Here is a 55,252-nt window from a genome sequence, read left to right as displayed (position 1 = left end):
CACCACGACCGTGGCGATGGACTTCGGCCGTGTCTCCCTGGACGAGGATCTGATCCTCTATCTGTTCGGGACGCCCGGGCAGTACCGGTTCTGGTTCATGTGGGACGACATCGTTCGCGGCGCCATCGGCGCGATCGTGCTGGCGGACACCCGGCGCCTCGCGGACTGCTTCGCCGCCGTCGACTACTTCGAACAGCGCCAACTACCGTTCGTCGTCGGAGTGAACTGCTTCGACGGCATCCTGCGGCATTCCATCGAGGATGTCCGGGAGGCCCTGCAGATCAGCCAGGCCGTGCCGATCATCACCTGCGACGCCCGAAACCGCGACTCGACCAAGAGCGCGCTGATCGCCGTCGTGGAGCACACGATGTCGCGCGCGGCGGCTCGTACCTGAAAAGAGCCGCCCAACCGGCTTCCGGTGCAGACGAAGGCGGGGGGGGCTCCGAGTCCGGAGCCCCCCCCGCCTTCGTCTGCGCCGGGGTCGACCGGGGGGCCGGCGGCCGGCCTGCTCGGCCGCCGGCCCCCGGGGGTCACCCGGCGGAAATGCTCTGGAGGTCGACCATCTGCGTCTCGGGGCTGACGTTGAGCCCGTTCTGGTCGACGATGCGCAGGTTGAAGCCGTTGTTGCCTTCCTGCGTCCACCGCCCGCCCGCCAGCGGAACAGTCGCCACGTTCCGGGGAATCCCCTTCGCTGGGTCACCGGCGAAGGAGATGTCGCCGACGATCGTGCGCGCCTCCACCTTCGAGATCGCCTCGCGTACCGCCTGCCGGTCGTCGATGGAGTCGACGCTCATGAGGGCCTGCTCAACGATCTCGAACAACGCGTGGGTGAAGCCGAGAGGCTGGGACCAGACCCGCCCCTCCTCCAGGCGGTACTCGTTGACGAGCTCCTCCGCCGATCGGTTCGTGAGTGAGCTGCGGAACTGCGACTTCGGCGACCACCCCACCTCGGTCGTGAAGCCGTTCGCGGCCAGCCCGAGATCGCCGACGTCCGTCGGAAAGGTGAGCGCCTTGGAAAGGGTCACCACATGCGGGCGGTAGTTCTCCTCGTTCAGCAGCTTCCAGAAGGCCGAGAAGTCGGCGATATTGGGCGTCCCGGCAACTATCGAGATCCTGCGGTCGACGACGTTGCGCATCAGATCGTTGAACGCGCCGCTGCCCACCGCGTAGCGGAACGGCGCCCCCCCACCGAGGACGTCGAACCCGTCCTCCGCGAGCTTGGGCAGCCCGTAGGACGTGTTCGCGAAGGCGTCGCCCTCCTGGTCGTCGGGAAGCAGCAGGGCGACCGTGCGCGGGACGTCGAGCGCCCGCCACATCGACCGGTACGCCGACCGGATGTCGCTCATACCCCAGTAGAGGTGGTGCGTCCAGGTGAAGGACTTCTCCGGGTTGCCGCCGCGGCCGTAGAACCAGGCTTCCCAGGGGACGGAGGTCGAAATGCAGGGAACGCCCTGCGCCTCGCAGATGTCGGAGACCGGGTTCACGTTGTCCGCGGTGCCGCTGACCAGGACGATGTCGACCTTGTCGGCGAAGATCAGGTCGGTGGCGGCGGCGGCGGCCCGGTTGCGGTCGGACTGCCCGTCCCGCACGAAGATCTCGACCGGGAGAGTGTTCACCCCGACCCGCATGCCGTCGGCGAACAGGCCCTTCATGGTTCCGACGACGAAGTTGTCCACATAGGCGAAGTTCCGCAGCGCGCCCGTGCGGGGGCTGACCAGGCCGATTCGCACCTTGCGGGCGCCACCCCCGCCGGAACCGCCGCCGCAGGCCGCCAGCAGGCCGGCCGCGGGTGCGGCGACCGCCGCCATCCCCGCCGCCTTGAGCAGGCCGCGACGGTCGACCAACCGCCAGCCCTCGGGGCGCGTCTCCACCCGTGGTGCCGCCGGATCGACGGGCGCCGCGCCCTGGTCCGGCCCGACCGGACCAGGGCGGCTGGCCCCCCCGTGGCTGGCGACCTCCTGGGCGGTGCGCCGCTGCCTGATACCCAAAACACGGTCAGACCGGAACATGAGACACGATCCTGCCCCATGGCCGAAAAATGCTATTCACCGGGTCCGCTCCCGGTACCCGGGCCGCGAACATCAGATTGATCTGCGGCCCTTTATGTCTGGCTTCTCGCGGTAAGTCCTCACGCAGCGCAGCGAGTTCGATCCGGCACGCTGATGACGATCGTCCGCACCACTCGCCCGGGCTGCCCGCCACATTCCCGCAAAGCGCACACTTCACGATCCGGACCAGGCTGGCGACGCCCGGGCCTATCCGGCGACTAGTTCACGTAGCAGGCGCGAGCCGGCAGGTTCTGNGCGGCGTGAAGGTTGAGCGTTCCCTCCGGGCTGGTGCCCGTTCCACGAACGACGCTGTCCGCCGCCACACCCTCGAGTGGACCACTCGTGAACTGGACGCGGGCGATCGTGGTGCCAGGAACATCACCCTCTGACGGCGATATGGTGTACGCCCCCTGGGTGTCGTTCCATCGATATGTCAACCCCGCCGGGTCGACAATCAGAACATCAGGAAGCAGGTCACCGACGGTTCCGTTGTCCTGGTACAGCCGACACCGCCAGGTTCCGTTGATCAGGGCCTTGCCTTCGAGGGCCTCCTGGGTGACCGGGACCACCGAGGCCTGGCTGGTCGGGGTCGCGACCGAGCCACCTTGCGGCGCCTCTCCCTCATCTCCGCCGACCAGCATCGTGTACAGGCCCACGACCAGCAGGGAAACCACCAGCGCAATACCCAGCGGTCCTATCCAGCCGTGTTTGAGCCAGGAGAACGAGTCCGGCGGCGGGCTCTGGTCCTCCAGCTCCTCCTCGAGGGCCTCGGGCTCCACCAGCACGCCGACCGCCCGGGTACCCCGGCGCTCCGCCTGGCTGCCACGACCCGACCCACCGCCAGCTCGCCCGGCTCCATCGCGGCCAGCACCGTCGCGGCCAGCACCATCGCGGCCAGCACCATCCCGGCCGGCGCTGCCGCGGGCGGCACTCGTCCGGCTGGCACCATTCCGGCCGCTCAGGCCAGGACCGCTGCCGTTTCGGCTGTCGGGACCGACGGCACGTGGGCTGACAGCCGAACCCGGTTCCTCGGTGTCCCCGCCCGTCCGGCCGGCCCGGCCCGCACCGCGCGCGGCGGAGCGCCTCGCCTGCGGCCGCGGGTCCTCGGCTGCGGGCATGCCTGCCGCGGCTCTGTTCGCCCGGGTCCCGCGGAGGCGCCCGGTCGAGGCGGCCTCGTCCCGATCCTCATCGGGCCGCCGGGTACTCCCGCCGCGCCGTGGCGACGGCCCGGAGACGGCCTGCAGGCTGTCGGTGTCGGTCACCGGGTTCGGGGTGCGTCGGCGGTCGGCGGGCACTCCACGCGCACCTGTCCGGCGAACCGAACGGGACGGCTGCCAGCCGGAGTCGTCGCCGCGGTCGGTGGCGGCGTCCCCGCGGCCCCGACGGGTCACCAACGAGGTCATCTCGACCGCGCTCTCGGGGCGCCGCTCCCGCCCCGGCCGCTGGGCCGGATTCACAGCCGCGCGTGGGCCGGTGCCCTTGCCGACGCCGCCACCCGCGCCCGGATCGGACGGCGACAGGCCCGGACCCGGACCCGCCGGGGGCTCCCCGGCGCCGGCGGAGCGACCCGCGGGCAGAGCCGGAACACCCGCCGTCCCACCGAAGGAGGGCCGTGCCGTGGTGATGGTGTCCTCGATCGCCGGACGTGCCTGCTGGGCACGCCATGGCCCGGAGGGCCCGTTGTGATGGACCTGGCCGGGGTGCCCGGGAGCCGCGGGTGGCCCCGGTGCCGGCAGCGGTCCGGACAGCGGATCGTTTCCCGGCAGCCCGGGTTCACCGCGGCGGCGATCCACCGGGAATGCCTGGGAATCGTGCGGGGCCCGCCACCCGGAGGCCTGCGGTCCGGAGCTCGGTCCGGAGGCCTGCGGTCCGGAGCCCGGCGGTACCGAAGGCCAGGGGCCGGAGGGCGAGCCTGGCGCGGGGAGAGCGTTGCGGGCCTCGACCGTGCCCGGCCTTCCCGTCACCCGGGGGTCGGCCGGGAGGACGGCGCCGTGTCCTGAGGTGGCTCCGCTCGGCCCGCCGAGGCGATAGCCGGCATCCGTGCCGAGCGCGCCGTACGGGTCGGGGCTCGCCGGCAGGCTGTGCCCTGTCTGCGGACCCTCGGCCCGCCCCTGGTGGCCGTCGCGCGGTGGTCGCGCCTGGTTACCGGTCGGCGGGCCGGTACGCGGCGGCAGCGAGGCCCCCATCTGCTGCCCGCTGCCGGTGGAATGCCCGTTCCAGGGATCGACGGACCTTGCTCCCGTGTTTCCCGCCTGGTCCGGGCGGACCGGGCTGCCGTCGAGGGCAGGCCGGGGGAAGCCACCCGTCTGGTCCGGGCGAGGCAGGCCGCCGGTCTGGTAGGGGCGCGGGAAACCGCCCGTCTGGTCCGGGCGCAGGGGCACCCCTCGCCGGGGGCTGTCCGGAGGCTGCGACGGTGCTCCGGGGCCCGCGGGATACGCCGACGGAAGCAGGAAACTGCCGGTGGCCGGGTTGACGCCCCCATGCGGGTTCCCGGAGCCGTGTGGGCTTCCTGGACCGGCTGGGTTACCTGGACCAGCCGGGTTACCTGGGCCAGCGGGGATGCCGCTTCCCGGCAGGTTGAAGGTCTCCGGTGGATTTCCGGCAGCCGGCTGACCGGTGAGGCCTCCGGGCGGGAGCGCGCGGTCACCNGTCGTACGCCAGGCCGATGGCGCCGCGCCGTGGTCCGGGCCGCCGATGCGCACCGATCCGGTGTCCAGCCCAATCGGACGATCACCCGGAACCGGCCTTTGCTCGGTCGGGTAGCGCGGTGGCGGAGTCGGGTCCACCGGCAGCCGCTGCGGACCGGGAATGCCCCGGGCGGTGCCCACGTCAACCCCCGGGCCGCCGACGAACGGGGCCGGGCCGCCCCAGGTGGAGCTCACGTCGAAGGGATCCGCGCCCTGCGCCGCGTGGCCTCCGACCACGACGTCGCCGCCTGCCGGCGGGCCAGCGCTGATCACCGGGCCGTCGACGACCAGGCCACCCGCCGGGCCGCCGAGCGGGCCGCCCGGCGGCGCGCCGGCCGGACCACCCACCGGCGGGCCTCCGCCGGTCACGTCCAGGTCGAAGGCCGGTCGCGGCGTCACGTCCCAGCCGACGTCGACTGTCGAGGCCTGCCGGTAGGAGGTCGTCTCCTCCGGCTCCCCGACCCGTTCGACGGCGAAGAAATCGTCGTCACGACGACCGCCGGATGGCCGGTCCGTGCTGTGTGCTGTCACGGATCAATCACCCGCCTGCCGCCACGATGGTTGGGCCCGCGTGGTCCGGCGCCAAGCGCGCGTTCCGCCGTCGCCGCCTCATCGACTTCGCTCATCGACCGCCCTCGTCGGTGAGGCCATGACTGCGACCGCGGATGTGGCCACGACCGTTCTCGCGGCCCAACGCTGAACCGCCGAGCCGGCCGACAAAGCATGAACCAGCCGTAAACGGGATCATCACACTGTACACGGACACTCTCACCGGAGATTACGGCAGGCCGTGTAGATCTCGCGCACGATGCGCTGGGAGTCCTCGGACTTGACGTCCCGGTTGAAGGCCAGGTACTGCTCCTGGGTGTACTGATCCTCGAGTTTCTNCAGGGTGCAGGTGCAGTAGCGCTCGTTGCCGTCGCTCACACCGAGACACGCGTCGATGTAGTTCTGACGGACGGTGGTGTCGTATCGACCTTCCGCGACCGCGGAGTCCGCGGCCGTGGTCGTTCCGTCGTCACCACCCAGGACGAGGAAGCCAGCCACCCCGAGCGCGACCACGAGAACGATCGCGGTCGCGACGGCGATCGCCGTCGGCCGGCGCAGCACCGCGATGATCCTGGCCGGCAGACCACCGGTGCCGGCCCTGGCAGTCGGCCCGCTCGCACGGCCACCCCCACCGGGATAGCCGCCGTCGAAGGTGTCAACGCCCGTCCCCAGGCCGGCAGGCTGGGCCGACCCCGCCACCGGGCTCGGGTCGAGCACCCCCGCCGGACGTGGCCTGCGTGCCCGGGGCGGCGGCCCGTCGGGGTCACGGTCCCGGTCCCGGTCCCGATCACGGTCGAACAGCCCGGGTTCGGCGGGATCCAGTGCGGCCGGGGTATCAGGTCCGGGATCCACCCCGCGCCCGGCGGCCCGCGCGCGGCCGGTGTCGGGGCGACGACCCGCGGCACCGCGATCAGCCCTGGTCCCGCGGGTGGGTTTCCCCACAGCCCCGTACCGGCCGTCGGATTCGGAACCCCGGTCGTCGTCCTCCATGCCACCGGCCGCACTCGGAACCACGACCGGCCCGGTTACCGAAGGCAGCCACCCGTGTGCGGTACGCCTGGGAATTCCCGCAGTCCTCTCGGCGGGGTCCGGAGGGCCGTCCGATGATGCCCAGCCAGGGTCGGTCACACCGCCATGGCCCGGGCCGGGCACCGCGATGGGATCGGTGTTCTCCGCGGCGCCCCCGACGGGATCCGCGCCCACCCGCCCGATGCGGAGCAGGTCGGTGCCGGCGGTGTCGACTCGGACCCGGCCGGCACTCGGCGCGCCCAGTGGACCGGCGACGCCCGCGGGGTTGTGCGGACTCGCGGGGTTGTGCGGACTCGCCGGGTCGCGAGTGTTCGCCACCTCGGGATGCGCGACGGCGGGGGCGACCGCGGCGGTGGCAGCGCCTGGAGCGGCGGTCTGCGCGCCGCCGCGCCGGGTGTCGGTGGCGGCCGGGTACGGGCCGGTCTGGTAGCCCGAGAAGGTCGAGGCGGCGCGGGTCGGACCGGTGTATGCCTCACCCGTGAAGATCGGGCCGGTCGGCACCGAGCCGCGGGCGGTGACCCCGAACGGATCCGACGGGCCCGACGGGCCGGCCTCGGAGGGCGTCCAGGCACCGAGGGACTCACGGGCGGCCGGCCCACCGGGAGCCGCGGCCGCGGCTCCCGCGGAACTACTCCCGGCCGGACCGCTCCCGGCCGCCCCCCGTTCCGAGGCGACCCACCCTGAGGGGACGTCCGCATACCCGGACGCGGCGGGAGCGCCCGGGTTCGAGGAAGCGCCCGCGGGCACGTCTGACCGAGGCGCGGCATTCACGAGCCGCCAGGTCTGGGCAGGTTCGTCCCAGACATAGGCGCCGTCGTCGCTTACCCAGCGGCCGTTCTCGTCGAGGCGCATCAGTCATCCTTCGGTCCGGAGACGGACGGCTCCCAGGGTGCCACGACGGACCAGCGCGGAGGGCGCCCGGGTCCGCCACTGGATAGCCGGGCGCCGCCGGCCGGCCGGACACGCCCCGCTCAGCCCCCCGCGGCGATCATGATCTCCGCCTTCTGGAACTCCTTCAACGTCGCGTAGCCCGTTGTGGCCATCGCCGCACGCAGTGCCCCCGCGATGTTCGCCACACCGTCCTCGCCGCCGCCTTCGCCACCGGTGAGGATCTCCGCCACGGACCGCGAGGCCGGTGCCGGCGACCAGCGCCCGCGCGGCAGGTCGGAATGCAGGATCTCCATCGACCAGGACGACCCCCGACCGGGAGAGTCGACCGCCTGCGCGAGCAGCGAATCCACCATCACGGCGTCGGCTCCGCAGGCCACGGCCTTCGCCACGTCCCCGCCGGTGCGCAGGTCGCCGTGCGCGATCACGTGGACGTAGCGGCCGCCGGATTCGTCGAGGTAACGCATCCGCGCGCCGGCCGCGTCCGCGATCGCCGTCGCGAGCGGGACACCAATTCCGAGGGTCGAGGCGGTGTCGTCTCCCAGGCCGCCACCGACGCCGACGATCACCCCGGCGGCACCCGTCCGCATCAGATGCAGCGCCGTGGAGAAGGACGCGCATCCTCCGACCAGCACCGGGATGTCGAGCTGTCCTATGAACTGCTTCAGATTGAGCGGTTCCGTGCGCCGGGACAGGTGCTCCGCCGACACCGCCGTGCCATGGACGACCAGCAGGTCGACCCCGGCCGCCACGACGTACGGACACAGCGAGCGGAGTTTCTGCGGCCGCAGCGCGGCGGCGGTGACGACGCCCGCCTCCCGCAGCTGGAGCAGGCGGGCGCCGATGAGCTCGGGCTGCACCGGGGCCGCGTAGAGCTCACGCAGGCGCCTGGTCGCCGCCTCCGCCCCGGCCTCCGCGCCGAGTTCCGCCACCTGGGCGATCAGCGGCTCCGGGTCCTCATGGCGGGTCCACAGGCCCTCCAGGTGCAGCACCCCGAGCCCGCCGAGACGTCCCATGGCGATCGCGGACGCCGGCGAGGTGACCGCGTCGGCCGCGGCCGCGACGATCGGGAGGTCGAAGCGGTAGGCATCGATCTCCCAACCGAGCGACACGTCGGCTGGGTCGCGGGTGCGCCGCGACGGAACGATGCCCACGGCGTCCAGCCCATAGGCGACCCGCGCGTTCTTCCCGATACCGATCTCGACGTCAGCCACCGTGTACGGCCTCCTGGTCAACCCGCGAAGTTCTGTCGACCATCCCTACCAGACCGCTGCCAGGCCCGGACGAGCACGGAAGCGAGCCGCGGCGCGGGACGCCCGCGGCTCAGCGGGTGTAGTTCGGTGCCTCGACGGTCATCTGCACGTCATGCGCGTGGCTTTCGGTGAGTCCGGCAGACGTGATCCGCACGAGCTGGCTGTTCTCCTGGAGATCGCGAACCGTCGCCGACCCGGTGTAGCCCATGGCCGCGCGCAGCCCACCGATGAGCTGATGTGCCATGCCCGCGAGCGAGCCCCGGTAGGGGACCTGCCCTTCCACTCCTTCGGGAACGAGCTTGTCGTCGGAGAGGACGTCGTCCTGGAAGTAGCGGTCCTTGGAGTAGGAGCGGTTGCCGCCCCGGCTGCGCATCGCGCCGAGGGAACCCATCCCGCGATAGGACTTGTACTGCTTGCCGTTGATGAAGATGAGCTCGCCGGGACTCTCGTCGACGCCGGCGAGCAGGCTGCCGAGCATGACCGTGTCAGCCCCGACCGCGATCGCCTTGGCGATGTCGCCGGAGTACTGCAGGCCCCCGTCCCCGATCACCGGAACGCCGGCCGCCCGCGCGGCGCGTGCCGCCTCGTAGATCGCCGTGACCTGCGGAACACCAACGCCGGACACGATCCTGGTGGTGCAGATGGAGCCCGGCCCCACCCCGACCTTGACGGCATCGGCACCGGCGGCGACCAGGGCGGCCGCACCGGCGGCGGTCGCCACGTTGCCGCCGATGACATCCAGCGGCCGGCCGTCGACGCCCGCCGGCATCTCCGCCTTGATCCGGGCGATCATGTCGGGCACCGCCCGGTGATGGCCGTGCGCCGTGTCGACGACGAGGAAGTCCACACCCGCGGCGACGAGAACCTGGGCACGTTTGAACGCGTCCTCGCCGACACCGACGGCGGCACCGACCGTGAGGCGCCCGTCCGCGTCCTTGGTGGCGTGCGGGTACTGCTCACGCTTGGTGAAGTCCTTCACCGTGATCAGCCCGCGAAGCCGGCCCGCACCGTCAACGATCGGCAGCTTCTCGATCTTGTTGTGCCGCAGCAGACCCAGTGCCTCGTCCGCGGAGACGCCGACCGGCGCGGTGACGAGCGGCATCGGGGTCATCACGTCCCGGACGCGGCGCTCGTGGTCCCGCTCGAAACGGATGTCACGGTTTGTGACGATTCCCAGCAGCAGGCCGTCNGGCTGGGTCACCGGCACGCCCGAGATGCGGTAACGCGCCATCAGCACGTTCGCTTCCTCGATCGTGGCCTCCGGCCCGCAGGTGATCGGAGCCGTGATCATGCCCGACTCCGACCGCTTCACCATGTCGACCTGCTGTGCCTGGTCGTCGACCGAGAGGTTGCGGTGCAGCACCCCGACGCCGCCCTGGCGGGCCATGGCGATCGCCATCCGCGCCTCGGTCACCGTGTCCATCGCGGACGACACCAGCGGGATGGACAGGGAGATATGGCGGGACAGCCGGGTGGTCGTGTCCACGGACGCCGGAACGACGTCGGACTCCGCCGGCAGGAGCAGCACGTCGTCGAACGTCAGGCCGAGCATCGCGAGCTTCGGCGGGAGGGCCGTCCCCTCGGCGCCGGGTGAACCGGCGGTACCGGTGGCGAAGCGGGCAGCGGCCGCACCGGATGCGGCTTCGAGGTCGGGTTCTCCGGCCGCGCGCGTGATCGAGGTTGTCGGAGTGGCGGCGGAACCGTCCATGGCACCTTCCCGTTCGCGTCGGCCCGGCACCGGCGGTGGCTTCCCCGCGGCGCGTGGGGATCCCGCGCCCGGCTGCCAGGCGAGCCGACCCACTTCGGGCAGACATCTCAGGGGGCAGACGTATCGAGCATGCTGCGCTGTGCGCGGCCCGCCGGTCGGGCAACGGTGATGGGTCCATCGTAGAGGCCCGACAACAACGCCGACCGGCTCCGCGTGACCGAGAGCACCACGCAGGCCACAGGCCGGCGAAGGCGCCCCGGGGGGCGGCCGGCCCGCGCGGCCCACCTTCCGTGGACGCCCCGTAGAAGTCCGCATGCAACAACATCGGAACAACGCGCCAGTACCACAAGGGGTCCGGCCGCGTATCAGAATTGACGCGAGANGGAGCCCGACAACAGGCGGGCCGAGCACGGACCATGGAAGGCGACCCGCCGGGGACACATCAGGCACGCTGCGGCACTACCACGGGGAGCCGACCAGGATCGGACAGATTGGGGCATCTTGGACGAATGCCCCGCACGTCAGTGCCGGACTCGGTATCGGGACCACTAAGCTGGGGCTACAAGCGTAGCGTGTTCCTCGTGAGCAACGAGCCCCTCGACCCCTTCGCGGGCGACCCCGAGGACCCGGCGGCCGAGCTCGCGCAGCTCGACTCCGCCGAGGACCTGGACCTGCTTGAACCGCTGTCCCTCCGCGAGCGCGAAGAGATCATCGCCGAGCTGGGCGACCTCGACGTCTTCCGGACGCTGCTCGAACCGCGTGGCTACCGGGGACTTGTCGTCGACTGCGAGGGGTGCGCCGAGCCGCACTACTTCGACTGGGATCTGCTTGCCGGGAATCTGCGACACCTGCTTGACGAGGGTCGCACCCGGGTGCACGAACCCGCCTACGCACCGGATCCCGCCTGCTACGTGAGCTGGGACTACGCTCGCGGCTTCGCGGACGGCGCGTACGAGGCCTCAGCGGCCTCGGAGGCCGACACCAGGTGACCGGCGCGACCACCAGCCGACGCTGAAACCGGCGGCCCCTCCCGGGCCGCCCCGCCTATTTCACCCCGCCCGCCCGCCGGGCGAGGAACGAGCGTGCGCGCCCCGCGAGGAACCAGCGTGCGCGCCGCCGCTCAGCCTGCGCACCGCCACTCAGTCTGCGCACCGTCTACGCGGTCCGCGTGCCGTCGTCCCGCAGGTCCGCGTGCCGTCGTCGGCCCGTCAGAAGGCGCGGGACGCTCCCCCGGGTCGGGCGCTGCCCGGCGTGACCTCCGCCGGCGAGACCCCGATGTCCCGCGTACCCCGGAAATTCCGTTGCCGGCTCGTGTTACCGCACGGGTGGCGGGTAGGCCGAACCTACCGGCGGAACGCCGAGAGCCCATGTCAACGATGCTCGGGCGCCTGCCGGTGCCGGCGGTCGGACGTCCATGGATCACCCTGGTCGCGCCGTCCCGTACGCCAGCCCGAGCACGCGGGCCCGGGGCGTGGTTCGTCAACGGTGGAGGACATCCCCGCGCTCCTGCCCGCTCGCCACGTCGCCGGACAGAGCGGGCCCGCGCGGGGAGACGGCGCCGGTCGACCGGGTGAAATTCCAAGATCTCCAGTCGATGGCGGGCGGCTACGGTGACCGGGTAGTCGCGGCGCCAGCCGCTCAGGTCGAAAGGGGGGTCAGGCCTATGACCGACGTCCGACGACTTCCAGGCCCCGGCGCGGAGAAGTGGGAGTGGCAGCTCCACGGCGCCTGCCGAGGCGAGAGCACCGAGCTCTTCTTCCACCCGGAGGGGGAACGCGGCCCGGCCCGGGCCGCCAGGGAAGCCGCGGCGAAGGCGATCTGCGCGCGTTGTCCGGTGATCCGGGCCTGCGGGGAACACGCCCTGGCCGCACGGGAACCATACGGCGTCTGGGGTGGTATGAGCGAGTCCGAACGGGAGGCTGTGCTGACGGGACGCACCCGTCGGGGAGCGGCACGGCACGCTCCCGCACGGCCCGGTCTCGCTCCGGCCTGCTGACAGCCGCGCGGACGACCGGGTGACCAGATCCCCGGGTCTGTTCCCTACCTGGGGACNGGCCCGGGGATTTCGCGTTGGTGGGGCAGCACCGCCCGTCGCGGGGCGTACCCACACGCGCCTGAAACGCCAGCGGAATCGCCCGACAGCCGCGTTTCCACCGCCCTGACAGCGGCTGACAGCGGCTGCCGGCTCCCCGCCCGCCGGCGCACCGGCGCCGGGACCGGTGGCTGACTGATGCGCCCGTACAGGGAGATGTCCACCCATCCCCGGCGACCACCCGCGACGGGTGACCGCCTCATGATCCAGAGTCAGGTGCCCGGCCCGGCTGGCGCCCGACGTCCACGCGGTGGCCGCGCAGTGGGCCCGGGCGGCGGAGACAGGACGAGGCCCGGTCGGTACGGATACCGACCGGGCCTCGTCTGCGTCACCACTGCCGCCCCGAGGGGCGCTACCTCGGCCGCGAGGGCAGCGAGTCGCCCCCGCGCCTGCCGTACCGGATCAGAAGCCCGGGCCGTGCGAGTGCGAGTGGCCGTGCCCACCGTGGGAGTGGGAGTGACCACCGGCCTCCTCCGCCTCCGCCGGCTTCTCCGCCACCAGGCTCTCGGTGGTGATGAGCAGCGCGGCGATGGACGCGGCGTTGGCCACCGCGGAGCGGGTGACCTTGACCGGGTCGACGACGCCGGCGGCGATCAGGTCGCCGTACTCACCCGTCGCCGCGTTGAAACCCTCGCCCGACTTGCTTTCACGGACCTTGGAGACGATCACAGCGCCCTCAAGACCGGCGTTGCGGGCGATCCAGGTCAGCGGAGCGTCGAGCGCCTGGCGCACGATCCGCACGCCGGAGCGCTCGTCGCCGGTGAGGCCGAGGCCGTCCTCGAGGACGGACGCCGCGTGGACGAGCGCGGTGCCGCCACCCGCCACGATGCCTTCCTCGACAGCGGCCCGGGTCGCCGAGACGGCGTCCTCCAGGCGGTGCTTCTTCTCCTTGAGCTCGACCTCGGTCGCGGCGCCGACGCGGATGACCGCGACACCGCCGGCGAGCTTGGCCAGGCGCTCCTGGAGCTTCTCGCGGTCCCAGTCGGAGTCCGAGAGCTCGATCTCCTGCTTGATCTGCCGCACCCGCTCGCTGGTCGCGTCAGCGTCGCCGGCACCGTCGACGATCGTCGTGGTGTCCTTGTCCACGACGATCCGACGGGCCCGGCCCAGCTCGGCGAGCGTGATCGAGTCGAGCTTGAGGCCCACCTCGGCGGCGACGACCTGGCCACCGGTGAGAACCGCGAGGTCCTGCAGCATCGCCTTGCGACGGTCCCCGAAGCCGGGGGCCTTCACCGCGACCACCTGGAAGGTCTTGCGCACCGCGTTGACGACGAGGGTCGACAGCGCCTCGCCCTCGACGTCCTCGGCGATGATCAGCAGCGGCTTGCGCTCCTGCACGACCTGCTCGAGGATCGGCAGGATCTCGTTGAGGGCGCTGATCTTCCCGGGGTGCAGCAGCACGTAGGCGTCCTCAAGGACCGCCTCCATGCTCTCCTGGTCAGTCACGAAGTAGGGCGAGATGTAGCCCTTGTCGAACTGCATGCCCTCGGTGAGCTCGAGGTCCAGACCCATGGTCTGGCTCTCCTCGATGGTGATCACACCATCCTTGCCGATCTTGTCCATCGCCTCGGCGATGAGCTCGCCGACCTGCGCGTCCTGCGCGGAGATGGCCGCGACCTGGGCGATCGTCTCCTTGGAGCCGATCTCGATCGCCGCTTTCAGCAGCTCGGCCGAGACGGCCTCCACGGCCGCCTCGATGCCGACCTTGAGCGACAGCGGGGAGGCACCCGCCGTCACCTGCTTGAGGCCCTGGCGCACCATCTCCTGGGCCAGCACCGTCGCCGTGGTGGTGCCGTCACCGGCGACGTCGTTGGTCTTGGTGGCGACCTCCTTGGCGAGCTGCGCCCCCAGGTTCTGGTAGGGGTCGTCCAGCTCGACCTCACGCGCGATCGTCACACCGTCGTTGGTGATCGTCGGCGCGCCGTACGACTTGCTGATGACGACGTTGCGGCCGCGCGGGCCGATCGTCACCTTGACCGCGTCCGCGAGGGCGTTCACGCCGCGCTCAAGCGAGCGGCGCGCGTCCTCGTTGAACGTCAGAATCTTGGGCATACCTGCGTGTCCCTCCGACACGGCTGCCTGGCCGAAACAAGGAGGGCGCGCCCCACCGTGGCCCCGGTGGACACCGGGGACCACCGGTGGGACACGCCCCGCCCGCTACTGCCGGCGACCAGCCTACTTCTCGATGATCGCCAGAACGTCGCGGGCGGAGAGGACCAGGTACTCCTCACCGGAGTACTTGACCTCGGTGCCGCCGTACTTGCTGTNGAGCACAACGTCCCCGACCTTGACGTCGAGCGGGACGCGCTTGCCGTCCTCGAACCGACCGGGGCCGACAGCGAGGACGGTGCCCTCCTGGGGCTTCTCCTTGGCCGTGTCCGGAATCACGATGCCGGACGCGGTGGTGGTCTCGGCGTCCGAGGGCTGGACGACGATCCGGTCCTCGAGCGGCTTGATTGCAACCTTGGTGGCGGTGGTCGTCACGATCGACCTCCCCCTTCCTTCGCTGGATGAGAGAGCGACCCTGGCGGCCTGCCGTCGCGGGTGAACAGGCGCCTGTCGCTGGCACTCGCGGGTGCCGAGTGCCAACCTAGCACCCGCACCCCTGACGTCAACCAAGAAGGTCGGATCTGTCAAGACGGACTTCGAGCCCGACCGAACTCCCAGGCCCTCGCCAGGCCCGTGACAAGCCCGTCAGGGGGGTCCGGGAGCGGCGGACCGGCCGCCTCGGCACCCGCGGCTCCCCCGGCACCGACGTGCAGCAGGATCACCACCAGATCCGCGGCGGCCCCTCGACCCAGATAGATCTCGGCCTCCCGCCCACGGGTCGCCTCGTGGGCCCAGCGTTCCAGGTCGCCGACCCGGCCGGGCGCCGCCCTCGCCTCCCACATCCAGGTCGTCGCGCGCATGCCGAACTCCCCGTCAGCGACGCCCGGTGGCGCGCCGCGAGACGTCGGCCGGCCCGGAAGCGTCGCCGCCCCCCCGACCACCGGCCGCCGCCGCACCGCCGACAGACCCATCGCCGACAGACTCATCGCCGGCGCACGCCCCGGCACCGCCCTCCGCGGCGACCCCGCAGGCACCGGCCGCCGCCGCCACGACGTTCAGCGTCTCCTCCGCGGCGACGCAGGCAGCCGCGCCCCGCGTCGGGTCCATCGCGACCAGATGCTCGGAGACACGGTGCGCCATGGCGGCGAACGCCTCCCGCTCCGCGGGTGACAGCGGAGCCAGAACATGGTCGTCGACGGTGCGAAGCGCGTCCCGCGCCCGCTGGTGCGCCCGGATCCCCAACTCCGTGGGGACGATCATTCTGGCCCGCCGGTCGGTCGGGGCCGGGCGCCGCCTGACCAGCCCGGCCCGCTCCATCTCGTCGACCAGCCGCACCATCACGGTTCGGTCGATGCCGAACCGGCGGGCCACCTCGATCTGGTTGTGGGCCACGCCTTCGACCGCCGCGCCGAGCACGTAGAAGCCCTTCAGGCCACCGGGGAACCCGCCGACCGCGGCAAGCGAGGCAGCCAGGTAGCCGTGGTGGATCTGACCGACGATCCACGTCAGGTCGTGGCACAGGTCCTCCGGCAGGCCCACGGCCCCTCCGGGGGTGGCCACACAGGCGGAGCCATCCGCGCCCGGCCGCGCCGGAGCCTGCTCCGCGGGCCGCCGCCCGGTGGCCGNGGGAGGCGTCGCGGAGGCATCGCTCAACGGCCGCTCCACGCTCACACAGTACCCCGGTCCCTCCGCTATCCGATCATCACGAACTAGTCTNCCCAGGAGATAGGTGTTGACACAGATTATTTTTTCAAGAGACCATCTGCAGGAGCGCTTAACCCGAGGCGGTTCGATCGCCGTCGTGCCTCAGCCGGCTGTCTCCGGCCGCCGGCACGCAGCAGCCGACGGCCTGCCGCCACCACCGCCACGCTCTGGTCATCCGCCACGCTCTGGTCATCAAGGAGAACTCCATGTCCAACCTGCTCCACGTCGACTCCAGCTTCGCGCCCGAGGGATCGGTCTCCCGGAGCATCGCCGCGAGCTATGTCGAGACCTGGCGCGAGCACAACCNGCAGGGCACGGTCACGCACCGCGACCTGGCCGCCAGCCCGCCGCCGCACCTGAACTGGACGCTGGTTTCCAGCGGCTACGTCCCGCCCGAGCAGCTCACCCCCGAGCAGGCCGAGGCCGTGCGGATCCGGGAGGAGTACCTCGCAGAGGTCGAGAAGGCGGACGAGTACGTGATCTCCGTCCCGATGTACAACTTCGCGTACCCGTCAACGATCAAGGCGTGGCTGGACCAGATCATCGTGATGGGACGCACCGCGAGCGGCTCGGCCGGCGACGGCGTCCTGGCCGGCAAGAAGGTCACCGTGGTGACGGCCCAGGGCGGCTCCTACGCGCCGGGCACCCCCAAGGAGGGCTGGGACCACCAGGTTCCCTACCTGCGCCATGCCTTCGAGGCGCTGGGGGCCGACAACATCGAGTTCATCACCGTCGTGATGACCCTGTCGACGGTGAACCCGGCGCTCGCCGAGTTCACCGATCTCTTCCAGGCATCCCGGGACTCCGCCGAGAGGGCTGCCCGGGACCGTGCCGCCAGCAGCTGATCCCCGGGCGGCTGATGCCGTCCACAGCTGATGCCGTCGGGAGCCCGGGCCGTCGGGAGCCCGGGCCGTCGGGAGCCGGCGCGGCGGCGAGTCCGCGGCCCGCCGGCTCCCAGAGCTCAGAGTGCCAGCGCGGAGGTCGCCGGCAGGTCGAGCGGGGACGGCTCGACGCCGGCCTCCACCCGCAGCGAGCCGAGGGCGGCCACCATCGCCCCGTTGTCGGTACACAGACCGGGCCGCGGCACCCGCAGCGTGATACCGGCCGCCTCGCAGCGCTGCGCGGCGAGCGCCCGCAGCCGGCTGTTCGCGGCGACCCCGCCGCCGATCACCAGCGTGTCGACCCCCCGGGACCGGCAGGCCGCGACCGCCTTCGCGGTCAGGACGTCCGCGACCGCCTCCTGGAAGGAAGCCGCCACGTCCGCCACCGGCACCGGCTCCCCCGCCCGCCGCCGGGCCTCGACCCAGCGGGCGACGGCGGTCTTGAGACCGGAGAAGGAGAAGTCGAACGTTCCGTCACCGGCCTTGGCCCGGGGGAACGCGATGTCCGCGCGACCTTCGCGGGCCGCCGCGTCGATCGGCGGCCCGCCGGGGAAAGGCATGCCGAGCAGGCGCGCCACCTTGTCGTAGGCCTCACCCGCGGCGTCGTCCACGGTGGCGCCCAACGGCACCACCGGTTCCGTCGCCAGGTCGGGAACCAGCAGCAGGGAGCTGTGCCCCCCGGAGACCAGCAGCGCCACCGAAGGGCGTGGCAGCGGCCCGTGCTCCAGAGTGTCGACCGCGACGTGCGCGGCCAGATGATGCACTCCATGCAGCGGGACGCCGAGCGCCAGCGCGTAGGCCTTCGCCGCCGCCACCCCCACTAGCAGCGCGCCGGCCAGTCCCGGGCCCGCCGTCACCGCGACCGCGTCGACATCGCGGTGCCGCAGGCCCGCGCGGTCCAGCGCACGCTCGATGGTCGGGACCATCGCCTCCAGATGCGCGCGAGCCGCGATCTCGGGCACGACTCCGCCGTAGCGGGCGTGCTCGTCGACCGAGGAGGCGAGGGCGTCGGCGATCAGCGTCCCGCCACGCACGAGCCCCACTCCGGTCTCGTCGCACGATGTCTCGATCCCGAGCACCAGCGGACGATCCGCGCCGGTCATGCCCTGTCTCCCACTACCGCGGCACCTTCCGCCACGCCCATACCCGCAACACCCACAGTCACAGTCACCACAGAGTCAAGTCACCGCAGTCAGAGTCATCACCGCCGTACCCGGGCCGCTCCGGGCGCCGGCCGTCACGAGGCCGCCCGCGCGTCCCGGTCGATCGCCGCCGCGGTCTGGTCCAGCAGGGCCCCGTACCCGACGGTGTCGATCGGCCGGGCCCGCATCACGTAGGCGTCGCCACCCGACGGCTGGTAGTAGCCGCGGCGGACACCGAGATCCACGAAACCCAGCCTGGCGTAGAGCGCCCGCGCCGGATGGTTGTCCGTCCGCACCTCCAGCCCGCAGCTGCGCGCGCCGCGGCGGCGGGCCTCCCGGAGCTGGGCGAGCATCAGTCGGGTTCCGACGTGTCGCCCGCGCATCTCCGGCACGACCCCGATGGTCTGGATATACGACTCGTCGCCCTGCAACGCCAGCCCGGAGTAGCCGACGATCGAGCCGGCGGACATCGCGACGAGGTAGTTGCGGCTCTCGCCCTGGGCGAGTTCGGACCAGAAAAGCTCGGCCGACCACGGATCGAGATCGAAGACCCGCCGCTCCAGCGATGCGATCCCGGCCAGGTGCCACCAGCGCATGGGGAGCAGCTCGACCTGCTCGGCAGGTCGGTTGCCGGACGGATGGCTGACGGCGGCCATCGTCAACCCGCCGCCGTGACGGTCTTGGGGGGACGCGGCTCGGCCGCGTCGGGACGCCTCAGGTAGAGCGGTGTGAGGGTGCCCGGGGGGACACCGCGCAGGATGTCGTCGGCGACCAGGCGGACGAGCACCGCCGGTGACGGTGAACCCGGCTCGACGTTCCCGCCCACGGAGCCCACGGCGCCGGCGGCGCCGGCCAGGCCGGGCGAGGGCGCGAACAGTTCGGGCGCGAACGCCGCGGGGTACAGTGCGACACCGGGCCCGGTGACCCGCGTCGCGCCGGACGCGCGCAGCTCCGCCGCCACGCCGGCCGGAGCTCCGACCCCTGGCGCTCCCAGCCGGGCCCCGTCCTGGTAGCGCGCCCAGAACACCTCGGAGCGGCGGGCGTCCGTCACGACTCCGACCGGACCGCTGGTGGCGGCACCGATCCCGTCCAGCGAACAGACCCCGTGCACCGGGATGCCGAGCGCCGCGGCGAACGCGGCGGCGCTCACCAGGCCCACTCGAAGACTGGTGAACGGCCCCGGGCCGGTGCCGACGACGACGGCGGCCACCTCCGGGGACCGGACGCGAGCCGCGGCGAGGACCTCACTGATCATGGGTGCCAGCAGCTCGCCGTGCCGGCGGGCGTCCCAGGCCGAGCGTTCCGCGAGGACGTGCCCGGCTGGCGCTACGCCGGCCGCGGGAACCGGCGCGGTGGGCGACACGCCGAGCTCGACCAGCGCGACCGAGCAGGCCGCCGTCGAGGTGTCGAGCGCCAGGACAAGCACCGGTCCAGCCTACGGATTCGCCAGCCGGCCCCGGCGCCCGGCACGCCCGGCACGCCCGCAGCACCGACCTTCTGTGTACGAACGTTCTGCCCCGCGGGCAGCCGCCCCGGTGCCACCGGGGCCGCTCCGCCAGTCAGCCGAACACCCGGGAGGCGGCCGACCGGGACAATTTCTCGCCACCCGGCGCCCGGCCATCGGAATCTCCGCGGAAAAATCGGTCGAACGCAATACCGGATATGCCCTCCAGGAATATCCGGTTGGAATTCAGAACAGCCACTCGACGGACGGGCGGAGTTCCGGGCCGGTTGTGAACCGGATGCAACAGAAGGCGGGGCCCGGGACATCCCCGCGCACCGGCGGGCCAGCCGGAGATTTCACAACGGGAGAACGACGGCCGCCTGGGTCGGCGGGAGCGGACAGCCCACCGGGAGATGGGCGACGCCCGCGCCCGCGTCGCCGGCGCCGGCCACTTCCATGGCCGTGCCGGCCGCGCCGGCGGGTCTCAGTGGCTGCGCCGGGCCGGCCCTCCGGCGGGGCGGTGCCGGATCCTCGGGTCGGAGCTCATCGCCGGCAGGCCGCCTCGGCCATGGATCGCGGCGCTGGCGGCGTGGATCGCGGCGCTGGCCGCACCCGTGCTGCGCGGCTGCCGGCCCACCCGGGGGGCCGGCGGCAGGGTTCCGGGAGCCGGAACGGCCCCGGGGGCGGGGCGGATGCCGGCGGCCGCGGGCCCTGCCGGCCCGGTCGGCCCGGTCGAGAACGGGCTCGCTGCCTGGGTGAACGCCGAACCGGCCACCGGGGGGAACGCCGCACGCAGCGGGGTCCAGCCGGTGAAGCCGAGCATCCGCAGCGCCGACGCGGTGAGCTTCTGCGCGACCTGCTCCACCGACCAGCCGAGAGTGTCGAGCAGGTCGACGATCACCCGCTCGTCGAAGACCGACGCCCAGAGGAGCACCGCGTACTCGGGCTCCTGCGGCGGTAGGACACCACTCTCCACCAGACCGAGCACGACCGGCGCGAGCACCTCGTGCAGCCGCGCGACCAGGTCGTCCTGGGCCTTCAGCCGGGCGAGGTAGCCCTGCGCGGACCGCACGTGCACCGCCGCCCGGCCCCAGCGGGCCACCGAACGGACCCACACGTCACAGACGACCTCGAAGTTGGCGAGGTTGTCGTCGCCGGCGGCCAGCGCCCGGATGTCGGTGACCAGGACGTCGATGAGCTGGAGGTAGTAGACGTCGAGGGCGTCGTGCACATCGACGAAGTGCCGGTAGGCGGTCGCCGTCGAGACCCCCGCCTCGGCGGCCAGATCCACGAGGCTGAACCGCCGCCCGTTGCGGGCGAGGAGCCGCCCCACCGCATCGAGGAGATCGCGCCGACTGGCGAGGAAATCACTACGGGTCCGGCGGGACCGGGTCGAGCGCTCGGCCGGAGCCTCCACAAGGTCGACAGCGGTGCTGCTGTGCACGCGCTCCCCTCTCCCGGCCCCAACAGGCCATCACCGATTCTTGTCGCGGTCGCATGACGCGGGTGGGCCGCCGCGTGCATGAACTTCGCGCCTACGCCGCCAATATAGCGGAACAACTCATCAACTACGGAACGTTGACTATTTGTCCTCAAGGGCCGCTTGTCGCGACACACCCCCCCGCCACACGGTATGGGCGGGACCCGGGACCAGGCATTAACAGGGGGACATCTGACCTTAACATGATCTAGGATGCCGGCCGCGTGTGCGCCGGTTCACCTTCAGCGACGCTCCTCATTCCGGCCCGCACCCCCGATTAACGGCGGGCCGACCGGGAAATGTTTTCGGAATCACTTTCCCGGTTACCCGAACATGCCCACCCGAAAAGGTGCTAGGCCCAGCCCGGGCCAGCCGGGCGCCGGCGCGCCGCCCCGGTCGGATCCCCGCCGGGGCGGGGGCTCTGGCGCTGGATGGTCCCGACTGCCGGCCGTTCGCGGGGCGGCTCTCCGTCCGCGAGGGCTCTCAGGCCGCCGTGGCATGGGACGTCTCGCGCGGGGGCGGAGGCCCGCCAGGCGTCACCTCCGGCCAACCACCGCCCAACGCCGCCCAACGCCGCTGCGCTCGGAGGCGGCAGAGCGGATGCCGGGGAGGCCACAACACCAACAGGTAGCCCGGTTTCCCCGGAGCCGGGGGGCGGGCCCGCGCCCGGTCACAGCGAGTTCGCCCGCGACCCGACCCGGCCAACCCTGCCGGGTGTCCCGGGCACCACGCCGGGGTGGGAACAACGTGCGGGCGCGGCCGCCACCGGTCAGCGCGGCACCAGACCGGCGACGGCCAGGCGGTCGAGCCAGTCGCCGCCGACCGGCCAGAGTCGAACCCTGCGCACCTCTCCGCCCTCCTCGCCTTCCGGGCGGCTTATCTCCACCCGCAGGTGAGCGGCCGCCAGCTGCTCCACCAGACCTGACCCCCACTCCACGGCGCACACCGACTGCGCCATGTCAGCGTCCAGGTCGAGGTCGTCCACCTCCGCCGCCCCGCCGAGACGGTAGGCGTCCACGTGGACCAGCGGCAGCCGACCGCCCGTGTGCACCCTCGCCAGCACGAAGGTCGGCGAGGTGACCGGCCCGCGCACCCCCAGGCCGGCCGCCAGCCCCTGGACGAAGACCGTCTTGCCCGCGCCGAGCGGGCCGTCAAGGATGATCAGGTCACCGGCCCGCAGCACCGGCCCGAGCTGGGCGCCGACCGCCCGCATCCGGTCGGGGTCCTCCACGGCGATCTCCAGAATGGCGGGCGTGGTCATCCGTCGGTCCGTCCTCAGTCGTGATGTGGCTGCCACGGCCAGGCTTTCCATGGCCGGGCGCCGACCACCCGCCGGCAGAGCGGCTCACCCGCCGGCCGCGGCCGCGGTCACGGCCTGACAGCGTCTGGCACCGGGCGGGGAGCGTTGATCCGCTCGACGAGGTCGCGGATGGCGGCGTTCGTCGCGGCGGGGCGCTCCAGCATGATCGCATGCCCCGCCCCCGGCTCGATCCGCAGCTCGGCATCGGGCAGCAGGTCGGCGATGGCGCGGCTGTGCTCGGGCGGGGTCATGACGTCGTCGTCCCCGACCAGGATGACCGTCGGGGTGTCACGAAGTCCCGCCACGGCTTCCACCTTGTCATGCTCCAGCAGGGTGGACATGAACGCCGCCATCACCGGGATCGGTGTGTCTCCGACCATCTCCTCCAGGAACGAGACGACGGAAGGGGGCACATCGCCCGAGCCGAAGGCGATGCGGCGGGTGATCTCCCAGGAGAAGTCGCTGCCGCGCCGGCGCGCGCGCTCGAACAGCGTGGGCGCGCGCCGCATCCCGACCGTCAGCGTCGGCAGTGCCCGGCGCACGCCGTCGGTGACCAGGGCCGGCAGGCCGAGCGTCAGCCGGGCCAGATCACCCGCGCTGGTCGACAGCAGCACCACGCCGGCGACCCGGTCCCGGAACAGTTCTGGATGGGTGCCCGCCAGGGCGATGATGGTCATTCCGCCCATCGAGTGGCCGACCAGCACGATCGGCCCCTGCGGGACCCGTTCGGTGAGCACCTGGTGCAGATCGGCCGCGAGCTGGTCGATGGTGCAGCTCCCCGCCTCGCACGGGCCGGAACGGCCGTGTGCCCGGAGGTCGTAGAACACCATCGGCCCCAGATCCCGCAGCGCCCGCTGCTGGAACACCCACGAGTCGCCGTTCACGCAGAAGCCGTGGACGAAGACGAGGGTCGGGGCGGCAGTCTCTGGTCCGGGTCGCGGGTCCTGGTCGGTCTGTTCGACGTGGAGGGGAATCCCGTCCGCGGCTGTGACGACCATGCTGACCCGACCCCCGATGGGGCCGACTCCGTCACCCTCGGGCAGATCAGGCACGTCACGATGCCGGCGGACGGTCCGGCGCTCGGCCAGCAGCCCGGCTGTGAGTGCCGCCCCGACCAGCCCCACGGCTCCCCCGCGGCGCACCGCGCGGGAGCCCACGACCGAACCGGCGGCGGCCGTGACCGCTCTCGCCGCACCTCCGGCCAAAGCCAGTGAGGCCGACAGTCCACGGCGCTGGGCGTGACCCACGGCGCCACCGGCACGTGACCCGGCAGCGGCGCTGCCGACGCCGGCGCGGCCACCAGTGGTGCGGCCACCAGCGGTGCGGCCTCCTGCCATCGCCCGCCCACCTCTCCACCAAATGTCGCGCCTGCGCCAATGGCAGCACGACGTACCGATAATGCCTGAAGGTGCCAATGCCCGATGGTGCCAGCCCGGCGGACCTGACGCCATGCACCCGCCCCGGCCGTACCAGGGCAGGAGATGGCCGGACGAGGCGTGGCACAGCAGCACGAAACCGCCGACCGCGCCCGACCGGCCGGACAGGGCGGACAGGCCCGGCGGCGGGGTCTGATCGGCCGGCGAGACGCGGCGGCGCCGCGCGCGGATCCGGCCGCCACCGTCGGCCCCGGGCGCGGCGGCGACCACGCGGGAGATCACAGGCGAAGGCAGGCGGATAACCGACAGGGGATCACAAAGATCCACCAGGACCTGGCCTGGATCCTCCGCTAGCGTTGAACCGGTCGGCCCGGGCGGTTGCGGCTGCGAACGGTTGCGGCCGGCTGGGATTGGGTTGCGTCAGGGGAGGCGTCGTGAAACTGCGGTGGCGGAAGAGCGGGCCGGTCGCGTCGCCCGTGCACAGCGGCGCTGTTGACATCGAGGACGAGACCGACGAGCTGAGCGACGAGCTCGGCGCGGTCGGGGCGGCAGCACCCGCTCCCACCGCGGGCGGTCCGGTCATGTTGACGTTGACCACACGGAGCGAGATCGAGAAGGCGGCGGAGCGCGCGGCTAATCCGCAGCCGGTCCGGCGCCGGATGGAACGAGGCATGTTCGGCGGCGCGGCGAGCGGTGACGCGCACGGTGGTGGGTCCTGCGGCAGCGGCGGCTGCGGCTGCTGACCGCCCGGGCAGCACTGACCGCCCGGGTGCCCGTTCACACCCGAGTTGGAACGCGCGCTCAGATGTAGACCCGGGGCACTCGCGCGCCGACCCGGGTGACGATCTCGTAGTTGATGGTCGCGAGGGCGTGTGCCCAGTCGTCCGCCGTCGGCTCGCCGTGCTCTCCCGGCCCGAACAGGATGACCTCGTCACCCGCTGCCACCGGGTCGATGCCGACGTCCACGACGAACTGGTCCATGCAGACGGTGCCGGCTATCCGGCGGCGGCGCCCACCCACCAGCACCTCGGCGGTGTTGGTCGCCGCGCGCGGGATCCCGTCGGCGTAGCCGAGGGGAACCACCGCGAGCCTGGTCTCGGTCCGGGTCGTGTACCGGTGCATGTAGGAGACCCCGGTGCCCTCCGGGACCCGCTTCACCAGCGCCGCCGTTGCCCGCAGTGTCATCGCCGGGCGCAGCCCGAACGCCGCGGGCGGCCCGACCTCCGGCCCCGGTGACAGGCCGTACACCGACACCCCCGGGCGGACCATGTCGAAATGTGCCTCCGGGCTGACCAGCGTGGCCGCGGAGTTGGCCAGGTGGCGCAGCTGTGGGTTCAGGCCGGCCTTGCGGGCGGCGTCCACTGCGTCACCGAACCGCGCGATCTGAGCCTGGACGGTCGGATGCCCCGGGTTGTCGGCGAAGGCGAAATGGCTCCACACGCCGACCACCTCGATGAGCCCCTCCGCTTCGAGCGCGGCCGCCGTGTCGCACAGATCGGGCCAGTCCTCCGCGGTGGCGCCGGCCCGGCCGAGGCCGGTGTCGGCCTTCAGGTGGACCCGGGCCGCCCGGCCCACCTGCCGTGCCGCCTCGGCGAGCTCGGCGAGCGCCCAGGTCGCGGAGGCGGACAGGTCGATGTCCGCGGCGAGGCCCGCGGCCAGCGGTTCGCCGGGGACAGCCAGCCAGGAGAAGACCGGCGCGGTGATCCCGGCGGCACGCAGGGTGAGCGCCTCCTCCAGGAAGGCGGTGCCGAGCCAGCCCGCGCCCGCCTCCAGCGCTGCCCGCGCGCAGGGCACCATTCCGTGNCCGTACCCGTCGGCCTTCACGACGGCCATGGTCGTTGCGTTCCGGGCCCGGGCGACCAGAGCCGCTACCGAGTCACGCACGGCGTCGAGTTCGATGGCCGCGTAGGCGCGCGGGGGATGCGAGGAGCTCACGCCACGACGCTAGCAAGCAGGTCGGCGATGACCTCGGGCAGCAACGCGGGCAGGTCCCCGGCGGCCAGCGGCTGCGGGCCCCGCCTGGCTGCCGAACCATGCAGGTGGGCGCCCACCGCCGCGGCCAGCGGCGGCGCGAGACCGGCCGCCAGCAGCGAACCGGTCAGGCCGGTGAGGACATCTCCGCTCCCGGCCGTTCCGAGCCAGGGTGTGCCGGTGAGGTTGACGAACGACTCTCCCCCGGACCCGGCCACGATGGTCCGGTCGCCCTTGAGCAGGACGGTGGCGCCGAGCTCCGCCGCGGCCTGCCGGACCGTGCCCAGCCGGTCGGCCGTGAGCCGGGCGGGCACAGCCGCGGCGTCCCACCCCAGCGCGGTGGCGACGAGCCGGGCGAACTCACCTTCGTGCGGGGTCAGGACGACTTCGTTGGTCCGCTCCCGGTTGGTTCGCTCTCTCAGCAGCGACGGCCGGGCGGCGACCACCGCGGCGAGGGGTTCCAGCGCACCGGCGTCGGCGAGCAGCGGGGTGTCGGTGCGTTCCAGCAGCGCCGCCACGAGCCGGCCGGTGGCCTCGTCCGCGGGCAGACCTGGTCCCACGGCCCAGGCTCCCACCCTGCCCGCCCCGAGCGCCGTGTCGGCGTCACCGGGTTCGATGACCGTCAGCACCGCTTCCGGATGCGCTCGCAGCACGAGGTCGGCGGCCCGGGGCTCGGCGATCACCCGCAGGTAGCCCGCACCGCCGCGCAGCGCTCCGCCGACCGCCAGAACGGCCGCGCCGGGATACCGGTCGCTCCCCCCGACGAGCCCGAGCACCCCCCGGGTGTACTTCGAGTCCGTCGCCGTGGGCACCGGCAGCGCCTGTGCGACGTCGACGTCCTCCAGCGCGCGCAGGTCGGCCGCGGGGAGGGTCAGGCCGATGTCAATCAGTTCCACCCGGCCGGCGTGGGTGGAACCGGGTCCGACCAGCAGTCCTCGCTTGTAGGTGCCGAAAGTGACCGTGCTGCTGGCCCGGACCGCGCCGTCCGCCACCGCGCCGGTGTCCGCGTCCACACCGCTGGGGACGTCGACGGCGACGGTGCGCGCCGCGGGGGCAAGCCGGGTGAGCGCCGCGTACGGCTCCCGCAGCGGGCCTCGGCCACCGATGCCCAGCAGCCCGTCCAGGACGAGGTCGGCGGTGGACAGCAGATCGGCGACGGCGTCGGCGCCCGGTGCGCGCCGCCCCGCGGTGGCCACGCCGTGCCCGGGGCCGGCGGGGGAGTCAGCGCCGGCGTCAGCACCGGGGCCAGGGCCCGTCCGGTGCAGCCGGCCGCCGGCGGCAAGGAGTGCCGCGCTGCCTTCGGGATGGGTCCGCCCGGGCGCGAGGGCGTGGACGACGGCGCCGAGCGCGGCCAGCCGGGCACCGGCCCACAGCGCGTCGCCGCCGTTGTCGCCCCCGCCGGCGAGCACCACGATCCTGGCCCCGTAGACCCGGTCGAGCCGTCGGACGGCATGGGTGACCAGCCCCGACACGGCCCGCTGCATGAGGGCACCGGATGGCAGCGAGGCCAGTAGCGGCGCCTCGGCGGCCCGGACGTCGGCCACGGTGTGAGCTTCGAGCATGCGGCCATGATCCCGCCGCCGTGCCCGCGACGCGCGCATCCCGCGCGCGCCCCGGCGGGTGGACTCCCCGGCGCGGAGGAGCTCAGACCGCCCCGTGCTGGCGGCCGTGCCAGGCGACGGTGGCCTCCCAGAGCGCGTCGGCGACGGCGTCGCTCTCGTCCGCCGCGTCGAGCAGCGTCTCCACCAGCTCCGCCCGCGGGACGCGGCTCAGGAACACCCTGATCGCCGCATGCACCGGATCGTCGGCGAAGAGGTCCTCGGCGTTGCCCTCGTCGTCATCGTCGTCATCGTCGGCCATCCCGGCCGATCCGGTGGCGACGAGCGCCACCGCGACGGCGTGCCGGCAGAAGACACCGCCCGCGCTGTCCGAACAGGTGCAGGTGGTGCCGGGGCCGTCCTCGCCCGCCTCCAGGCGGACCTGCTGGTGACCATCGTCGTCGACGGTCCCCGAGGCGTTGGTGGGACGGATCCGGAGCTGCTCAACCCGACCGAGCAGGGCCAGGCTGACGCCCTCCATGAACACCGCGGTGCCCGCCCGCTGGGCGCAGGCACGCTCCTCGAAGGCGGCTTCCAGCGGGGTGACCGCCTCGTCGCCGTGTCCGTCGCCCTCGGACACAGAAATGATCATTCTCTAATCCTACGGAACCAGACCCTGGCCGCGCCTGCCAGGTACGCCTGGGGGCTTGGCGGCCGTCGCATCGCGATATATCGTGAGCGTACGCGAGACAACGCGACCTCTAGATCGAGGAGATCACAGTGAGTTCACAAGCAATTCCTGGCTGGGACGGGTGGAGCCGCTTCTTCGCGTTCGACCCCGCCCGTTTGATCGACGCCGCGCGGCAGGCGGGGTTCGCCGAGGCGACCCGAGGCGCCGACCACGCCCGTGCGCGGCACAGCCGCATGCACGGCGAGCACGGCGAGCACGGCCATGAGCGCCACGGTCACGGCCCGCGGGAGCGCGGCGGCCGTGGTGGGCGCGGCGGCCGCCCGGGCGCGCCGATGGGCCCGGGTGGCTGGCCGTTCGGCCGCGGGTTCCCCCCCGGCCCCGGCTTCGGCCGTGGGGCCCGCGTCGCCCGCGGCGACGTCCGCGAGGCGCTGCTCGCCCTGCTCGCCGAGGAGCCCATGCACGGCTATCAGATGATCGGCGAACTGGCGTCCCGCAGCGGGGGCATGTGGCGGCCCAGCCCGGGCTCGGTCTACCCCGTGCTGTCGCTGCTCGCCGACGAGGGCCTGGTCCGCGCAGAGGAGCGGGACGGGCGCCGGGTCTTCCACCTCACCGACAGCGGCCGTGCCCACGTCGAGGCACGGGCCGGCGCGCCCAGGCCATGGGAGACGGCCGCGGCGAGCGCCGATGACGAGATGACGGCACTGCGCAGCCTGGCCTTCGGGGTCGGCGCCGCCGTGGTCCAGGTCGCCCAGGCCGGTGATCCTGACCAGATCGCCGCGGCCCGGGTGCTGCTCACCGAGACCCGTCGGGGGCTGTACCGCATCCTCGCCGGCGATCTGGAGGAGTCCGCGTCGGCTTCGGCTCCGGGCAGCACCGAACCGGCCGCACCGGGCAGCGCCGCGACCAGGCGGCCAGCGGCCGCCGGCGAGGGCGGCACGGCGCCCGGCCGGTCGACGAAGGACCTGAGCTGACCGGCCCGCCGGCGTCACCGCGCGGCGGCACCCACTCCCGCCCGGGCAATCGGCAACCGGCAACCGGCAACCGGCAACCGGCAACCGGCAACCGGCAACCGGTCTACTCGACCGTGACGGACTTCGCCAGGTTGCGCGGCTGGTCGACGTCCAGGCCTCGCGCCAGCGCCAGCTCACAGGCGAACACCTGCAGCGGCAGCGTCGTGACCAGCGGCGCGAAGAGGGATGACGTGGCGGGCNCCCGGATCAGGTGGTCCGCGTAGGGCTCGACGGCCGTGTCGCCCTCCTCTGCGATCACGATCGTGCGGGCGCCGCGCGCCCGGACCTCCTGGATGTTCGACACGACCTTGCCGTGCAGGTTCGCCCGCCCTCGCGGCGACGGAACCACCACCACCACGGGCAGCCCGGGCTCGATGAGCGCGATCGGGCCGTGCTTCAGCTCCCCCGCCGGGAAGCCCTCGGCATGCATGTAGGCCAGTTCCTTGAGCTTCAGCGCGCCCTCGAGCGCCACCGGGTAGCCCACATGACGGCCGAGGAACAGCACCGCCTTCGCGTCGGCCAGGCCACGCGCCAGCTCACGCACCGGCTCGACCGTCGCGAGTGTGCGGCGGACCAGTTCCGGCATGCGCTGCAGTCGGTCCACATAGGCGGCGACCTCGTCGCCGTACAGGACGCCGCGGGTCTGGGCCAGGAACAGGCCGACGAGCAGGCAGGCGGCGACCTGTCCCAGGAACGTCTTCGTCGCCGCGACCCCGACCTCCGGCCCACAGCGGGTGTAGAGGACGGCGTCCGACTCCCGCGGAATCGTCGAGCCGTTGGTGTTACAGATCGCCAGTACGCGGGCCTTCTGCTCGCGGGCGTGCTTGATCGCCATCAGCGTGTCCAGCGTCTCGCCGCTCTGGCTGATCGCGACCACCAGCGTCGACCGGTCCAGCACCGGGTCCCGGTAGCGGAACTCCGAGGCCATCTCGACCTCGCANGGCAGCCTCGTCCAGTGCTCGATCGCGTACTTGGCGATCAGCCCGGCGTGGTNGGCCGTCCCACAGGCCACGATGAAGACCTTGTCGATATCCCGGAAGTCCTGGTCGGACAGGCGCTCCTCGTCGAGGACGATCGCCCCCTCGGGAGAGAGCCGCCCGCGCAGGGTGTCGGCGAGCGCCTCGGGCTGCTCACTGATCTCCTTGAGCATGAAGTACGGGAAGCCGCCCTTCTCCGCGGCGCTCGCGTCCCAGTCGACGTGGTAGCGCCGGCCCTCGATCGGGGCGCCGGCGAAGTCGAAGACGCTGACCCCGTCGCGGCGGGCCTCGACCAGCTGGTCCTGGCCGATCTCCAGAGCCTCCCGGGTGTGGGCGATGAAGGCGGAGACGTCGCTGGCCAGGAAGGTCTCGCCGGCACCGAGGCCGACGACGAGCGGGCTGTTGCGCCGCGCGCCGACGACCACCCCGGGATGGTCCCGGTGCAGGACGACGAGGGTGAAGGCACCCCGCAGCCGGCGGCACACGGCACGCAGGGCCTCGGTGAGCGGGTGCGCGGCCGGTGCCGACCCCGCGGACGAGGCCGACCCCGCGGACGAGGCTGACCCCGCGGACGACGCGGCCCGCGCGATCTCGATCTCCAGCAGGTGGGCGACGACCTCGGTGTCGGTCTCGCTGGCGAGCTCGTGGCCGGCGGCCTCCAGCTCGGCGCGCAGCTCGGCGAAGTTCTCGATGATCCCGTTGTGGATCACCGCCACCGCGCCGGTGCAGTCGGTGTGCGGGTGGGCGTTGGCGTCGGTGGGGCCGCCGTGCGTCGCCCAGCGGGTGTGCCCCATGGCCGTCGAGCCGGGCATGGGATCGTTGTCCTCGCCGAGGACCTTCTCCAGATTCGCCAGCTTCCCGGCGCGGCGCACGGTGCGCAGCTCGCCCCCGCCGACCACGGCGACGCCNGCGGAGTCGTAGCCGCGATACTCCAGCCGACGCAGGCCGCTCAGCACGACGTCGAGGGCCGGTTGATCACCGACGTACCCAATGATCCCGCACATGTTGCTCAGCGTACGCAGTCCGGTCCGGGTCCCGCGCACAGACCATTCGGATGCCACGGATTTCTGCCGGGTGTCGCGCCNCGCCCGTCACATGCAGTGAGCAGGCCCGCCCCCACCAGGTCAGCGCAGGGCGCGCTGGACGACGTCCGCCAGTCGGTCGGCGACCGAGCGGGCGAGCTGGTCCGTGGGGGCTTCGACCATCACCCTGACCAACGGTTCGGTACCGGAGGGACGCAGCAGCACCCGCCCGCTGCCCCCGAGCTCCGCCTCGGCCGCCGCGACCGCCGCCCGCAGCTCGTCGGACGTCTCCGCGCGCGTCCGGTCGACCCCGCGGACGTTCACCAGCACCTGCGGCAGGCGGTTCATCACCTTCGCCAGCTCGTGCAGCGGTTGTTCCTTCTCCGCCATCCGGCCGAGCAGCTGCAGGGCTGTCAGCAGGCCGTCGCCCGTTCCCGCGTGGCGCAGGAACACCACGTGCCCGCTCTGCTCCCCGCCGAGCGAGTAGGAACCGGAAAGCATCGCCTCCAGCACGTAACGGTCCCCGACCGGCGTGGTGATGACGTCGATGCCGGCGTCCCGCATCGCGTGGTGGAAGCCGAGGTTCGACATGACGGTGACGACCACGGTCCCATGCCGCAGCTCACCGCGTTCGGCGAGCGCCACCGCGCAGACCGCCAGGATCTGGTCACCGTCGACGACATCTCCGGACGCGTCCACCGCCAGACACCGGTCGGCGTCGCCGTCATGGGCGATGCCGGCGTCGGCCGCGTGTTGGCGAACGGCGTCCCGCAGGCTGTCGAGATGAGTGGCGCCGGAGCGGTCGTTGATGCGCAGCCCGTCGCCGTCCGCGTGCAGCGGTATGACCTCGGCGCCGGCCGCGCGCAGCACCTGCGGGGCGAGGTCGGACGCAGCGCCCTGGGCGCAGTCCACGACGACCTTCAGGCCGCTCAGGCTGGCAGGCAGACTGGCCAGCAGATGATCGACATAGCCGTCGACCAGCGAACGGTCGTCCCGGACCCGCCCGACCGCGGCTCCCACCGGCCGGCGGGTCGCCGGGCTGGCCATGCGCCGTTCGATGGCGTCCTCGACGTCGTCCGGCAGTTTGAGACCGCCCGCCGCGAAGAGCTTGATCCCGTTGTCGGGCATCGGGTTGTGGCTGGCGGAGAGCATGACGCCCAGATCGGCGCCGGTCGCCGCCACCGCGTAGGAGACGACCGGGGTCGGCACGACACCGAGGCGGACGACGTCCGCACCCGAACTGGCCAGGCCGGCGACGACCGCCGCCTCCAGGAACTCACCGGAGGGGCGGGTGTCCCGCCCGACGATGACGAGCGGGCGGTGATCCGCCGCGGAGGCGGCCCGAGCCACGGGAACGCCGTCCACCGGCCGCTGGGGCTGGGCATCCCGCCCCACGACCTCCGCGACGGCGGCCGACGCCAGAGCGAGGGCCTGCTCCGCCGTCAGATCGGCGTTCGCGACACCACGGACGCCGTCAGTACCGAAAAGCCTCGCCATTGAGGCCTCCCCTGGGGTTGCGACGGCACCGGCGAGCGCCCGTCGACACGCCACGCGAATCTCGGCAAAGGACCATCTCACGCCTGCCGGCCCGACAGGACCTGCCTGCCGGGCCGTTCCACCGCTTCCGGTGGGGAGCGGGTCAGCGCTCCAGTGCCAGCGCTCGCTGTGGTGACGGGCGCCTGCTGCGGTACTAGCGCTTGCTGTACTGAGGCGCCTTACGGGCCTTCTTCAGGCCGTACTTCTTCCGCTCCTTGGCCCGGGCGTCCCGGGTCAGGAAGCCCGCCTTCTTCAGCGCCGGGCGGGCCTCCTCGTCGGCGATCGTCAGCGCCCGGGCGATGGCCAGGCGCAGCGCGCCCGCCTGGCCCGAGATGCCGCCGCCGTGCAGGAGGGCGATCACATCGTAGGACTCCGCCCGCTCAAGGATCTTCAGCGGCTCGTTGACGAGCTGCTGGTGCACCTTGTTGGGGAAGTACTCCTCAAGCGTGCGCCCGTTGAGGCTCCACTTGCCAGCCCCCGGGACCAGCCGCACCCGTACGACGGCTTCCTTGCGCCGCCCCGTTGCACGAGGGTTGCCCTGGGCGTCGGTCACGACAGCCACGTCGCGTTCCTTCCTTGTTTGAAACCAGATCGCTCGAGGCCACCCGAAACGGCCTGATCTGTCATGTCGGGCCGTCCGTCGGACGGGCGCCAGGCGCCGTCCGCGTGCTTCGGGATGCCCATCGATCCGCGACTACTGCGCAACCTGCTTGATCTCGTACGGAACGGGCTGCTGCGCCTGGTGCGGGTGGGTCGGACCCGCGTACACCTTGAGCTTGCTGCCCTGCGCGCGGCCGAGCCGGTTGTGCGGGAGCATCCCACGGATCGCCCGCTCGACGATCACGTGCGGACGCGTGTCGAGCAGCTCGCCGTAGGAGGTGCTGCGCAGACCGCCCGGGAAGCCCGAGTGCCGGTGGAACTGGGCCTGCTCGCNCTTGTTGCCGGTCATCGCGACCTTGCCGGCATTGATGATCACCACGAAGTCGCCCGTGTCGATGTGGGGGGCGAAGTAGGGCTTGTTCTTCCCGCGCAGGAGCTGGGCAGCCTGGCTGGCCAGCCGTCCGAGCACGACGTCGGTGGCATCGATGACGTGCCACGCGCGCTGTACGTCCGCGGGCTTGGGCTGGTACGTGCGCACAGGTCTGCCTTCTCGTTCGGACGATCTCGCGGGGAGCGTCGTCATGTGTCGCCAGCATGGTGCCCCGCGGGACGTTTGTTACCGCGAGGCGAAGTGCACTGCCAGGAGTGTGGGCGCCGACCTCAACACGCGGGGCTTGTCCACACGATGCTGAAGGTCCGCAGCAGTCTTTGAGGTTACCAGGCGATCGGAGTGGCAGGCCCGGCGACTCCCCCGTGACCGGAACAGCCCCCGACCTGCCGACGCGAACCGCCCCNCGCGGCAGGTCTGCCCAGCCATGCCACCCTGCCGCCCGCACCGGTCGGCTCGGTCGGGCAATGGACCGACGTGCACTTATGCCAGGTTCGGATATTCTTCCGCAAATCAGCCGGACGCGTCGGCTTCACGCGAGGTCGCGAAACGCTCCGCCGCCGAGGCACGGATGGCAGGACCAGCCAGGACCGGCCAGGACATCGGAGCGGCGGGGCGTGGGGGGATGAGCGAGGAGGAGCGCATGCCGCCCGAGCCTGCGCAGGACAGTTCGTTCGACGACGCCACACCTCCCTACGGCACCAGCCACTCCCCCCACGGCGTTCCGCCAGGCGACGAGGCCGCCGCGCAGCCGGCGCCACCTCCTGGCGGCTGGACCCCGCCGGTGGAGGACCCGCTGTTCGGCCCCATGCCCACCTACGCCACGGGCGCCTACCCACTGGTCGGCCAGCAGCAGGGCGGGTATCCGACCGCTGGCTATCCGGCAGGTTGGCGTCAGCCGGGCGCAGCCTGGCCCGCACCCGAGAGCGCGGCCGGCGGNGTCGACAGTGCGGGGCCGAGCACCGGCGCACCTGTCGGTACCGTGACCGGCGGCGGACCGGCCGGCGGCCCACAGACCGGCCGAACCGCTGACGAACTCGCCCCGGCCACCGGGACATCCCACGAGGGTGGGAAGGGGTTCTCCTTCCATCGGCGGGCCGCGACCGGACCGGTGCCCACGCCGGCGAGTCCGCCCGAGCCGGGCCTGGCGGACCGGCAGCCCAGTCGGACCGAGGCGCCCTATCCAGCGGCCGGGCCGGCGGACAGCGGCCCCGCCGGCCCGGTCGACGAAGGGCCACGAACCGGGCCGATGGCGGTTCCGAGGCCCACCCGGGCCCGCGTCGCGCTGAGCCGGCAGGTTTCCCACGATCACCAGTCCGACAACCACCAGTCCACCGGTGAGCGGTTCCCCGGCAGGCCGCCGGCCGGCGCGGATCACCCGGCCACGCCAGCGCAGTCCGCGGAACCTCGCGGGCGCTTCCAGCTCCCCGACGAAGAGCCGACGTCCACCCGGCGCCGCCCCCGCGGCCTGCTCGCGGTGGCCGTCGGAGCCGTCCTCGTCATCCTCGCCGCCGCCGCGGTGGTGATGGTCCTCCGCGGGGACAGCGGCTCCTCGGCCGCCGAGGAGCCGCGGCAGGTCGCGCCGTCGGTGGATCCGAACTTCATCAACAGCGCGCGCGCCGACGCCGCCCCCGTCCGGGCGGACGAGTTCTTCCCCGACCGGCAGGTCACCGTCCAGGGGCGCACGTACACCCGGCTCGCCACCAGCCTCGTCTCCGGCTGCCCGGACCTCACCGGCGAGCTGGCCACCACCTTCAAGGACGATGTCTGCACCCAGCTCGTCCGGGCGCTGTACCTGACCACCCCGGCCGGCGGCGGGCCCCAGGTGCTCGCGGGGATGTCGGTGTTCGTGGTGGACACGCAAAGCACAGCGCAGGCCGGGGCGACAATCGCGGCCGGCGGCCGGGGCGGGGTCAACGCGCTGCCCATCCCGGAGGGCTCGATCACCGACGCCCGCGTCCTCGGCCCGGCCGGCGACAACTCCTGGCGCGCCGCGATCGCCCGTGGGCACTACATGCTTCTCACCCAGCTCGCCTACGTCGACGGCACTCAGGGCACGGCCGAAGACGCCCCGCTACGCAACGCGATCACCGATCTCGGGCTGATCGCCGCCGAACCGATCGCGCAGCGCATGGTCAGCGGCGGTACCGGGACGGCCGCGACGGGCACCACCGGCTGAACCGCTCGAACCGGCGGAACGGGCGGAACCGGCGGAACGGGCGGAACCGACTAACCGGGGGCGCGGGCGCAGGGGCTTCGCGGGTTGCACGGTTTCACCGGCTTACCGGGCTGGCGCGGCGTCAGCCGGACGAGGTCGTGGGGACGCGCACGGCACGAGTCACCTGTGCCCGGGCCGCCAGCTGAGCGTCCGGAGGATAGCGGACCTCCACCAGCGTCAGGCCGTGCGCGGGCAGCACCGTGACCCCGGAGTCCCGCACCGCCCGGCCGAGCACCCCGGCCGCCCACTCCGGCCGGCGCCGGCCCTCCCCCACCGCGACCAGTGCGCCGACCAGCGCCCGGACCATCGAGTGGCAGAACGCGTCCGCCTCGACATCGGCCAGGACGACCCCCTCGACGCGGGAGACGTCCAGGCGCAGCAGCGTCCGTACCGTCGTCGCACCGGCACGCCGCCGGCAGAACGCCGCGAAGTCGTGCTCGCCGAGCAGGAGCAGCGCGGCTTCGGCCATCGCGGCGGCATCCAGCGGACGCGGGGTCGCGAGCGTGTCGAAACGGCGAAGCGGGTCCGCGCCGTGCGGCGCATCGGTGATCCGGTAGACGTACCGGCGGGACAGCGCCGAGAAGCGAGCGTCGAAGCCCTCCGGGGCCGGTGCCAGACCCTTCACCCGGACAGCGCGGTCGAGCACGCCGTTGAGCCGACGGGCGAGCCCGCCGAGCGGTGTTCCGGCGGGAAGGTCGACGTGCGCCACCTGGCCCAGCGCGTGGACGCCGGAGTCGGTGCGGCCGGCGACGGTGAGGCGAACAGCCGGCAGCCTCGCCACCCGCATCAGGGCATCCTCGACGTCGCCCTGCACGGTGCGCTGGCCGGGCTGGCGGGCCCAGCCCGCGAACGGGGTCCCGTCGTAGGCGAGGTCCATCCGCAGTCGAACCAGCTCGTCGTCCGCGATCATGGAAAGCGACCTCCTACGGACCATCGTGACGAACCCGGAGCCCGGAGGCACCGCTCGGGGAGCCCCGCCCGGGACGTCACGACAAAGACGCACGGAACACCCAGCACACAGCGGCAGGAGCCCGCCGCCCAACCGGGCGACGGGCTCCTGCGACAGACATCTGGACACGGCCGGCGGGCACCGGGCCCGCCCGCCGTGACGGTGTCAGGACGCTCAGCTCTCCGGCTTGGCGTCCTCGTTGGTCTCGGAGGTCACCGCCTCGGCGGCAGCCTCGTCGGCGGCCTGCGCCTCGAGGGCGACCGCGGCAGCCGTCGGCGACTCGTTCTTCAGGTCGTCGGCAGCCTCCGCGGTGGCACCGGTCGGAGCCTTGCGGGCGGCGAAACGCGTCCCGCGGGCACGCTCGGCCTCCGCGACCGCCGACTGGCCGACGGTGAGCGCCTCGACCAGCTCGATCCGGGCCATCGGCGCGGCGTCGCCACGGCGCGGGCCCAGCTTCACGATGCGCGTGTAGCCGCCGTTGCGGTCCGCGTAGCGCGGGCCGATCTCCGTGAAGAGCGTGTGCACGACCGAGTTGTTCCGGACGACCCGCATCACCCTTCGCCGCGCATGCAGGTCACCACGCTTCGCGTGGGTGACCAGGCGCTCGGCGTAGGGGCGCAGCCGGCGCGCCTTGGCCTCAGTGGTCGTGATGCCACCGTGCTCGAACAGCGCGGTGGCGAGGTTGGCCAGCAGCAGCCGCTCATGTGCGGGACTACCGCCGAGCCGGGCGCCCTTGGTTGGCGTGGGCATGATGGGTGCTCCTCGTTCCTTTCGCTGCTCTCCGGGCGCCGCCGGGAAGCACGGCTGGGCCCCCGGTGGACGTACGCCCGGGGCCCCGTCTGCGTCGGAGCCCCGAAGCGCACGTTCGGATCAGTACTGTTCGGTCTCGACGAACTCGCGACCGTCGTCGGACGGGTCGGAGAACGACGGGTTGTACGTGTCGGTGCCATAGGTGTCGACCGCCTGGCGCGGGTCGNACCCGGGCGGGGAGTCCTTGAGCTGCAGGCCCATGGCACCCAGCTTGGTCTTGACCTCGTCGATCGACTTCTGCCCGAAGTTGCGGATGTCGAGCAGATCCGCCTCGCTACGGGACACCAGCTCACCGATGGTGTGGATGCCCTCGCGCTTGAGGCAGTTGTAGGAGCGGACGGTCAGGTCCATCTCCTCGATCGGCAGCGCCAGGTCGGCGGCCAGTGCGGCGTCCGCCGCCGACGGGCCGATGTCGACGCCCTCGGCCTCGGCGTTGAGCTCCTGGGCCAGCCCGAACAGGCCGACGAGAGTCTTGCCGGCGCTGGCCATGGCGTCCCGCGGGGAGATCGACTGCTTGGTCTCCACGTCGACGATGAGNCGGTCGAAGTCCGTGCGCTGCTCCACACGGGTCGCCTCGACCTTGTAGGTCACCTTCAGGACNGGCGAGTAGATCGAGTCGATCGGAATCCGGCCGATCTCCTGGCCGGGCTGCTTGTTCTGCGCCGCGCTGACATAGCCACGGCCGCGCTCGACGGTCAGCTCGATCTCGAGCTTGCCCTTGTCGTTGAGCGTGGCCAGGTGCAGGTCGGGGTTGTGTACCTCGACCCCGGCCGGCGGGGCGATGTCGGCCGCGGTGACCTCACCGGGGCCCTGCTTGCGCAGGTACATCACCGTCGGCTCGTCGTTGTCGGAGCTGACGACCAGTTCCTTGAGGTTCAGGATCAGGTCGGTGACGTCCTCCTTGACCCCGGGAACCGTGGAGAACTCGTGGAGGACACCGTCCACCCGGATGCTCGTCACGGACGCGCCCGGGATGGAGGACAGGAGAGTGCGACGGAGCGAGTTGCCGAGGGTGTAGCCGAAGCCCGGCTCCAGCGGCTCGATCACGAAACGCGAGCGGAACTCGGTGATCGGATCTTCGACGAGAGTGGGACGCTGAGCGATCAGCATGCGATCTTCCTTCCGGACACGGCGACCGCCATATGACGCCGTGAAAGCCCCCAGGGGGCAGCGCGGGGACATCCGTCCATCCCCGTGCCCATCAACAGTACGCCCGGCCCGGTGCCTGCCTCGGCACCGGCGGCGCGAACGCGAACCCGGCGCCGGCTCGGGGCCGGGCGCCGGAGGTCACGACTACTTCGAGTAGAGCTCGACGATCAGCTGCTCCTGCACCTGGGTGTCGATCACCTGGCGCGCCGGCAGCGAGTGCACCAGCAGCCGCATCTGGCTGGGGATGGCCTCGATCCACGGCGGCACGGCCCGACCGGTTCCGGCCGTCTCACGGGCGACGATGAACGGGGTGAGCGAGCGCGACTTCGGCGCGATCTCCACGATGTCGTTCTCGGTCACCCGGTAGCTCGGGATGTCGACCTTGCGGCCGTTGACCTGCACGTGACCGTGCCGGACAGCCTGCCGCGCGGCGTCACGGGACGGCGCGAAACCACCCCGGTACACCACGTTGTCCAGCCGGGACTCGAGAATCTTCAGCAGCTCGTCACCGGTCTTGCCGGCGCGGCGGTTCGCCTCGTCGTAGTAGCCCCGGAACTGCTTCTCCAGAATCCCGTAGATCCGCGCGCACTTCTGCTTCTCGCGCTTCTGCAGGAGGTACTCGGAGTCCTTGGTGCGCCCACGCCNGTGCTCGCCCGGCGGGTACGGCCGGATCTCGATCGGGCACTTCGGGGTCTCGCACTTGCTGCCCTTGAGGAACAGCTTCGTCTTCTCGCGGCGGCAACGCTTGCAGTCCGCGCCGGTGTAGCGGGCCATTCTCGTCCTTCTCTCTCGTATCCCTGGCGCGGACTTCAGACCCGACGGCGCTTCGGCGGGCGGCAGCCGTTGTGCGGGGTGGGCGTGACGTCCTGGATCGCGCCGACCTCCAGGCCGGCGGCCTGCAGCGAGCGGATCGCCGTCTCCCGGCCGGAGCCGGGGCCCTTGACGAAGACGTCGACCTTGCGCATCCCGTGCTCCTGCGCCTTGCGGGCCGCGTTCTCGGCGGCCATCTGCGCGGCGTACGGAGTGGACTTACGGGAGCCCTTGAAGCCGACGTGGCCGGCCGAGGCCCAGGAGATCACGTTCCCGCTGGGATCCGTGATCGAGACGATCGTGTTGTTGAACGTGCTCTTGATGTGAGCGTGCCCGTGGGCGACGTTCTTCTTTTCCTTGCGCCGGACCTTCTTGACGCCGGCGGCGCGTGTCTTGGGAGGCATAACCCGTGGTCTCCGTCTACGAGGTCGTCGGTCAGCGGTCGTGGTGCGCGGGCCGGTGGGCCCGGGCGGAACCGGTGACTACTTCTTGCCGGCCTTCTTCTTCCCGGCGATGGCACGGCGCGGGCCCTTGCGGGTACGCGCGTTGGTGTGCGTGCGCTGGCCGTGGACAGGAAGGTTGCGGCGGTGACGGAGACCCTGGTAGCAGCCGATCTCCATCTTGCGGCGAATGTCCTGCTTGATCTCACGGTTGAGATCGCCCTCGACACGGTAGTTCGCGTCGATCCATTCCCGGAGCTTCTGGACCTCTTCGTCGGTGAGGTCGCGCACCCGGGTGTCCGGGCTGACGCCGGTGGCGGCGAGGGTCTCCCGAGAACGGCTGCGGCCGATCCCGAAGATGTAGGTCAGCGCGATTTCGACCCGCTTCTCGCGGGGAAGGTCGACGCCGGACAGGCGTGCCATGAAACGGTGTTTCCTTCCTGCATCCGGAGGTCTCGGGCGACACCGCCCTCGCCGCCGCGGGAGGGGCGACGCCGCCAACCGGCGAGCATCGGCCTCCAACCGACGAGGCCNCGGCCTCCGACCGGGGGTGGAACCGCGTGACGCGGTCTGGTGTCGCTTCTGGTTGCGGGCTCAGACCCGCCCAGTTTCGGCAGCGGGCTGAAGCCCGCCGCCGGTCATCAGCCCTGGCGCTGCTTGTGCCGCAGGTTGTCGCAGATGACCATGACGCGCCCGTGACGGCGGATCACCTTGCACTTGTCGCAGATCTTCTTGACACTCGGCTTGACCTTCACGGCCGCACGAACCTCCACACGCAGCCGTGGGCCGCGCTTGCTGGTGGGATGACGACTACTTGTAGCGGTAGACGATGCGACCGCGGGACAGGTCGTATGGCGAGAGCTCAACGACCACCCGGTCCTCGGGGAGGATTCGGATGTAGTGCTGACGCATCTTGCCACTGATGTGGGCGAGAACCCGATGACCGTTCTGGAGTTCCACCCGGANCATCGCGTTCGGGAGTGGCTCCACTACTCGGCCTTCGATCTCGATGGCCCCGTCCTTCTTCGGCATGTCCTCCGCTGTCCTGACGTCGACGCTGGGATGACGGCCCGGACTCGCGTGCGCGAACGCCTGCACCCCGTGGGGCACGTGCGCGAGGTCACCGCCTGGGCCCACCGCGTAAACGATGAACACCGACGACGCCGAAGACCGTCGACTCCTGAGTGTACGTGCCAGTCCCGTCAAGGGCCAACAGGGGGCCGCANCCCGTTGGCGCACCGGTTGAGTTGGATCGTCAGCGGGCCGCCATCGGTCGACCGGCCCTCGCCGTTCAGCGGGTCAGGGGTCAGGGTCAGCCGTGGGCGGCTGACGCCGTCAGCCGGCAGGCGCGTCGGCGGGCTGGCCGCACGCCACCCCGAGCGCGCCGAGGCGGGCGACCCCGCCGTCCGGCTCGGTCAACACCCACGGACCGCGGGGCGTCACCGCCACCGAGTGCTCGGTGTGCGCGGCGAGCGAGCCGTCCTTCGTCGCCACCGTCCACTCGTCCGCGAGCACGACCGTATCCGGTGAGCCCATGGTGATCATCGGCTCGATCGCCAACGCGACGCCCTCGACCAGTTTCAGACCACGCCCGGGCCGCCCGTAGTTCAGCACGTGCGGCGGCTGGTGCATCTCGGATCCGATGCCGTGGCCTCCGTAGTGGTCCACGATCCCGTAGCCGTGCGGGGTGNTGTGGCGTTCCACGGCACTGCTGATGTCCGTCAGCCGGCCGCCGAGCTGCGCGGCCGCAAGCCCGCGCCACAGGGCCTCGTCACACACCCGCAGCATGTCCAGAATCTTGGGGCCGACCTCCCCGACCGGGACGGTTATCGCCGCGTCGCCGTGCCACCCGTCGACGATCGCGCCGCAGTCGATGGAGATGATGTCGCCCTCGCGCAGCACCCGGCGATGGCTCGGGATCGCGTGCACGACCTCGTTGTTCACCGAGCTGCAGATCGACGCGGGATACGGCGGGTGGGCGTAGCCCTTGAAGGACGGGATACCGCCGTCGGCCCGGATCGTCCGCTCGGCGAGGTCGTCCAGATCCGCGGTGGTGACGCCGGGCGCGACCGCCTCCCGGAGCTTCGCCAGAGTCTTCGCGACGAGCAGCCCGGCCACCCGCATCTTCGCGATCTCGGCTGCCGTCTTGATCTGGACGTGCTCTCGTCGTGCCACGCTCTGCCCGGTCCCGTCCTCAGTAGTGTTCGGCCCTGTTCAGGTACCCACCTGGCCGGCAGGCCCACCGGGCTCGTTTCGTCCGCGACCCGGCCGGTCCCGCACCATTGACGATAACCGGCCGGCGACCGCGCGATGTGGGCTCCGACGCCACGACGCGGGCAGGTCACCACAGACGGCCGACCAGGCCGGGCGACTTCCTGCCATCGACCAGGACAGGCGCCCGCCCGCCGCGAGGGCACCCCGCGCGCGTCGAGCTCCCGCGCGCGGGGCCGCGCCGGACCGCTCAGTCGCCGTAGTGGCGCAGAGCGTCCAGCGCGCGGTCGGTCACGTTGTCCACGGGGCCGGTCGCGTCGATCCCGATGAGGATGCCCTTGGCCGCGTAGTAGGCGACGAGCGGCGCNGTCTGCTCCGCGTACACCTCGAGGCGGTGCCGGACCGTTTCGGACCGGTCGTCGTCGCGCTGGAACAACTCACCCGAACAGCGATCACACACCCCTTCCTCACGGGGCGGGTCGAAGTCGAGGTGCCAGATGTGGCCACAGTTGCGGCAGGTGCGACGACCGGAGAGACGACGGACCACCTCGTCGTCGTCGACGACAAGCTCCAGGACGACGTCCAGGCGGGTCCCCNTCACATCGAGCATGCCGCCGAGGACCTCTGCCTGGGGGACGTTGCGCGGGAAGCCGTCGAGAAGGAAGCCTTTGACCGCGTCCTCCTCGGCAAGCCGGTTGCGCACCATGCCGATGGTGATCTCGTCCGGGACGAGGTCGCCGGCATCCATGTACGTCTTCGCCAGGACACCCAACTCGGTGCCCTCGCGCACGTTCGCCCGGAAGATGTCACCGGTGGAGATCTTCGGAATGGACCGTGCCTGGGCGATGAAGGCGGCCTGCGTCCCCTTACCTGCGCCGGGCGGTCCGACCAGTACGAGGCGCACTACCGGAGGAATCCTTCGTAGTTGCGCAGCATGAGCTGGCTTTCGATCTGTTTCACGGTTTCCAGCCNCACTCCCACCATGATCAGCACCGACGTACCAGCGAAGGGGAAGGGCTGGTCCTTGGTCAGGTTGAGAAGCGCCAACGGCAACACCGTGATGACCCCCAGGAACAACGAGCCANGGAGGGTGATGCGGGACAGCACGTGATCCAGGTACTCAGCCGTCGGACGGCCTGGCCGGATCCCCGGGATGAACCNGCCGTACTTCTTCATGTTGTCGGCGACCTCCGTCGGGTTGAAGGTGATCGCGACGTAGAAGTACGTGAAAAAGATGATCAGCGCGCCGTAGCTCAACAGGTAGAGCGGGTGGTCGCCGCGAGAGAGGTAGCGCTGCTCGAAGTCCTGGAATGTCTGGTTGCTCCACACCNGACCNNGCAGCTGCGGGAGCTGCAGCAACGACGAGGCGAAGATGACCGGAATGATGCCGGCCTGGTTCACCTTGATCGGCAGGTAGGTCGAGGTCCCCCCGTACATCCGGCGCCCGATGAGGCGCTTCGCGTACTGGACCGGAATCCGACGCTGCGACTGCTCGACGAAGATCACGAAGACGACGATGGCGAGGCCCAGCAGGATCACGAGCCCGAACACGACGCCGCCGGCGACCTGAAGGATGCGCCCACCCTGCGAGGGCAGCTGGGCGGCGATCGAGGTGAAGATCAGCAGTGACATGCCGTTACCGACCCCGCGGGCCGTGATCAGCTCACCCATCCACATGATGACGGCGGTCCCCGCGGTCATCGTGATCACGATCGTGGTGATGCGGAAGAGGCTGGTGTCGGGAATGACGTCGACGGTGCAGCCGGGGAAGAGCCGCTGACTGCGCGCGAGCGCCACGATGCCGGTGGCCTGGAGGATCCCGAGAGCGATCGTCAGATATCGGGTGTACTGAGTGAGCTTTTGCTCACCAGAACTACCTTCCTTCTTGAGCTGCTCAAGGCGCGGGATCACCACCACCAGAAGCTGGATGATGATGCTCGACGTGATGTACGGCATGATGCCGAGCGCGAACACCGACAGCTGCAGCAGAGCGCCGCCGCTGAAGAGATTGATCAGCGAGTAGACGTTACTGCTGTCCTCGCTGGCTGAGTCCAGACACGCGTTCACCGCCGCCGTCGAGACGCCGGGCGACGGCATGACGCTGCCCAGGCGGAACAGCACGACGATGCCTAGCGTGAAGAGCAGTTTCTTCCGCAGGTCGGGCGTGCGGAAGGCCCGCGTGAAGGCGGTGAGCACGACTCCTCCTGCTGGTCCTTACGGCTGACGGGGCAGAACGGCTGACGGGGCAGACTCGGTGTTCGGTACGGAACTCCGTGGTCTTCGAAGCAGACCGTACGCGGTGAGGCGACTCTAACAGCACCCGAGGCTCACTCGTCCGGACATCACGCGCGGTGGGCACTGGTGTACCGGGAACCCGGGGTGGAAGTCGCCGTCTGCGACTCCGCCGCGCCGACCCAATGATCGCAGACATCCCCCACGGGTGCCACCAGTCGCCACGGGACCGGTGTACTGCGAAAACCCCGCCCCGGCGGCCGCTCAGACCAGGGCCGGAAAGAGCCGGTCAACGGCGTGTCGAGGTGTCGACACGCCGTTGACCGGCAATACGCGAACGCCTCGGGGCAGGCGTGGAACCGCCTGCCCCGAGGCGCCGTCAGGCCTGGGTGACGCTGCCACCCGCGGCTTCGATCTTCTGCTTCGCCGAACCGGAGAACGCGTGCGCGGTCACCTGGACCGCCACTCCGATCTCACCGTCGCCGAGCACCTTCACCAGCGACTTCGAGCGAACGGCGCCAGCGGCCACCAGCTCGTCGACGCCGACGGTGCCGCCCTCGGGGAACAGCTCCTCGATAGTGGCGACGTTCACGACCTGGTATTCGGTACGGAACCGGTTCCGGAAGCCCTTGAGCTTCGGCNCCCGCATGTGGAGGGGCATCTGGCCACCCTCGAAGCGGACCGGGACCTGCTTGCGGGCCTTGGAACCCTTGGTTCCACGACCGGCGGTCTTGCCCTTCGAGCCCTCACCGCGGCCCACCCGCTGCTTCTTCTTGTGGGCGCCCGGCGCCGGGTGCAGGTGATGCACCTTCAGCGCCTGGCCGCGAGTCTCCTCCGCGGTCGCGGAGTCCGACTTCTCCAGGGTCTTCTCGGCCATCAGGAGTCCACCTCCTCGACCCGGACGAGATGGGTCACGGTCGCGATCATGCCGAGAACCTCGGGACGATCCTCACGGACGGTGCTCCCGTTGATGCGGCGCAAGCCCAGCGTCCGCAGCGTCTCACGCTGGTTGCGGGTGCCGCCGATCTCGGAGCGGATCTGGGTGATACGCAGCTTCGCCATTACGCACCGACCCCGGCCGCCCGCGCGCGCAGCATCGCCGGCGGAGCAACGTCCTCCAGCGGCAGGCCACGACGGGCGGCGATCTCCTCGGGCCGCATCAGCCCGCGCAGCGCCGCAACGGTCGCGTGCACGATGTTGATGGGGTTGGACGAACCGAGCGACTTCGACAGCACGTCGTGGACGCCCGCGCACTCCAGCACGGCACGCACCGGGCCACCGGCGATGACGCCGGTACCGGGCGAAGCCGGCTTGAGGAGCACCACACCGGCCGCCGCCTCACCCTGGATCGGGTGCGGGATGGTGGAGCCGATGCGCGGCACCTTGAAGAAGTGCTTCTTGGCCTCCTCGACCCCCTTGGCGATCGCCGCCGGGACCTCCTTGGCCTTGCCGTAGCCCACACCGACGGTGCCGTCCGCATCGCCCACGACGACGAGCGCCGTGAAGCTGAAGCGGCGCCCACCCTTCACAACCTTCGCCACCCGGTTGATGGCGACGACCCGCTCTACGTACGCGGTCTTCTCCTGCGCCGGGCCACCGCCCGAACGGTCGCGGCGCTCGCGGCGGTCGGAACCGCCGGAGCCGCCTCCGCGGCGCTGCTGGCCTGGCATCTAGAACATCTCCCTTGTAGCTGTGGTCATCAGAAGTTCAGCCCGCCCTCGCGGGCCGCGTCCGCCAACGCGGCGATCCGGCCGTGGTAGGTCCGACCACCGCGGTCGAACACCACGGCGTCGATCCCCGCGGCGCGGGCCCGCTCCGCGACAAGGCGGCCGACCTCGCGGGCCTTGGCGCTCTTGTCCCCGTCGGAGGCGCGCAGACCGTCCTCCAGCGTGGACGCCGAGGCCAGCGTGTGCCCGGCGACGTCGTCGATGACCTGGGCGTAGATGTGCCGCGAGGACCGGGTGACGACGAGACGCGGGCGGGTCGGGGTACCCGACACCTTCTTGCGCACACGAACGTGGCGGCGGAGCTTGGCCGTCCGCCGACGCGCGCTGGCGCTGAGGCTCACTGCCATGTCTGTCTACCTACTTCCCGGTCTTCCCGACCTTGCGGCGAACGACCTCGCCCTGGTACCGCACGCCNTTGCCCTTGTAGGGGTCCGGCTTGCGCAGCCCGCGGATCTTGGCTGAGACCTCGCCGACCAGCTGCTTGTCGATGCCGTGCACGACGAAGCGGGTCGGGGTCTGCACCTCGAACCGGATGCCCTCGGGAGCCTTCACCGGAACCGGGTGGCTGTAGCCGAGTGCGAACTCCAGGTCCGAGCCCTTGGCCTGGACCCGGTAACCGACCCCGACGATTTCCAGGGTCTTCGAGTAGCCGGTGGTGACCCCGATGACCATGTTGGAGACCAGGGTGCGGGTGAGGCCGTGCAGCGAGCGGCTGCGCCGCTCGTCGTTCGGCCGGCTGACGATGAGCTGACCGTCCTCGCGGGCCACCTCGATCGGCTCCACCACGGTGTGGCTCAGCGTCCCCTTGGGACCCTTCACCGTCACCGTCGGACCCGCGAGGGTGATCTCGACGCCGCTGGGAACACTGATGGGCTGGCGCCCGATCCGTGACATCGTTCGCCTTCCTTACCAGACGTAGGCGAGGACTTCTCCGCCCACGCCCCGCTTGCCGGCCTGCCTGTCGGTCAGCAACCCCGACGAGGTGGAGATGATCGCGACACCAAGGCCACNGAGGACCTTCGGAAGGTTCGTCGACTTCGCGTAGACACGCAGACCCGGCTTGCTGATCCGCTTCACGCCCGCGATCGAACGCTCCCGGTTGGGGCCGTACTTGAGGTCGACGATCAAAGTCCTGCCGACAGCCCCGGCGGGCGCGTCCTCGACGTGCCAGCTGAGGATGTAACCCTCCTGCTGGAGGATCTCGGCGATGTGCGTCTTGATCTTGCTGTGCGGCATCACCACCCGGTCGTGATAAGCCCGGTTGGCGTTGCGGACACGGGTGAGCATGTCCGCGATCGGATCGGTCATCGTCATGGCTTGACGCCTTTCTCACGGCGGTTCCCGCCGCTCGCGCACGAGGTGCGCGGGCCTACCGCGATCGTGTGGGTACTACCAGGAGCTCTTGGTCACGCCGGGCAGCTCGCCCCGGTGGGCCATCTGCCGCAGGCAGACGCGGCACAGCCCGAACACCCGGTAGACCGAGCGCGGACGGCCACACCGCTGGCAGCGGGTGTAGCCGCGCACGGCGTACTTGGGCTTACGGGCGGCCTTCTCGACCAGCGCCTTCTTCGCCATCTCTCAGCTCTCCCGGAACGGGAAGCCGAGCGCCCTCNGCAGCGCCCGCCCCTCGTCGTCGTTGGTCGCCGTGGTCACGACCGTGATGTCCATGCCCCGGACCCGGTCGATCCTGTCGATGTCGATCTCGTGGAAGATCGACTGCTCGGTCACGCCGAACGTGTAGTTGCCCGCACCGTCGAACTGCTTCGGCGACAACCCGCGGAAGTCACGGATGCGNGGCAGTGCGATCGACACCAGACGGTCGAGGAACTCCCACATCCGGTCGCCGCGCAGGGTCACCTTGGCCCCGATGGGCTGGCCCTCACGCAGCTTGAACTGGGCGATGGACTTCTTCGCCCGGCGGACGGCCGGCTTCTGGCCGGTGATCGCCGCCAGGTCCCNGGTGGCTCCGTCGATCAGCTTCGCGTCCCGGGCGGCGTCACCGACACCCATGTTGACGACGACCTTCACCACGCCGGGGATCTGCATGACGTTGCTGTAGGAGAACTCCTCCAGCAACGCCGGGGCGATCTCCTCGCGGTACCGCTGCTTCAGCCGAGGGACCGGCCGGGCTTCCGTGGTCACACTCATGTCTCGTTTCCTAGCCTTGCGCCGGGGGCCTAGAGCTCGGCACCGGTGCGGCGCGAGATCCGGACCTTGGTGCCGTCCTCGTTGACGCGGAATCCGACGCGGGTCGGCTTGCCGTCCGACGGATCGACGATCATCACGTTGCTGACGTGGATCGGCGCCTCCTGGGTGATGATCCCCCCGGACTGCGAGCCACGCGCACTCTGCTGGACGCGGGTGTGTCGGGTGACCCGGTTGGCGCCCTCAACCACGACCTTGTTCTGGTCGGGGAGAGCCCGGATGACCTTGCCTTTGAGGCCCCGGTCCTTGCCAGTGATGATCTGGACCGTGTCGCCCTTCTTGATCTTCAGTCCGGCCACGGTCTACAGCACCTCCGGCGCCAGCGAAATGATCTTCATGAAACGCTTGTCCCGCAGCTCACGGCCGACCGGGCCGAAGATGCGGGTACCGCGGGGGTCTCCCCCGTCCCGAATGAGGACCGCCGCGTTCTCGTCGAACCGGATGTAGGAGCCGTCCGGGCGCCGCCGCTCCTTGGCAGTGCGCACCACAACCGCCTTGACCACGTCGCCGCGCTTCACGCCGGCGCCGGGCAGGGCGTCCTTCACCGTTCCGACGATGATGTCGCCGATCCCCGCGTAACGACGCCCAGAGCCGCCGAGCACCCGGATGCACAGAATTTCCCTGGCTCCGGTGTTGTCGGCGACCCGAAGTCGCGACTCCTGCTGAATCACTTTCCGCTCCTGATCACCCGTTGCCGCCCGACCGCCGCCGACCGGCTCTCTCCCCTGCCACCGGTGACGACCGCAGGGTCACCGCGCCCGGCCGGCGAAGGCACCCGCGCCACGCGAGCCCCACCGCCGCCCGGCCCGCCGCGATCCCTCAGCCTCGCGGGCGTGCGACCCGTCATGATCGCACGCCCGGCGGCCAGCTCCCGCGAGGCCTCCGCGGAGGCCTCCCGGGACCTACTTGGCCTTCTCGAGGATCTGGACGACCCGCCAGCGCTTGGTGGCCGACAGCGGCCGCGTCTCCATCAGCAGAACGCGGTCGCCGACACCCACGGTGCCGTTCTCGTCGTGTGCCTTGATCCTCTTGGTGCGACGGATCGTCTTGCCGTAGAGCGGGTGCTGGACCCGGTCCTCGACCGCGACGACAACCGTCTTCTGCATCTTGTCGCTGATCACCAGGCCCTCACGCACCTTGCGGAAGCCCCGCTCAGCGCGTGCGTCCGTGGTGGGGCTGGTGGTGCTGTCCGTGCTCACGTCGCTCACGTCGTCTCCGCTCACTGCGCTCACGCCTGATCCGAGCCGGCGTCATCAACCGCGACGGCCGGGTCGTCGCTCAGCCCGAGCTCCCGCTCGCGCATCACCGTGTAGATCCGGGCGATGTCGCTGCGGACGTCCCGCAGTCGACGGTTGTTGCGCAGCTGCCCGGTCGCGGCCTGAAAACGGAGGTTGAACAGCTCCTCCTTGGCCTCCCGCAGCTTGTCCACCAGGTCACTGCTGGACAGAGCGCGCAGGTCGTCCGCTGTCGTGACAGCCATCAGGCACCACCCTCACGGGTCACGAAACGGCACTTCATGGGCAGCTTGTGGATGGCCCGGCGCATCGCTTCACGGGCGACGGGCTCGGCCACGCCGGAGAGCTCGAACATGATGCGTCCGGGCTTCACGTTCGCGACCCACCACTCCNGGGAGCCCTTACCGGAACCCATCCGGGTCTCGGCCGGCTTCTTCGTCAGCGGGCGGTCCGGGTAGATGTTGATCCAGACCTTTCCACCACGCCGGATGTGCCGGGTCATCGCGATACGCGCCGACTCGATCTGCCGGTTCGTCACGTAGGCCGGCTCCAGGGCCTGGATCGCGTACTCGCCGAAGGCGATCCTGGTGCCGCCCTTGGCCGCGCCCGCACGCTTGGGGTGGTGCTGCTTGCGGTGCGCGACCTTCCGGGGAATGAGCATGTTTCCTAACCCTCCGCCTTCTCCGGCGCGGCCTGGGCCTCGGCGACCACCGGGGCCGACGTCACCTCGGGCGCAACGGTCTCGGTCGGGGCAGTGCTGGCCGGCGTGCTCTCAGCCGTGGCCTTCTCAGCCGGAGCCTTCTCGGCCCCGCCCTTCTCAGCCGCACCCCCACCGGCTCCGCCGCCGCCGCGTCCGCGACGCTCACCGGCGCGGGCAGCCGCCCGACCGGCGTCCGTCCCGCCCTGCGTCGTGCCCGACGAACCCGAACGCGGTCCGCGCCGCGGACGCTCGCGACGCTGCTGACGCAGCAGCGCCTCCTGCGCCTCGCGCTCGGCGCGGCTCTGGACGATGTCGCCCTTGTAGATCCAGACCTTCACGCCGATGCGGCCGAAGTTGGTCCGGGCCTCGTAGAAGCCGTAGTCGATGTCCGCCCGCAGCGTGTGCAGCGGCACCCGGCCCTCGCGGTAGAACTCCGACCGGCTCATCTCGGCGCCACCGAGGCGACCCGAGCACTGGACCCGGATGCCCTTCGCGCCGCCCTTCATCGCCGACTGCATCGCCTTGCGCATCGCCCGCCGGAAGCTGACCCGGCTGGAGAGCTGCTCGGCGACACCCTGCGCGACGAGCTGGGCGTCGGTCTCGGGGTTCTTGACCTCGAGGATGTTCAGCTGCACCTGCTTGCCGGTGAGCTTCTCCAGATCGCCCCGGATGCGGTCGGCCTCGGCACCGCGCCGGCCGATCACGATTCCCGGGCGGGCCGTGTGGATGTCCACCCGGAGCCGACCCTGGGTGCGCTCGATGTCGACCCGGCTGATGCCGGCCCGCTCCATGCCCCGGGACATCATCTTGCGGATCTTGACGTCCTCGCCGACGTACGCCTTGTACTGCTTGTCGGCGTACCAGCGGGACGTGAACTCCGACGTGATGCCGAGTCGGAACCCGTGCTGGTTGACCTTCTGCCCCACTACCGGGCCCTCCTTGTCGTCCTGGCTCCGGCGCCCGTCGCGACCGGTTCCCGGCTCTCCACCACGACCGTGATGTGGCTGGTGCGCTTGCGGATCCGGTACGCACGGCCCTGCGCTCGGGGCCGGATGCGCTTGAGGGTCGGCCCTTCGTCGACGTAGGCGGCGCCGATCCACAGCGTCGCCGGGTCGAGGTCGTGGTTGTTCTCGGCGTTCGCCACGGCGCTCGCGACGACCTTGTAGACGTCCGTGCTCGCCGCCTGCGGCGCGAACCGCAGGATGTCGAGCGCCTCGCTGGCCGAACGGCCGCGGACCAGGTCGATCACACGGCGGGCCTTCGTCGGGGAGACGTGGACGTACCGGGCGGTCGCCTTCGCCCCNGGCAGGCCGGCGCGGGTGAGGCCCTCGACGAGGTCGTCAGCCACGGCGTGACCTCCGGTCCTCCTTGACGTGCCCGCGGAAGGTGCGCGTGGGCGCGAACTCGCCGAGCTTGTGCCCGACCATTCCCTCCGTGATGAACACGGGGACGTGCTTGCGACCGTCATGCACCGCGATGGTGTGGCCCAGCATGTCGGGGATCACGGTCGAACGCCGCGACCAGGTCCTGATGACGTGCTTGGTGCCCTTCTCGTTCTGGGCGTCCACCTTCTTGAGCAGGTGGTCGTCGACGAACGGGCCCTTCTTCAGACTGCGTGGCATGGTTGTGTCTCCTCCTTCCTGCTCAGTGGTGGGGGTGGATCGGGCTGACCGGCAGCCGGACGAGCAGGGTCACGACTACCGCCGCCTGTTCTGCTTGCGACGACGCACGATCAGCGCGTCACTGGCCTTCTTCGTCCGCCGGGTCCGGCCCTCGGGGCGGCCCTTGGGGTTGACCGGGTGGCGACCACCGGAGGTCTTGCCCTCACCACCACCGTGCGGGTGGTCGACCGGGTTCATCGCGACACCACGGACGGTGGGCCGGCGGCCCTTCCAGCGCATGCGGCCGGCCTTGCCCCAGTTGATGTTGCTCTGCTCGGCGTTGCCGACCTCACCGACGGTCGCGCGGCAGCGCACGTCGACGTTGCGGATCTCGCCGGAGGGCATCCGGAGCTGGGCGTACGGGCCGTCCTTGGCAACGAGCTGCACACTGGCGCCGGCGCTGCGGGCGATCTTGGCGCCGCCGCCGGGACGCAGCTCGATGGCGTGGACCACGGTGCCGGTCGGGATGTTGCGCAGCGGCAGGGCGTTGCCCGGCTTGATGTCGGCGCCGACGCCCGAGCTCACCATGTCGCCCTGGCGCAGCTTCACCGGGGCGAGGATGTAGCGCTTCTCGCCGTCCAGGTAGTGCAGCAGCGCGATGCGCGCGGTGCGGTTCGGGTCGTACTCGATGTGCGCGACCTTGGCCGGCACGCCGTCCTTGTCCCGCCGGAAGTCANTGATCCGGTAGGCCCGCTTGTGCCCACCGCCCTGATGGCGGGTGGTGATCCGACCGTGGACGTTACGGCCGCCCTTGGAGTGCAGCGGGCGGACGAGCGACTTCTCCGGGTGATCACGGGTGATCTCGACAAAGTCGGCGACGCTCGACCCACGACGCCCCGGCGTCGTCGGCTTGTACCTACGAATACCCATGTTCTACTTCCGATCCGACGCCGGGCCGTGCGGCACCCGGGTACGCCCCACGCGGGTGTCAGGCACCGGGGCCTCCGAAGATCTCGATGGTGTCACCGGGGGCGAGGCTGACGAGCGCCCGCTTGGTGGCCGAGCGGTGTCCCCAGCCCTGCTTGGTGCGCTTGCGCTTGCCCTGCCGGTTGATCGTGTTGACCCGGGTGACCCGCACGTTGAAGATCTTCTGCACGGCGAGCTTGATCTGGGTCTTGTTCGCGTCGGGGCGGACGATGAACGTGTAGACGTTCTCGTCCAGGAGGCCGTAGCTCTTCTCGGAGACGACCGGCCGGAGAATGATGTCTCGCGGGTCGGGGATCACTTGTCCTCCTCCTCGCCAGCCGAGGTCGCCGGACGGGAGCCACGCCCGAGGAACGCGGCGAGCGCGTCCTCGGTGAACACCACGTCGTCGCTCACCAGCACGTCGTAGGTGTTGAGCTGGCCCGGGTCGAGCAGGTGCACGGCCGCGACGTTGCGCAGGCTGAGCCAGGTCAGCTCGTCCGAGCGCCGCGCCACGACGAGCACGCGGCGGGAGTCGACCAGGCCGGTCAGTGCCTTCACGGCCGCCTTGGTGGACGGAGCGTCGCCGGAGACCAGCGACGAGACCACATGCAGCCGGTCGTTGCGGGCCCGGTCCGACAGGGCACCGCGCAGCGCGGCGGCCTTCATCTTCTTGGGCGTCCGCTGGTCGTAGTTGCGCGGCGTCGGGCCGTGGACGATGCCACCGCCGGTGAACTGCGGCGCGCGCAGCGAGCCCTGCCGAGCCCGGCCGGTGCCCTTCTGGCGGTACGGCTTGCGCCCACCGCCGCGGACCTCGCCGCGAGTCTTCGTGGAGTGCGTGCCCTGCCGGGCCGCGGCGAGCTGCGCCACGACGACCTGGTGGATCAGCGGCACGTTCACCGGCACGTCGAACACCGCACCGGGCAGCTCGACGGTGCCCGCGTCGCCGCCCGCGGGGGCGTGCACGGGGACCGTGCGGTCCACCGGCGCGTCCGCCTCGGCGGGGGCTTCCTTCGTCATCGTTGCCGTCGGGCTCATGCCGAGGCCTCCTCACCGGTGCCGGCGGCCGCGGGGGCCGCCACCGGAGCGGCCGGCTCCGGAGCGGGGCGCTTGGCCGCGCTGCGAACGAAGACCAGACCGCCGTCGGGCCCGGGAATCGCGCCCTTGATCAGCAGAAATCCGCGCTCGGTGTCGACGGCGTGGATGGTCAGCCCGGGCACGGTCACCCGGTCGTGGCCCATTCGGCCGGCCATCCGCAGGCCCTTGAAGACCCGGCCCGGGGTGGCACAGCCACCGACCGAGCCCGGGGAGCGGTGCTTGCGCTCGACGCCGTGACCGGCGCCCAGGCCCTTGAAGCCGTGCCGCTTCATGACACCGGCGAAGCCCTTGCCCTTGGAGGTCCCGGTGACGTCGACGACCGTTCCGGCCTCGAAGATCTCACCGGTCAGCTCCTGGCCGGGCCNGTAGTTCCCGGCATCGGCGGTGCGAAGCTCCACCAGGTGCCGACGGGGAGTGACCCCGGAGGTCTCGAAATGACCACGCAGCGGCTTGTTGATGCGGCGCGGGTCGATCTCGCCGTAGCCGAGCTGGACGGCGGAGTAGCCGTCGGAGTCGGGCGTCTTGACCTGGGTCACGACGTTGNGGCCGGCCTGGATGACGGTGACCGGCACGACGCGGTTGTTCGCGTCCCATACCTGGGTCATCCCGAGCTTGGTGCCCAGGAGCCCTCTGTAATTGCGGTTGAGCATGACTGGCGCCGGTCCCTCTTACAGCTTGATCTCGATGTCCACGCCGGCGGGCAGGTCGAGGCGCATCAGCGAGTCGACCGTCTTCGGCGTCGGGTCAAGAATGTCGATCAGCCGCTTGTGCGTCCGCATCTCGAAGTGCTCGCGGCTGTCCTTGTACTTGTGCGGCGACCGGATGACGCAGTAGACGTTCTTCTCCGTCGGCAGCGGCACCGGACCCGCGACCTGCGCACCGGTACGCGTCACGGTCTCGACGATCTTCCGCGCCGAGCTGTCGATGACCTCGTGGTCATAGGCCTTGAGCCGGATGCGGATCTTCTGTGCCGCCATGGTGGGCTTCGCCTGTCCTGTCTGTCTCGTCCGGCCGGTATCACTACCGGGTCCCCGTCGACCTCTCCGGTGCTCCGCGGCGCGGGTTCTCCGCCGAAATGGACGGAGAACCCGGCGGGGCCGGATTCGTGCCGGGTTTACCGCCTTGTCTGATGCCCCTCAGCCCGCGAGACGCGGACCTGCGGACAGCTTCCGAACCCGGCCGCACTGCCGGGGCGAGCAAACGCCCCGGCGGCACGCCGGGCAGCAACAGCGGGCGGCGGGCACCCGTGGGGCACCCGCCGCCCGCGCTACTACTTGATGACCTTCGTGACCTGACCCGCACCGACGGTACGACCACCCTCACGGATGGCGAACCGCAGGCCCTCCTCCATGGCGATCGGCTGAATGAGCTCGACCGTCATCTCGGTGTTGTCGCCCGGCATGACCATCTCCGTGCCCTCGGGGAGGGTCACGACGCCGGTCACGTCAGTGGTGCGGAAGTAGAACTGCGGCCGGTAGTTCTTGAAGAACGGCGTGTGCCGGCCACCCTCGTCCTTGTTGAGGATGTAGACACGCGCCTCG

52 protein-coding genes and 38 pseudogenes are annotated in these 55,252 nt (G+C 71.5%); 8 read left to right on the top strand and 82 right to left on the bottom strand.

All coding sequences use genetic code 11. The annotated features are described in order from the left end of the window. A partial coding sequence (locus UG55_RS21070) for an ATP/GTP-binding protein (RefSeq protein ID WP_199865208.1) occupies positions 1–394 on the top strand: 394 nt, incomplete at its 5' end. A gap of 136 nt (positions 395–530) precedes the next feature. On the opposite strand, the gene UG55_RS21065 is transcribed toward UG55_RS21070, so the two are convergent. The 5 genes and pseudogenes from UG55_RS21065 to UG55_RS40875 form a co-directional block, all read right to left on the bottom strand. Then, a complete protein-coding gene (locus tag UG55_RS21065) occupies positions 531–1,988 on the bottom strand; it encodes an ABC transporter substrate-binding protein (RefSeq protein WP_242424884.1) in 1,458 nt (485 codons plus the stop codon). Positions 1,989–5,623: 3,635 nt separating this feature from the next. Beyond that, the coding region (locus UG55_RS21055) for a hypothetical protein (RefSeq protein WP_206779397.1) at positions 5,624–7,165 on the bottom strand (1,542 nt) is incomplete at its 3' end. Positions 7,166–7,284: 119 nt separating this feature from the next. Further along, positions 7,285–8,415 carry a GuaB3 family IMP dehydrogenase-related protein gene (locus tag UG55_RS21050; RefSeq protein ID WP_066072048.1) on the bottom strand — a complete coding sequence of 377 codons (1,131 nt, stop codon included), beginning with the start codon at positions 8,413–8,415 and terminating at the stop codon, positions 7,285–7,287. A 109-nt stretch (positions 8,416–8,524) separates the two neighbouring features. Next, positions 8,525–9,643 (bottom strand): annotated as a pseudogene (locus tag UG55_RS21045) (IMP dehydrogenase); the annotation flags it as partial. A gap of 1 nt (position 9,644) precedes the next feature. Then, positions 9,645–10,006 (bottom strand): IMP dehydrogenase (locus UG55_RS40875; RefSeq protein ID WP_242424887.1); only part of this gene is annotated, 362 nt, incomplete at its 3' end. A 728-nt stretch (positions 10,007–10,734) separates the two neighbouring features. On the opposite strand from UG55_RS40875, the gene UG55_RS21040 reads away from it, so the two are divergent. After that, positions 10,735–11,151 (top strand): DUF5319 domain-containing protein, encoded by a 417-nt coding sequence (locus UG55_RS21040; protein WP_066072042.1) that lies wholly within the window; start codon positions 10,735–10,737, stop codon positions 11,149–11,151. Positions 11,152–11,825: 674 nt separating this feature from the next. Beyond that, positions 11,826–12,158: a WhiB family transcriptional regulator gene (locus UG55_RS27695; RefSeq protein WP_018505082.1), complete on the top strand. Its 333-nt coding sequence runs from the start codon at positions 11,826–11,828 to the stop codon at positions 12,156–12,158. Positions 12,159–12,656: 498 nt separating this feature from the next. Here the strand turns inward: UG55_RS27695 and groL are convergent, their stop codons facing one another. The 5 genes and pseudogenes from groL to UG55_RS46350 form a co-directional block, all read right to left on the bottom strand. Next, the gene (groL, locus tag UG55_RS21035; protein WP_066072039.1) at positions 12,657–14,306 is read right to left on the bottom strand and encodes a chaperonin GroEL; all 1,650 of its coding nucleotides are present in this window, start codon (positions 14,304–14,306) and stop codon (positions 12,657–12,659) included. A 123-nt stretch (positions 14,307–14,429) separates the two neighbouring features. Further along, positions 14,430–14,521 (bottom strand): annotated as a pseudogene (locus tag UG55_RS40870) (co-chaperone GroES); the annotation flags it as partial. A gap of 1 nt (position 14,522) precedes the next feature. Beyond that, the coding region (locus UG55_RS21030) for a co-chaperone GroES (RefSeq protein ID WP_242424882.1) at positions 14,523–14,738 on the bottom strand (216 nt) is incomplete at its 3' end. 149 nt (positions 14,739–14,887) lie between these two features. Beyond that, complete coding sequence (locus tag UG55_RS21025) at positions 14,888–15,163, bottom strand: hypothetical protein (RefSeq protein WP_242424881.1); 276 nt, start codon at positions 15,161–15,163, stop codon at positions 14,888–14,890. Positions 15,164–15,176: 13 nt separating this feature from the next. Further along, positions 15,177–15,695, bottom strand: a complete 519-nt coding sequence (locus UG55_RS46350; protein ID WP_313954631.1) for a MarR family transcriptional regulator — start codon at positions 15,693–15,695, stop codon at positions 15,177–15,179. A gap of 518 nt (positions 15,696–16,213) precedes the next feature. Here UG55_RS46350 and UG55_RS40865 point away from each other — a divergent pair. Both UG55_RS40865 and UG55_RS21015 read left to right on the top strand, forming a co-directional pair. Beyond that, positions 16,214–16,313: pseudogene (locus tag UG55_RS40865) on the top strand (FMN-dependent NADH-azoreductase); the annotation flags it as partial. A gap of 1 nt (position 16,314) precedes the next feature. Beyond that, on the top strand, positions 16,315–16,852 hold a 538-nt coding region (locus UG55_RS21015), incomplete at its 5' end, for an FMN-dependent NADH-azoreductase (RefSeq protein WP_242424880.1). 116 nt (positions 16,853–16,968) lie between these two features. Here the strand turns inward: UG55_RS21015 and tsaD are convergent. From tsaD to UG55_RS20985, 6 genes are all read right to left on the bottom strand, one after another. Further along, entirely contained in the window at positions 16,969–17,991 is a 1,023-nt protein-coding gene (tsaD, locus tag UG55_RS21010) for a tRNA (adenosine(37)-N6)-threonylcarbamoyltransferase complex transferase subunit TsaD (protein ID WP_066072029.1), read from the bottom strand. Positions 17,992–18,125: 134 nt separating this feature from the next. Continuing rightward, the gene (gene rimI, locus UG55_RS21005; RefSeq protein ID WP_066072026.1) at positions 18,126–18,686 is read right to left on the bottom strand and encodes a ribosomal protein S18-alanine N-acetyltransferase; all 561 of its coding nucleotides are present in this window, start codon (positions 18,684–18,686) and stop codon (positions 18,126–18,128) included. Positions 18,687–18,688: 2 nt separating this feature from the next. Further along, the gene (gene tsaB, locus UG55_RS21000) at positions 18,689–19,456 is read right to left on the bottom strand and encodes a tRNA (adenosine(37)-N6)-threonylcarbamoyltransferase complex dimerization subunit type 1 TsaB (RefSeq protein WP_066072023.1); all 768 of its coding nucleotides are present in this window, start codon (positions 19,454–19,456) and stop codon (positions 18,689–18,691) included. A 502-nt stretch (positions 19,457–19,958) separates the two neighbouring features. Beyond that, positions 19,959–20,918 carry a TetR/AcrR family transcriptional regulator gene (locus tag UG55_RS20995; protein ID WP_066072021.1) on the bottom strand — a complete coding sequence of 320 codons (960 nt, stop codon included), beginning with the start codon at positions 20,916–20,918 and terminating at the stop codon, positions 19,959–19,961. An 805-nt stretch (positions 20,919–21,723) separates the two neighbouring features. Continuing rightward, a complete protein-coding gene (tsaE, locus tag UG55_RS20990) occupies positions 21,724–22,215 on the bottom strand; it encodes a tRNA (adenosine(37)-N6)-threonylcarbamoyltransferase complex ATPase subunit type 1 TsaE (RefSeq protein ID WP_066072018.1) in 492 nt (163 codons plus the stop codon). A gap of 107 nt (positions 22,216–22,322) precedes the next feature. Then, positions 22,323–23,591: an alpha/beta fold hydrolase gene (locus UG55_RS20985; RefSeq protein ID WP_066072015.1), complete on the bottom strand. Its 1,269-nt coding sequence runs from the start codon at positions 23,589–23,591 to the stop codon at positions 22,323–22,325. A 473-nt stretch (positions 23,592–24,064) separates the two neighbouring features. On the opposite strand from UG55_RS20985, the gene UG55_RS20975 reads away from it, so the two are divergent. After that, the gene (locus UG55_RS20975; RefSeq protein WP_066072009.1) at positions 24,065–24,373 is read left to right on the top strand and encodes a hypothetical protein; all 309 of its coding nucleotides are present in this window, start codon (positions 24,065–24,067) and stop codon (positions 24,371–24,373) included. Positions 24,374–24,431: 58 nt separating this feature from the next. On the opposite strand, the pseudogene alr reads toward UG55_RS20975, so the two are convergent. From alr to UG55_RS20960, 4 genes and pseudogenes are all read right to left on the bottom strand, one after another. Beyond that, positions 24,432–25,433: pseudogene (gene alr / locus UG55_RS20970) on the bottom strand (alanine racemase); the annotation flags it as partial. Position 25,434: 1 nt separating this feature from the next. Further along, a pseudogene (locus UG55_RS40860) lies at positions 25,435–25,565 on the bottom strand (alanine racemase); the annotation flags it as partial. Further along, complete coding sequence (locus tag UG55_RS20965) at positions 25,562–27,163, bottom strand: NAD(P)H-hydrate dehydratase (RefSeq protein WP_066072003.1); 1,602 nt, start codon at positions 27,161–27,163, stop codon at positions 25,562–25,564. The pseudogene UG55_RS40860 and the gene UG55_RS20965, both read right to left, overlap by 4 nt. Positions 27,164–27,245: 82 nt before the next feature. Beyond that, on the bottom strand, positions 27,246–27,791 hold the full coding sequence (locus tag UG55_RS20960) for an SWIM zinc finger domain-containing protein (RefSeq protein WP_066072000.1): 546 nt from the start codon (positions 27,789–27,791) through the stop codon (positions 27,246–27,248). A gap of 128 nt (positions 27,792–27,919) precedes the next feature. On the opposite strand from UG55_RS20960, the gene UG55_RS20955 reads away from it, so the two are divergent. Then, entirely contained in the window at positions 27,920–28,801 is an 882-nt protein-coding gene (locus UG55_RS20955; protein ID WP_066071997.1) for a PadR family transcriptional regulator, read from the top strand. 103 nt (positions 28,802–28,904) lie between these two features. Here UG55_RS20955 and UG55_RS40855 read toward each other — a convergent pair. The 9 genes and pseudogenes from UG55_RS40855 to rplM all read right to left on the bottom strand — a co-directional run. Continuing rightward, positions 28,905–29,040: pseudogene (locus UG55_RS40855) on the bottom strand (hypothetical protein); the annotation flags it as partial. 1 nt (position 29,041) lies between these two features. Next, positions 29,042–29,780: pseudogene (locus tag UG55_RS40850) on the bottom strand (SIS domain-containing protein); the annotation flags it as partial. Position 29,781: 1 nt separating this feature from the next. Next, a pseudogene (locus UG55_RS40845) lies at positions 29,782–29,833 on the bottom strand (hypothetical protein); the annotation flags it as partial. A 1-nt stretch (position 29,834) separates the two neighbouring features. Beyond that, positions 29,835–30,725: pseudogene (locus tag UG55_RS40840) on the bottom strand (glutamine--fructose-6-phosphate aminotransferase); the annotation flags it as partial. A gap of 1 nt (position 30,726) precedes the next feature. Further along, on the bottom strand, positions 30,727–30,878 hold a 152-nt coding region (locus tag UG55_RS40835), incomplete at its 3' end, for a hypothetical protein (protein ID WP_242424886.1). A 63-nt stretch (positions 30,879–30,941) separates the two neighbouring features. Then, positions 30,942–32,336: a phosphoglucosamine mutase gene (gene glmM / locus UG55_RS20945; protein WP_066071995.1), complete on the bottom strand. Its 1,395-nt coding sequence runs from the start codon at positions 32,334–32,336 to the stop codon at positions 30,942–30,944. A 193-nt stretch (positions 32,337–32,529) separates the two neighbouring features. Continuing rightward, positions 32,530–32,937: a 30S ribosomal protein S9 gene (gene rpsI, locus UG55_RS20940; RefSeq protein ID WP_066071992.1), complete on the bottom strand. Its 408-nt coding sequence runs from the start codon at positions 32,935–32,937 to the stop codon at positions 32,530–32,532. A 132-nt stretch (positions 32,938–33,069) separates the two neighbouring features. Beyond that, positions 33,070–33,308 (bottom strand): annotated as a pseudogene (locus tag UG55_RS40830) (uL13 family ribosomal protein); the annotation flags it as partial. A gap of 1 nt (position 33,309) precedes the next feature. After that, positions 33,310–33,513, bottom strand: a 204-nt coding sequence (rplM, locus tag UG55_RS40825; protein WP_242424879.1) for a 50S ribosomal protein L13, incomplete at its 3' end; no start/stop codon positions are given. Between the two features lie 790 nt (positions 33,514–34,303). Here rplM and UG55_RS20930 point away from each other — a divergent pair. Beyond that, positions 34,304–35,542 (top strand): annotated as a pseudogene (locus UG55_RS20930) (hypothetical protein); the annotation flags it as partial. A 121-nt stretch (positions 35,543–35,663) separates the two neighbouring features. On the opposite strand, the gene truA reads toward UG55_RS20930, so the two are convergent. The 53 genes and pseudogenes from truA to UG55_RS20765 all read right to left on the bottom strand — a co-directional run. After that, entirely contained in the window at positions 35,664–36,491 is an 828-nt protein-coding gene (gene truA, locus UG55_RS20925; protein ID WP_066071983.1) for a tRNA pseudouridine(38-40) synthase TruA, read from the bottom strand. Positions 36,492–36,704: 213 nt separating this feature from the next. Next, entirely contained in the window at positions 36,705–37,280 is a 576-nt protein-coding gene (gene rplQ / locus UG55_RS20920; RefSeq protein ID WP_066071979.1) for a 50S ribosomal protein L17, read from the bottom strand. A gap of 120 nt (positions 37,281–37,400) precedes the next feature. Continuing rightward, positions 37,401–37,506 (bottom strand): annotated as a pseudogene (locus UG55_RS40820) (hypothetical protein); the annotation flags it as partial. A 1-nt stretch (position 37,507) separates the two neighbouring features. Continuing rightward, positions 37,508–37,877 (bottom strand): annotated as a pseudogene (locus tag UG55_RS40815) (DNA-directed RNA polymerase subunit alpha C-terminal domain-containing protein); the annotation flags it as partial. A 1-nt stretch (position 37,878) separates the two neighbouring features. Beyond that, positions 37,879–37,940, bottom strand: a pseudogene (locus tag UG55_RS40810) (hypothetical protein); the annotation flags it as partial. 1 nt (position 37,941) lies between these two features. After that, positions 37,942–38,450: pseudogene (locus tag UG55_RS40805) on the bottom strand (DNA-directed RNA polymerase subunit alpha); the annotation flags it as partial. Positions 38,451–38,633: 183 nt separating this feature from the next. Then, positions 38,634–39,133: pseudogene (rpsD, locus tag UG55_RS20910) on the bottom strand (30S ribosomal protein S4); the annotation flags it as partial. Position 39,134: 1 nt separating this feature from the next. Next, positions 39,135–39,263: pseudogene (locus tag UG55_RS40800) on the bottom strand (30S ribosomal protein S4); the annotation flags it as partial. Between the two features lie 35 nt (positions 39,264–39,298). Next, positions 39,299–39,703, bottom strand: a complete 405-nt coding sequence (rpsK, locus tag UG55_RS20905; protein WP_006541560.1) for a 30S ribosomal protein S11 — start codon at positions 39,701–39,703, stop codon at positions 39,299–39,301. Positions 39,704–39,781: 78 nt separating this feature from the next. After that, positions 39,782–40,162 carry a 30S ribosomal protein S13 gene (gene rpsM, locus UG55_RS20900; RefSeq protein ID WP_066071970.1) on the bottom strand — a complete coding sequence of 127 codons (381 nt, stop codon included), beginning with the start codon at positions 40,160–40,162 and terminating at the stop codon, positions 39,782–39,784. A 218-nt stretch (positions 40,163–40,380) separates the two neighbouring features. Next, positions 40,381–40,494 carry a 50S ribosomal protein L36 gene (gene rpmJ / locus UG55_RS20895; protein WP_003956441.1) on the bottom strand — a complete coding sequence of 38 codons (114 nt, stop codon included), beginning with the start codon at positions 40,492–40,494 and terminating at the stop codon, positions 40,381–40,383. A 55-nt stretch (positions 40,495–40,549) separates the two neighbouring features. Beyond that, positions 40,550–40,704: pseudogene (infA, locus tag UG55_RS20890) on the bottom strand (translation initiation factor IF-1); the annotation flags it as partial. Between the two features lies 1 nt (position 40,705). Continuing rightward, positions 40,706–40,771, bottom strand: a pseudogene (locus UG55_RS40795) (translation initiation factor IF-1); the annotation flags it as partial. A 303-nt stretch (positions 40,772–41,074) separates the two neighbouring features. Continuing rightward, positions 41,075–41,429, bottom strand: a pseudogene (locus UG55_RS40790) (M24 family metallopeptidase); the annotation flags it as partial. A 1-nt stretch (position 41,430) separates the two neighbouring features. Further along, positions 41,431–41,914 (bottom strand): M24 family metallopeptidase (locus tag UG55_RS40785; protein WP_242424877.1); only part of this gene is annotated, 484 nt, incomplete at its 3' end. 286 nt (positions 41,915–42,200) lie between these two features. Continuing rightward, positions 42,201–42,317: pseudogene (locus UG55_RS40780) on the bottom strand (adenylate kinase); the annotation flags it as partial. 1 nt (position 42,318) lies between these two features. After that, a pseudogene (locus UG55_RS40775) lies at positions 42,319–42,546 on the bottom strand (nucleoside monophosphate kinase); the annotation flags it as partial. 1 nt (position 42,547) lies between these two features. Continuing rightward, on the bottom strand, positions 42,548–42,854 hold a 307-nt coding region (locus tag UG55_RS40770), incomplete at its 3' end, for a nucleoside monophosphate kinase (RefSeq protein ID WP_242424876.1). A 68-nt stretch (positions 42,855–42,922) separates the two neighbouring features. Continuing rightward, positions 42,923–43,034: pseudogene (locus UG55_RS40765) on the bottom strand (hypothetical protein); the annotation flags it as partial. 1 nt (position 43,035) lies between these two features. Then, a pseudogene (locus UG55_RS40760) lies at positions 43,036–43,110 on the bottom strand (hypothetical protein); the annotation flags it as partial. Between the two features lies 1 nt (position 43,111). Continuing rightward, a pseudogene (locus UG55_RS40755) lies at positions 43,112–43,280 on the bottom strand (preprotein translocase subunit SecY); the annotation flags it as partial. 7 nt (positions 43,281–43,287) lie between these two features. Further along, positions 43,288–44,146, bottom strand: an 859-nt coding sequence (secY, locus tag UG55_RS20875) for a preprotein translocase subunit SecY (protein WP_242424875.1), incomplete at its 3' end; no start/stop codon positions are given. 415 nt (positions 44,147–44,561) lie between these two features. Then, a pseudogene (locus tag UG55_RS40750) lies at positions 44,562–44,823 on the bottom strand (uL15 family ribosomal protein); the annotation flags it as partial. 1 nt (position 44,824) lies between these two features. Then, a partial coding sequence (locus UG55_RS40745) for an uL15 family ribosomal protein (RefSeq protein ID WP_242424874.1) occupies positions 44,825–45,059 on the bottom strand: 235 nt, incomplete at its 3' end. Next, the gene (gene rpmD / locus UG55_RS20865) at positions 45,059–45,244 is read right to left on the bottom strand and encodes a 50S ribosomal protein L30 (protein ID WP_066071958.1); all 186 of its coding nucleotides are present in this window, start codon (positions 45,242–45,244) and stop codon (positions 45,059–45,061) included. The genes UG55_RS40745 and rpmD, both read right to left, overlap by 1 nt. After that, positions 45,244–45,852 carry a 30S ribosomal protein S5 gene (gene rpsE, locus UG55_RS20860; protein ID WP_066071955.1) on the bottom strand — a complete coding sequence of 203 codons (609 nt, stop codon included), beginning with the start codon at positions 45,850–45,852 and terminating at the stop codon, positions 45,244–45,246. Before rpsE ends, rpmD begins: the two co-directional genes overlap by 1 nt. Positions 45,853–45,881: 29 nt before the next feature. After that, positions 45,882–46,256 (bottom strand): 50S ribosomal protein L18, encoded by a 375-nt coding sequence (rplR, locus tag UG55_RS20855; RefSeq protein WP_066071952.1) that lies wholly within the window; start codon positions 46,254–46,256, stop codon positions 45,882–45,884. 10 nt (positions 46,257–46,266) lie between these two features. Continuing rightward, a pseudogene (gene rplF / locus UG55_RS45595) lies at positions 46,267–46,323 on the bottom strand (50S ribosomal protein L6); the annotation flags it as partial. Between the two features lies 1 nt (position 46,324). Continuing rightward, the coding region (gene rplF, locus UG55_RS20850) for a 50S ribosomal protein L6 (protein WP_242424873.1) at positions 46,325–46,803 on the bottom strand (479 nt) is incomplete at its 3' end. A gap of 12 nt (positions 46,804–46,815) precedes the next feature. Beyond that, positions 46,816–46,919: pseudogene (rpsH, locus tag UG55_RS40740) on the bottom strand (30S ribosomal protein S8); the annotation flags it as partial. 1 nt (position 46,920) lies between these two features. Next, positions 46,921–47,223: 30S ribosomal protein S8 (gene rpsH / locus UG55_RS20845; RefSeq protein ID WP_242424872.1), on the bottom strand; the 303-nt coding region annotated here is incomplete at its 3' end. 75 nt (positions 47,224–47,298) lie between these two features. Further along, entirely contained in the window at positions 47,299–47,484 is a 186-nt protein-coding gene (locus UG55_RS20840) for a type Z 30S ribosomal protein S14 (protein ID WP_006539145.1), read from the bottom strand. Between the two features lie 38 nt (positions 47,485–47,522). Then, positions 47,523–47,703, bottom strand: a pseudogene (locus UG55_RS40735) (50S ribosomal protein L5); the annotation flags it as partial. A 1-nt stretch (position 47,704) separates the two neighbouring features. Continuing rightward, positions 47,705–47,867 (bottom strand): annotated as a pseudogene (rplE, locus tag UG55_RS40730) (50S ribosomal protein L5); the annotation flags it as partial. Position 47,868: 1 nt separating this feature from the next. Further along, on the bottom strand, positions 47,869–48,057 hold a 189-nt coding region (gene rplE / locus UG55_RS40725), incomplete at its 3' end, for a 50S ribosomal protein L5 (protein ID WP_242424871.1). Between the two features lie 29 nt (positions 48,058–48,086). Next, positions 48,087–48,404 (bottom strand): 50S ribosomal protein L24, encoded by a 318-nt coding sequence (gene rplX / locus UG55_RS20830; RefSeq protein WP_066072062.1) that lies wholly within the window; start codon positions 48,402–48,404, stop codon positions 48,087–48,089. Positions 48,405–48,416: 12 nt separating this feature from the next. Next, positions 48,417–48,785: a 50S ribosomal protein L14 gene (gene rplN, locus UG55_RS20825; protein ID WP_066071940.1), complete on the bottom strand. Its 369-nt coding sequence runs from the start codon at positions 48,783–48,785 to the stop codon at positions 48,417–48,419. Between the two features lie 231 nt (positions 48,786–49,016). Then, a complete protein-coding gene (rpsQ, locus tag UG55_RS20820; protein ID WP_066074353.1) occupies positions 49,017–49,322 on the bottom strand; it encodes a 30S ribosomal protein S17 in 306 nt (101 codons plus the stop codon). Positions 49,323–49,342: 20 nt separating this feature from the next. Further along, positions 49,343–49,594: a 50S ribosomal protein L29 gene (rpmC, locus tag UG55_RS20815; RefSeq protein WP_066071938.1), complete on the bottom strand. Its 252-nt coding sequence runs from the start codon at positions 49,592–49,594 to the stop codon at positions 49,343–49,345. Further along, positions 49,594–49,741, bottom strand: a pseudogene (locus UG55_RS40720) (ribosomal protein L16); the annotation flags it as partial. The pseudogene UG55_RS40720 and the gene rpmC, both read right to left, overlap by 1 nt. 1 nt (position 49,742) lies before the next feature. Then, positions 49,743–50,010 (bottom strand): 50S ribosomal protein L16 (gene rplP, locus UG55_RS40715; RefSeq protein WP_242424870.1); only part of this gene is annotated, 268 nt, incomplete at its 3' end. A 5-nt stretch (positions 50,011–50,015) separates the two neighbouring features. Further along, on the bottom strand, positions 50,016–50,975 hold the full coding sequence (gene rpsC, locus UG55_RS20805) for a 30S ribosomal protein S3 (RefSeq protein ID WP_066071933.1): 960 nt from the start codon (positions 50,973–50,975) through the stop codon (positions 50,016–50,018). Then, positions 50,975–51,352, bottom strand: a pseudogene (gene rplV, locus UG55_RS20800) (50S ribosomal protein L22); the annotation flags it as partial. The pseudogene rplV and the gene rpsC, both read right to left, overlap by 1 nt. Positions 51,353–51,389: 37 nt before the next feature. Continuing rightward, entirely contained in the window at positions 51,390–51,671 is a 282-nt protein-coding gene (gene rpsS / locus UG55_RS20795; protein WP_006539136.1) for a 30S ribosomal protein S19, read from the bottom strand. Between the two features lie 75 nt (positions 51,672–51,746). Continuing rightward, positions 51,747–52,386, bottom strand: a pseudogene (gene rplB, locus UG55_RS20790) (50S ribosomal protein L2); the annotation flags it as partial. 1 nt (position 52,387) lies between these two features. Further along, positions 52,388–52,580: pseudogene (locus UG55_RS40710) on the bottom strand (50S ribosomal protein L2); the annotation flags it as partial. Between the two features lie 58 nt (positions 52,581–52,638). After that, entirely contained in the window at positions 52,639–52,935 is a 297-nt protein-coding gene (gene rplW, locus UG55_RS20785; protein ID WP_066071925.1) for a 50S ribosomal protein L23, read from the bottom strand. After that, positions 52,932–53,651 (bottom strand): 50S ribosomal protein L4, encoded by a 720-nt coding sequence (gene rplD / locus UG55_RS20780; RefSeq protein ID WP_066071922.1) that lies wholly within the window; start codon positions 53,649–53,651, stop codon positions 52,932–52,934. Before rplD ends, rplW begins: the two co-directional genes overlap by 4 nt. Then, positions 53,648–54,075 (bottom strand): annotated as a pseudogene (gene rplC, locus UG55_RS40705) (50S ribosomal protein L3); the annotation flags it as partial. The pseudogene rplC (UG55_RS40705) and the gene rplD, both read right to left, overlap by 4 nt. 1 nt (position 54,076) lies before the next feature. Beyond that, positions 54,077–54,254, bottom strand: a pseudogene (rplC, locus tag UG55_RS40700) (50S ribosomal protein L3); the annotation flags it as partial. Position 54,255: 1 nt separating this feature from the next. Then, positions 54,256–54,361, bottom strand: a pseudogene (gene rplC / locus UG55_RS40695) (50S ribosomal protein L3); the annotation flags it as partial. Between the two features lie 18 nt (positions 54,362–54,379). Continuing rightward, positions 54,380–54,688, bottom strand: a complete 309-nt coding sequence (gene rpsJ / locus UG55_RS20770; RefSeq protein ID WP_006539131.1) for a 30S ribosomal protein S10 — start codon at positions 54,686–54,688, stop codon at positions 54,380–54,382. A 293-nt stretch (positions 54,689–54,981) separates the two neighbouring features. Further along, positions 54,982–55,252, bottom strand: a pseudogene (locus UG55_RS20765) (elongation factor Tu); the annotation flags it as partial.

The sequence above is a fragment of the Frankia sp. EI5c genome, assembly GCF_001636565.1.
Lineage (GTDB): Bacteria > Actinomycetota > Actinomycetes > Frankiales > Frankiaceae > Parafrankia.
Note: the sequence above shows the minus strand (reverse complement) of the source record. Positions and strands in the feature narration are given on the sequence as shown.

What these genes read in the sequence shown, in the direction of transcription:
- UG55_RS27695 (WP_018505082.1), top strand. Translation starts at nt 11,826, where the DNA reads ATGACCGACGTCCGACGACTTCCAGGCCCCGGCGCGGAGAAGTGGGAG.
- groL (WP_066072039.1), bottom strand. Translation starts at nt 14,306, where the DNA reads ATGCCCAAGATTCTGACGTTCAACGAGGACGCGCGCCGCTCGCTTGAG.
- UG55_RS21025 (WP_242424881.1), bottom strand. Translation starts at nt 15,163, where the DNA reads ATGCGCGCGACGACCTGGATGTGGGAGGCGAGGGCGGCGCCCGGCCGG.
- tsaD (WP_066072029.1), bottom strand. Translation starts at nt 17,991, where the DNA reads ATGACCGGCGCGGATCGTCCGCTGGTGCTCGGGATCGAGACATCGTGC.
- rimI (WP_066072026.1), bottom strand. Translation starts at nt 18,686, where the DNA reads ATGGCCGCCGTCAGCCATCCGTCCGGCAACCGACCTGCCGAGCAGGTC.
- tsaE (WP_066072018.1), bottom strand. Translation starts at nt 22,215, where the DNA reads ATGACCACGCCCGCCATTCTGGAGATCGCCGTGGAGGACCCCGACCGG.
- UG55_RS20985 (WP_066072015.1), bottom strand. Translation starts at nt 23,591, where the DNA reads ATGGCAGGAGGCCGCACCGCTGGTGGCCGCACCACTGGTGGCCGCGCC.
- UG55_RS20965 (WP_066072003.1), bottom strand. Translation starts at nt 27,163, where the DNA reads ATGCTCGAAGCTCACACCGTGGCCGACGTCCGGGCCGCCGAGGCGCCG.
- UG55_RS20960 (WP_066072000.1), bottom strand. Translation starts at nt 27,791, where the DNA reads ATGATCATTTCTGTGTCCGAGGGCGACGGACACGGCGACGAGGCGGTC.
- glmM (WP_066071995.1), bottom strand. Translation starts at nt 32,336, where the DNA reads ATGGCGAGGCTTTTCGGTACTGACGGCGTCCGTGGTGTCGCGAACGCC.
- truA (WP_066071983.1), bottom strand. Translation starts at nt 36,491, where the DNA reads ATGATCGCGGACGACGAGCTGGTTCGACTGCGGATGGACCTCGCCTAC.
- rplQ (WP_066071979.1), bottom strand. Translation starts at nt 37,280, where the DNA reads ATGCCCACGCCAACCAAGGGCGCCCGGCTCGGCGGTAGTCCCGCACAT.
- rpsK (WP_006541560.1), bottom strand. Translation starts at nt 39,703, where the DNA reads ATGCCTCCCAAGACACGCGCCGCCGGCGTCAAGAAGGTCCGGCGCAAG.
- rpsM (WP_066071970.1), bottom strand. Translation starts at nt 40,162, where the DNA reads ATGGCACGCCTGTCCGGCGTCGACCTTCCCCGCGAGAAGCGGGTCGAA.
- rpmD (WP_066071958.1), bottom strand. Translation starts at nt 45,244, where the DNA reads ATGGCGAAGCTGCGTATCACCCAGATCCGCTCCGAGATCGGCGGCACC.
- rpsE (WP_066071955.1), bottom strand. Translation starts at nt 45,852, where the DNA reads ATGCCAGGCCAGCAGCGCCGCGGAGGCGGCTCCGGCGGTTCCGACCGC.
- rplR (WP_066071952.1), bottom strand. Translation starts at nt 46,256, where the DNA reads ATGGCAGTGAGCCTCAGCGCCAGCGCGCGTCGGCGGACGGCCAAGCTC.
- UG55_RS20840 (WP_006539145.1), bottom strand. Translation starts at nt 47,484, where the DNA reads ATGGCGAAGAAGGCGCTGGTCGAGAAGGCCGCCCGTAAGCCCAAGTAC.
- rpmC (WP_066071938.1), bottom strand. Translation starts at nt 49,594, where the DNA reads ATGGCTGTCACGACAGCGGACGACCTGCGCGCTCTGTCCAGCAGTGAC.
- rpsS (WP_006539136.1), bottom strand. Translation starts at nt 51,671, where the DNA reads ATGCCACGCAGTCTGAAGAAGGGCCCGTTCGTCGACGACCACCTGCTC.
- rplD (WP_066071922.1), bottom strand. Translation starts at nt 53,651, where the DNA reads ATGAGCCCGACGGCAACGATGACGAAGGAAGCCCCCGCCGAGGCGGAC.
- rpsJ (WP_006539131.1), bottom strand. Translation starts at nt 54,688, where the DNA reads ATGGCGGCACAGAAGATCCGCATCCGGCTCAAGGCCTATGACCACGAG.